This window comes from Delftia sp. WY8, assembly GCF_018437695.1.
Classification (GTDB): domain Bacteria; phylum Pseudomonadota; class Gammaproteobacteria; order Burkholderiales; family Burkholderiaceae_C; genus Comamonas; species Comamonas tsuruhatensis.
Map to the genome: position 1 here is coordinate 1,375,001 of NZ_CP049795.1, position 55,007 is coordinate 1,430,007.

The 55,007-nt window shown below is 67.9% G+C and carries 54 protein-coding genes (2 of these 54 running past the window's edge); 29 read left to right on the plus strand and 25 right to left on the minus strand.

The window, feature by feature from the left end; genetic code table 11:
• The 5 genes from G4D77_RS06375 to cysS form a co-directional block, all read right to left on the minus strand.
• Positions 1–845 carry the 5' portion of an aspartate kinase gene (locus G4D77_RS06375; protein WP_016450530.1) on the minus strand. 421 nt of this gene lie to the left of the window's left edge, so only the first 845 of its 1,266 coding nucleotides appear in the window; its start codon is at positions 843–845; the stop codon falls past the left edge of the window.
• Positions 846–1,021: 176 nt separating this feature from the next.
• Entirely contained in the window at positions 1,022–2,053 is a 1,032-nt protein-coding gene (tilS, locus tag G4D77_RS06380) for a tRNA lysidine(34) synthetase TilS (RefSeq protein ID WP_047325716.1), read from the minus strand.
• A gap of 109 nt (positions 2,054–2,162) precedes the next feature.
• Positions 2,163–3,140, minus strand: a complete 978-nt coding sequence (locus tag G4D77_RS06385) for an acetyl-CoA carboxylase carboxyltransferase subunit alpha (RefSeq protein ID WP_016450532.1) — start codon at positions 3,138–3,140, stop codon at positions 2,163–2,165.
• An 83-nt stretch (positions 3,141–3,223) separates the two neighbouring features.
• Positions 3,224–4,033, minus strand: coding sequence for a DNA-3-methyladenine glycosylase family protein (locus G4D77_RS06390; protein ID WP_016453875.1), 810 nt, complete (start codon positions 4,031–4,033; stop codon positions 3,224–3,226).
• Between the two features lie 49 nt (positions 4,034–4,082).
• Positions 4,083–5,468: a cysteine--tRNA ligase gene (cysS, locus tag G4D77_RS06395; RefSeq protein WP_047325717.1), complete on the minus strand. Its 1,386-nt coding sequence runs from the start codon at positions 5,466–5,468 to the stop codon at positions 4,083–4,085.
• Positions 5,469–5,672: 204 nt separating this feature from the next.
• Between cysS and G4D77_RS06400 the strand changes: the two genes are divergently transcribed.
• The 5 genes from G4D77_RS06400 to G4D77_RS06420 all read left to right on the plus strand — a co-directional run bounded on the left by G4D77_RS06400 (position 5,673) and on the right by G4D77_RS06420 (position 9,404).
• Positions 5,673–6,206 (plus strand): tetratricopeptide repeat protein, encoded by a 534-nt coding sequence (locus G4D77_RS06400; RefSeq protein WP_016450535.1) that lies wholly within the window; start codon positions 5,673–5,675, stop codon positions 6,204–6,206.
• 147 nt (positions 6,207–6,353) lie between these two features.
• On the plus strand, positions 6,354–6,941 hold the full coding sequence (locus tag G4D77_RS06405) for a peptidylprolyl isomerase (protein WP_047325718.1): 588 nt from the start codon (positions 6,354–6,356) through the stop codon (positions 6,939–6,941).
• Between the two features lie 57 nt (positions 6,942–6,998).
• Entirely contained in the window at positions 6,999–7,505 is a 507-nt protein-coding gene (locus tag G4D77_RS06410; RefSeq protein ID WP_016450537.1) for a peptidylprolyl isomerase, read from the plus strand.
• Positions 7,506–7,662: 157 nt separating this feature from the next.
• On the plus strand, positions 7,663–8,538 hold the full coding sequence (locus G4D77_RS06415) for a UDP-2,3-diacylglucosamine diphosphatase (RefSeq protein WP_016453877.1): 876 nt from the start codon (positions 7,663–7,665) through the stop codon (positions 8,536–8,538).
• Positions 8,535–9,404, plus strand: coding sequence for a M90 family metallopeptidase (locus G4D77_RS06420; RefSeq protein WP_016450539.1), 870 nt, complete (start codon positions 8,535–8,537; stop codon positions 9,402–9,404). The genes G4D77_RS06415 and G4D77_RS06420 overlap by 4 nt, the downstream gene beginning before the upstream one ends.
• Here G4D77_RS06420 and G4D77_RS06425 read toward each other — a convergent pair.
• Entirely contained in the window at positions 9,395–10,363 is a 969-nt protein-coding gene (locus G4D77_RS06425) for a LysR family transcriptional regulator (RefSeq protein WP_154834846.1), read from the minus strand. The genes G4D77_RS06420 and G4D77_RS06425 overlap by 10 nt on opposite strands.
• A 66-nt stretch (positions 10,364–10,429) precedes the next feature.
• On the opposite strand from G4D77_RS06425, the gene G4D77_RS06430 reads away from it, so the two are divergent.
• Positions 10,430–11,245, plus strand: a complete 816-nt coding sequence (locus tag G4D77_RS06430) for a sulfite exporter TauE/SafE family protein (RefSeq protein ID WP_154834847.1) — start codon at positions 10,430–10,432, stop codon at positions 11,243–11,245.
• 241 nt (positions 11,246–11,486) lie between these two features.
• On the opposite strand, the gene G4D77_RS06435 is transcribed toward G4D77_RS06430, so the two are convergent.
• Positions 11,487–13,667 (minus strand): c-type cytochrome, encoded by a 2,181-nt coding sequence (locus G4D77_RS06435; protein WP_213757931.1) that lies wholly within the window; start codon positions 13,665–13,667, stop codon positions 11,487–11,489.
• Positions 13,668–13,991: 324 nt separating this feature from the next.
• Positions 13,992–16,622 (minus strand): alpha-ketoglutarate dehydrogenase, encoded by a 2,631-nt coding sequence (gene mdeB / locus G4D77_RS06440; RefSeq protein WP_154834849.1) that lies wholly within the window; start codon positions 16,620–16,622, stop codon positions 13,992–13,994.
• A gap of 104 nt (positions 16,623–16,726) precedes the next feature.
• Between mdeB and G4D77_RS06445 the strand changes: the two genes are divergently transcribed.
• Positions 16,727–17,197 carry an Lrp/AsnC family transcriptional regulator gene (locus G4D77_RS06445; RefSeq protein ID WP_012204416.1) on the plus strand — a complete coding sequence of 157 codons (471 nt, stop codon included), beginning with the start codon at positions 16,727–16,729 and terminating at the stop codon, positions 17,195–17,197.
• Positions 17,198–17,215: 18 nt separating this feature from the next.
• Here G4D77_RS06445 and G4D77_RS06450 read toward each other — a convergent pair whose 3' ends face one another.
• From G4D77_RS06450 to G4D77_RS06480, 7 genes are all read right to left on the minus strand, one after another.
• Positions 17,216–18,127, minus strand: coding sequence for a DUF3014 domain-containing protein (locus tag G4D77_RS06450; protein WP_047219662.1), 912 nt, complete (start codon positions 18,125–18,127; stop codon positions 17,216–17,218).
• A gap of 222 nt (positions 18,128–18,349) precedes the next feature.
• Positions 18,350–19,015 carry an alpha/beta hydrolase gene (locus G4D77_RS06455; RefSeq protein ID WP_016450545.1) on the minus strand — a complete coding sequence of 222 codons (666 nt, stop codon included), beginning with the start codon at positions 19,013–19,015 and terminating at the stop codon, positions 18,350–18,352.
• A gap of 95 nt (positions 19,016–19,110) precedes the next feature.
• Positions 19,111–20,058 carry a dioxygenase family protein gene (locus tag G4D77_RS06460; RefSeq protein WP_154834850.1) on the minus strand — a complete coding sequence of 316 codons (948 nt, stop codon included), beginning with the start codon at positions 20,056–20,058 and terminating at the stop codon, positions 19,111–19,113.
• Positions 20,059–20,130: 72 nt separating this feature from the next.
• On the minus strand, positions 20,131–20,541 hold the full coding sequence (gene arfB / locus G4D77_RS06465; RefSeq protein WP_154834851.1) for an alternative ribosome rescue aminoacyl-tRNA hydrolase ArfB: 411 nt from the start codon (positions 20,539–20,541) through the stop codon (positions 20,131–20,133).
• Positions 20,534–21,418 carry an alpha/beta fold hydrolase gene (locus tag G4D77_RS06470; RefSeq protein ID WP_154834852.1) on the minus strand — a complete coding sequence of 295 codons (885 nt, stop codon included), beginning with the start codon at positions 21,416–21,418 and terminating at the stop codon, positions 20,534–20,536. Before G4D77_RS06470 ends, arfB begins: the two co-directional genes overlap by 8 nt.
• The gene (aroQ, locus tag G4D77_RS06475) at positions 21,415–21,858 is read right to left on the minus strand and encodes a type II 3-dehydroquinate dehydratase (RefSeq protein ID WP_065347358.1); all 444 of its coding nucleotides are present in this window, start codon (positions 21,856–21,858) and stop codon (positions 21,415–21,417) included. Before aroQ ends, G4D77_RS06470 begins: the two co-directional genes overlap by 4 nt.
• 130 nt (positions 21,859–21,988) lie before the next feature.
• Entirely contained in the window at positions 21,989–22,354 is a 366-nt protein-coding gene (locus G4D77_RS06480) for a hypothetical protein (RefSeq protein ID WP_154834853.1), read from the minus strand.
• Positions 22,355–22,583: 229 nt separating this feature from the next.
• Between G4D77_RS06480 and G4D77_RS06485 the strand changes: the two genes are divergently transcribed.
• The 5 genes from G4D77_RS06485 (at position 22,584) to G4D77_RS06505 (ending at position 28,874) form a co-directional block, all read left to right on the plus strand.
• Positions 22,584–24,392 (plus strand): glutamine--tRNA ligase/YqeY domain fusion protein, encoded by a 1,809-nt coding sequence (locus G4D77_RS06485; protein ID WP_154834854.1) that lies wholly within the window; start codon positions 22,584–22,586, stop codon positions 24,390–24,392.
• Positions 24,393–24,519: 127 nt separating this feature from the next.
• Entirely contained in the window at positions 24,520–25,236 is a 717-nt protein-coding gene (locus G4D77_RS06490) for a class I SAM-dependent methyltransferase (protein ID WP_047325724.1), read from the plus strand.
• Between the two features lie 56 nt (positions 25,237–25,292).
• On the plus strand, positions 25,293–25,610 hold the full coding sequence (locus G4D77_RS06495; RefSeq protein ID WP_016453887.1) for a DUF2322 family protein: 318 nt from the start codon (positions 25,293–25,295) through the stop codon (positions 25,608–25,610).
• A 161-nt stretch (positions 25,611–25,771) separates the two neighbouring features.
• Complete coding sequence (locus G4D77_RS06500; protein WP_154834855.1) at positions 25,772–27,898, plus strand: DUF3300 domain-containing protein; 2,127 nt, start codon at positions 25,772–25,774, stop codon at positions 27,896–27,898.
• A gap of 94 nt (positions 27,899–27,992) precedes the next feature.
• A complete protein-coding gene (locus tag G4D77_RS06505; protein WP_016450475.1) occupies positions 27,993–28,874 on the plus strand; it encodes a peptidoglycan DD-metalloendopeptidase family protein in 882 nt (293 codons plus the stop codon).
• A gap of 24 nt (positions 28,875–28,898) precedes the next feature.
• On the opposite strand, the gene G4D77_RS06510 is transcribed toward G4D77_RS06505, so the two are convergent.
• A complete protein-coding gene (locus G4D77_RS06510) occupies positions 28,899–29,477 on the minus strand; it encodes a DUF2242 domain-containing protein (RefSeq protein WP_016450474.1) in 579 nt (192 codons plus the stop codon).
• On the opposite strand from G4D77_RS06510, the gene G4D77_RS06515 reads away from it, so the two are divergent.
• Together G4D77_RS06515 and G4D77_RS06520 are read left to right on the plus strand one after the other, a co-directional pair.
• The gene (locus tag G4D77_RS06515; RefSeq protein ID WP_193726155.1) at positions 29,476–29,643 is read left to right on the plus strand and encodes a hypothetical protein; all 168 of its coding nucleotides are present in this window, start codon (positions 29,476–29,478) and stop codon (positions 29,641–29,643) included. The genes G4D77_RS06510 and G4D77_RS06515 overlap by 2 nt on opposite strands.
• 164 nt (positions 29,644–29,807) lie before the next feature.
• On the plus strand, positions 29,808–30,650 hold the full coding sequence (locus G4D77_RS06520; RefSeq protein ID WP_016450473.1) for an META and DUF4377 domain-containing protein: 843 nt from the start codon (positions 29,808–29,810) through the stop codon (positions 30,648–30,650).
• 64 nt (positions 30,651–30,714) lie between these two features.
• On the opposite strand, the gene cls is transcribed toward G4D77_RS06520, so the two are convergent.
• Positions 30,715–32,166 (minus strand): cardiolipin synthase, encoded by a 1,452-nt coding sequence (cls, locus tag G4D77_RS06525; RefSeq protein ID WP_016453891.1) that lies wholly within the window; start codon positions 32,164–32,166, stop codon positions 30,715–30,717.
• Between the two features lie 355 nt (positions 32,167–32,521).
• Positions 32,522–32,869 carry a MoaF-related domain-containing protein gene (locus tag G4D77_RS06530; RefSeq protein WP_012204400.1) on the minus strand — a complete coding sequence of 116 codons (348 nt, stop codon included), beginning with the start codon at positions 32,867–32,869 and terminating at the stop codon, positions 32,522–32,524.
• 90 nt (positions 32,870–32,959) lie between these two features.
• On the opposite strand from G4D77_RS06530, the gene G4D77_RS06535 reads away from it, so the two are divergent.
• Positions 32,960–34,333 carry an MFS transporter gene (locus G4D77_RS06535; protein ID WP_016450471.1) on the plus strand — a complete coding sequence of 458 codons (1,374 nt, stop codon included), beginning with the start codon at positions 32,960–32,962 and terminating at the stop codon, positions 34,331–34,333.
• Here G4D77_RS06535 and G4D77_RS06540 read toward each other — a convergent pair.
• Positions 34,330–35,328 (minus strand): diaminopimelate dehydrogenase, encoded by a 999-nt coding sequence (locus G4D77_RS06540; protein WP_154836394.1) that lies wholly within the window; start codon positions 35,326–35,328, stop codon positions 34,330–34,332. The genes G4D77_RS06535 and G4D77_RS06540 overlap by 4 nt on opposite strands.
• A gap of 228 nt (positions 35,329–35,556) precedes the next feature.
• Between G4D77_RS06540 and G4D77_RS06545 the strand changes: the two genes are divergently transcribed.
• Complete coding sequence (locus G4D77_RS06545; RefSeq protein WP_223275230.1) at positions 35,557–36,426, plus strand: pseudouridine synthase; 870 nt, start codon at positions 35,557–35,559, stop codon at positions 36,424–36,426.
• Here the strand turns inward: G4D77_RS06545 and G4D77_RS06550 are convergent.
• The gene (locus tag G4D77_RS06550; RefSeq protein WP_154834856.1) at positions 36,366–37,358 is read right to left on the minus strand and encodes a DHH family phosphoesterase; all 993 of its coding nucleotides are present in this window, start codon (positions 37,356–37,358) and stop codon (positions 36,366–36,368) included. The two genes, G4D77_RS06545 and G4D77_RS06550, sit on opposite strands and share 61 nt — an antisense overlap.
• 233 nt (positions 37,359–37,591) lie before the next feature.
• On the opposite strand from G4D77_RS06550, the gene G4D77_RS06555 reads away from it, so the two are divergent.
• Entirely contained in the window at positions 37,592–38,800 is a 1,209-nt protein-coding gene (locus G4D77_RS06555; protein ID WP_154834857.1) for a M20 aminoacylase family protein, read from the plus strand.
• Positions 38,801–38,842: 42 nt separating this feature from the next.
• Here the strand turns inward: G4D77_RS06555 and G4D77_RS06560 are convergent, their stop codons facing one another.
• Both G4D77_RS06560 and ylqF read right to left on the minus strand, forming a co-directional pair.
• Positions 38,843–41,131, minus strand: coding sequence for a putative bifunctional diguanylate cyclase/phosphodiesterase (locus tag G4D77_RS06560; RefSeq protein WP_154834858.1), 2,289 nt, complete (start codon positions 41,129–41,131; stop codon positions 38,843–38,845).
• A 126-nt stretch (positions 41,132–41,257) separates the two neighbouring features.
• Positions 41,258–42,211 (minus strand): ribosome biogenesis GTPase YlqF, encoded by a 954-nt coding sequence (gene ylqF, locus G4D77_RS06565; protein ID WP_016453899.1) that lies wholly within the window; start codon positions 42,209–42,211, stop codon positions 41,258–41,260.
• Positions 42,212–42,379: 168 nt separating this feature from the next.
• Between ylqF and G4D77_RS06570 the strand changes: the two genes are divergently transcribed.
• The gene (locus G4D77_RS06570; RefSeq protein WP_013803403.1) at positions 42,380–42,622 is read left to right on the plus strand and encodes a hypothetical protein; all 243 of its coding nucleotides are present in this window, start codon (positions 42,380–42,382) and stop codon (positions 42,620–42,622) included.
• Between the two features lie 2 nt (positions 42,623–42,624).
• Entirely contained in the window at positions 42,625–42,837 is a 213-nt protein-coding gene (locus G4D77_RS06575; RefSeq protein WP_016450464.1) for an oxidoreductase-like domain-containing protein, read from the plus strand.
• A gap of 7 nt (positions 42,838–42,844) precedes the next feature.
• On the opposite strand, the gene gshA is transcribed toward G4D77_RS06575, so the two are convergent.
• From gshA to G4D77_RS06590, 3 genes are all read right to left on the minus strand, one after another.
• Positions 42,845–44,374: a glutamate--cysteine ligase gene (gene gshA / locus G4D77_RS06580; protein WP_154834859.1), complete on the minus strand. Its 1,530-nt coding sequence runs from the start codon at positions 44,372–44,374 to the stop codon at positions 42,845–42,847.
• A gap of 270 nt (positions 44,375–44,644) precedes the next feature.
• Positions 44,645–45,553: an SDR family NAD(P)-dependent oxidoreductase gene (locus G4D77_RS06585; protein ID WP_016450462.1), complete on the minus strand. Its 909-nt coding sequence runs from the start codon at positions 45,551–45,553 to the stop codon at positions 44,645–44,647.
• A 575-nt stretch (positions 45,554–46,128) separates the two neighbouring features.
• Positions 46,129–46,554, minus strand: a complete 426-nt coding sequence (locus G4D77_RS06590; protein ID WP_016450461.1) for a hypothetical protein — start codon at positions 46,552–46,554, stop codon at positions 46,129–46,131.
• Between the two features lie 155 nt (positions 46,555–46,709).
• Between G4D77_RS06590 and G4D77_RS06595 the strand changes: the two genes are divergently transcribed.
• From G4D77_RS06595 to G4D77_RS06640, 10 genes are all read left to right on the plus strand, one after another.
• Complete coding sequence (locus tag G4D77_RS06595) at positions 46,710–47,024, plus strand: 2Fe-2S iron-sulfur cluster-binding protein (RefSeq protein WP_016450460.1); 315 nt, start codon at positions 46,710–46,712, stop codon at positions 47,022–47,024.
• A gap of 212 nt (positions 47,025–47,236) precedes the next feature.
• Entirely contained in the window at positions 47,237–48,358 is a 1,122-nt protein-coding gene (gene ribBA / locus G4D77_RS06600) for a bifunctional 3,4-dihydroxy-2-butanone-4-phosphate synthase/GTP cyclohydrolase II (protein WP_016450459.1), read from the plus strand.
• A gap of 3 nt (positions 48,359–48,361) precedes the next feature.
• A complete protein-coding gene (gene ribH / locus G4D77_RS06605; RefSeq protein ID WP_016450458.1) occupies positions 48,362–48,832 on the plus strand; it encodes a 6,7-dimethyl-8-ribityllumazine synthase in 471 nt (156 codons plus the stop codon).
• Positions 48,829–49,419 carry a transcription antitermination factor NusB gene (nusB, locus tag G4D77_RS06610; protein ID WP_154834861.1) on the plus strand — a complete coding sequence of 197 codons (591 nt, stop codon included), beginning with the start codon at positions 48,829–48,831 and terminating at the stop codon, positions 49,417–49,419. Before ribH ends, nusB begins: the two co-directional genes overlap by 4 nt.
• A gap of 115 nt (positions 49,420–49,534) precedes the next feature.
• On the plus strand, positions 49,535–50,719 hold the full coding sequence (locus tag G4D77_RS06615) for a pyridoxal phosphate-dependent aminotransferase (RefSeq protein WP_016453905.1): 1,185 nt from the start codon (positions 49,535–49,537) through the stop codon (positions 50,717–50,719).
• Positions 50,720–50,731: 12 nt separating this feature from the next.
• Positions 50,732–51,148, plus strand: a complete 417-nt coding sequence (ybgC, locus tag G4D77_RS06620; protein WP_213757932.1) for a tol-pal system-associated acyl-CoA thioesterase — start codon at positions 50,732–50,734, stop codon at positions 51,146–51,148.
• Positions 51,145–51,849 carry a protein TolQ gene (gene tolQ, locus G4D77_RS06625; protein WP_016450454.1) on the plus strand — a complete coding sequence of 235 codons (705 nt, stop codon included), beginning with the start codon at positions 51,145–51,147 and terminating at the stop codon, positions 51,847–51,849. The genes ybgC and tolQ overlap by 4 nt, the downstream gene beginning before the upstream one ends.
• A 30-nt stretch (positions 51,850–51,879) precedes the next feature.
• Positions 51,880–52,305, plus strand: coding sequence for a biopolymer transporter ExbD (locus G4D77_RS06630; protein WP_154834863.1), 426 nt, complete (start codon positions 51,880–51,882; stop codon positions 52,303–52,305).
• 24 nt (positions 52,306–52,329) lie between these two features.
• Positions 52,330–53,472: a cell envelope integrity protein TolA gene (gene tolA / locus G4D77_RS06635; protein ID WP_017406058.1), complete on the plus strand. Its 1,143-nt coding sequence runs from the start codon at positions 52,330–52,332 to the stop codon at positions 53,470–53,472.
• Positions 53,473–53,869: 397 nt separating this feature from the next.
• Positions 53,870–55,007: the 5' portion of an RNA ligase RtcB family protein gene (locus G4D77_RS06640; protein WP_154834864.1), read on the plus strand. The gene runs 149 nt beyond the window's last position; 1,138 of the gene's 1,287 nt are visible here — the first part of the coding sequence; it begins with the start codon at positions 53,870–53,872; its stop codon lies beyond the right edge, outside the window.

Sequence of the window (55,007 nt, forward strand, 5' to 3'; positions counted from 1 at the left end):
CCGAGAACGGAGATCTTGGCTTCGCCGCGGTTGAATGCGATGCCGGATACGACGGCCTTTTCCATTTTTTCGTCTTCCTCAAAAGTAATCAGCGTGCCGGAGGTGGACTCTTCCTCCAGGTCGATGTCCCAGGGCGTGAAGCTGGAGAGCACACGCATGGGCACCTTGTACTTGCCGGCAAATTCCACGGAGCGGATTTGCAGCACCTTGGAGCCGAGGCTGGCCATCTCCAGCATTTCCTCGAAGCTCACGGTGTTCAGGCGCTTGGCGGCCTGCACCACGCGCGGGTCGGTGGTGTAGACGCCGTCCACGTCGGTGTAGATCAGGCATTCGGCCGCCTTCAGCGCCGCAGCCACGGCCACAGCCGAGGTGTCGGAGCCGCCACGGCCGAGCGTGGTGACGTGACCGTTGGGATCAATACCCTGGAAGCCGGTGATGATGACCACGCGGCCAGCGTCGAGTTCGGCGCGAACGCGCTTGTCATCGATGGACTCGATGCGCGCCTTGGTGAAGCTGCTGTCCGTGCGCACGGGAACCTGCCAGCCCGAGAAGCTGATGGCTTCCAGGCCTTCGGCCTGCAGCGCAATGGCCAGCAGTGCCGACGACGCCTGCTCGCCCGTGGAGGCGAGCATGTCGAGTTCACGGTAGTACGCCGTTTTGGCCGAGCTGGGAGCCAGCTCGCTGGCCAGGCCCAGCAGACGGTTGGTTTCGCCACTCATGGCGCTGGGGACGACCACCATCTGGTGACCGGCCCTAGCCCACTTGGCCACGCGCTTGGCAACGTTGCGGATGCGCTCTGTCGAGCCCATCGAGGTGCCGCCGTATTTATGAACGATCAGTGCCATTGGATATCAGGGTGACGAAACTGCTAGGCACGGCGCTGTACGACAGGGGGTGCTTGTGCAAGCCAGGTGCTCAAGAGGACTGCGCATGTAGCGAAATGTCCGTCCAGACCCGTCTTGCGCAAGCCATTTGGTTTTGGCGCGCCGCCGGTTTTCGTGCAAAGTTGGACCAAAACCTGTCAATTGTACCAATCGAGCACTGACCCCAGGCGCCGCACAAAACCCCTGCCCATCTTGAGATGGATGCGGTGGCCTCGCGTACGGCAAACGCCGACCTGCGCGAGCAGTTGATCGAGCTGCGCGGCGCTCGGGGTGGTGGCATGCACGCTGCGCAGCCAGTGGCGCAGCACATTGGCCTGGCGCGCTGGGCTCAGCGCCTGCAATGCGGCGATGCGGGGCGGGTTGCCCACCGCACCCAGGTCGGCCTGGGCCATCTCCTGCAGGAGCTCGGCCGCTTCGGCGCAATGCCGGCTGCTGCGCGCAAAGGTGGCGCGAAACTGGGGGAAGGCCTGGTGCAACGCCGGCAGCAACTGGGCGCGGATGCGATTGCGGGTGTAGCGGGCATCGGCATTGGAAGGGTCTTCCACCCACTCCTGGCCGCGCGCAGCAAGCCAGTCCCGCAATACCTGGCCAGGCAGATCAAGCAGCGGTCGATACCACGCAAGTCCCGCCCTGCTCCACTGCGCCGGCATGGCGGCCAGCCCCGCAACGCCGGCGCCGCGCGACAGCGCCAGCAGCAGCGTCTCGACCTGGTCGTCGGCATGCTGCGCCAGAGCCAGGCTGCGAACGGCAGGCATGGGCACACCGCCCTGCGCAGGCCAGGGCTCGTTGGCCGCCTTGATCAACGTGGCGTAGCGCAACTGACGCGCCGCATCCTCAGGGCTTTGGCCCGGCGCGTGGCGCGCATCCACGCGGCAGATCTTCAAGGGGACGGCATGCTGCGCACAGGTTTTTTCACACTGGAGCACAAAGGCATCGGCGGCCGACTGCAAACCGTGGTGCACATGGATGGCGACGACCTGGCCCGGCCAGCGCTCGGCGCAGGCCAGCAGCAACGCAGTGGAGTCCGCTCCGCCGCTGAAGGCAACGGCCAGCGGCAGCGGTGGCGCAAAGCGCTGGATGGCAGCACCCAAGGCGGCGCCTGACGCGACGTCTGACGCGGCGTCTGGCGAGGTGTCCGGCAGGTTCTGCGGCAGGTCGGTGATCGGCATTTCCACAGGCTTGGATCATGTATGTCAGGACTCAGGCCGAGTCCCGGCACAAAAAGAAAACGGCTCCCACAGGGGAGCCGTTCAGTGTGCCAGAGCGTGGCGCCGTCCTTCAGCGATTGTCTGCCTTGGTGTCGGCGAAACGGCCGTAGCTTTGCAGGCGCTCGTAGCGGCGGTCCTGCAGTTCCTTGGGCTTGAGGTCGGCCAGCTGGCGGTAGGCATCGCCCAGCGCACGCTTGAGGAAGGCGGCCATTTGCTTGGGGTCGCGGTGGGCGCCGCCCACGGGCTCGTTGACGATCTTGTCCACCAGGCCCAGGGCCTTGAGGCGGTGGGCCGTGATGCCCATGGCATCGGCCGCGTCCTGGGCCTTCTCGCCGGTCTTCCAGAGGATGGAGGCGCAGCCTTCCGGGCTGATCACGGAGTAGACGGCGTATTGCAGCATCAGCACCTGGTCGGCAACGGCAATGGCCAGTGCGCCGCCCGAGCCGCCTTCACCGATGACGGTGGTGATGATGGGGGTCTGCAGCTGTGCCATTTCGTAGATGTTGCGGCCGATGGCTTCGGACTGGCCGCGCTCCTCGGCCTCGATGCCGGGGAAAGCGCCGGGCGTGTCCACGAAGGTGAAGACCGGCAGGCCGAACTTCTCGGCCGTCTTCATGAGACGCAGGGCCTTGCGGTAGCCCTCGGGGCGCGTCATGCCGAAGTTGCGCAGCGTGCGCTCCTTGGTGTCGCGGCCCTTCTGGTGGCCGATGACCATGCAGGACATGCCATTGAAGCGCGCCAGCCCGCCCACGATGGACTGGTCGTCGGCAAAGTGCCGGTCCCCGTGCATCTCGATGAAGTCGGTGAAGCAGTCGCGCACATAGTCCAGCGTGTAGGGGCGCTCGGTATGGCGCGCGATCTTGGTGATCTGCCAGGGCGAGAGGTCGCTGTAGATGTCCTTGGTCAGCTGCAGGCTCTTTTTGCTGAGCTGCTCGATCTCTTCCGAGATGTCGACTGCGCTTTCGGTCTGCACGTAGCGCAGTTCCTCGATTTTGGATTCGAGCTCGGCGATGGGCTGCTCAAAATCCAGAAAGTTCTTTTTCGCCAACTTGTTTCTCCTTGTCCCAGCCAGGCACGGTGCATGCGTTCCGACCGGAAAACGGGGGTTGATCGGGTGTGATCGGTTTGTCTTCAGGCGGCAGGCTGCGTCTCGAGCGAGCGCCAAATATACCAAGTCGCCACGGTGCACCACGGCTTCCAGGCCTCGGCAACCTCGCGCGCCTCGCTGCGGCTGACGGGGTCGCCTGAAAAATAGTTCTGGCTGATGCCCGAGATCAGGCCTGCATCGTCCAGCGGCAGCACATTGGGCCGCTGCAGGTAGAAGATGAGGAACATCTCGGCCGTCCACCGGCCCACGCCGCGGATGGACATGAGCTCGGCCACGATGGCTTCGTCGCTCATGCCCTGCCAGTCGTCCTGGTGCAGGCGGTGCTCGGTGAAATGCATGGCCAGGTCCACCAGGTAGTCCACCTTGCGGGCGGACAGGCCCACGGCGCGCATGTCATCCACCTTGAGCTTGAGCACCAGGTCAGGCGTCATCCGCGCAGGCAGGCGTGCGAACTTGTTCCACAGCGTCTGCGCGGCCTTCATCGAGATCTGCTGGCCCACGATGGAGCGCGCCAGCGTGGCAAAGGCATCGCCACCGGGCTGCAGGGCCAGGTGGGCAAAGCGCGGGATCAGGCGCTTCATCACGCGGTCGCGGCGCACGAGCTGGCGGCAGGCCTCGGCCCAGTAGGCAGGCGCGCCTTCGGGCGGCGCGGGCAGCGATATCTTGGCCTTGGGCGTGGCGGCAGCGGCCGCTGCGGCGGCAGGCGGCGAGCCTGCGCGCGCGCCCAGCGTCACCACCGGCAGCGGGGCCGGTTGCTGTTCGGGCACGGGCAGATCGGCCACCAGCGGCAACTGCTCGAAATCCATGGTGTCCAGGGGTTTGGCGGAGGCCATCAAAGCACCTCCCCGCACCTGGCGCGGCACATCTGGCAAGGCATACGGATCAGCCCTTGGCGGCTGCCTCCCAGGTCGTGCCTGCAGGGGAGTCCTTGAGCACGATGCCCTGCTCCAGCAGGGCCTTGCGGATGCGGTCGGCCTCGGCCCAGTCCTTGGCCGCCTTGGCAGCTGCGCGTGCGGCAATCTGCGCCTCGATGGCGGCGGCATCCACATCTGCCGCTCCTGCCTGCAGGAAGGCCTGGGGGTCGCCCTGCAGCAAGCCCAGGCATCCGGCCAGGGCCTTGAGCAGGCCCGCCGTCTCGGCGCTCTTGCTGCGATTGACTTCTGCAGCCAGCTCGAACAGCACGGCCACGGCCTCGGGCGTGCCGAAGTCCTCGTCCATGGCCGCCTTGAAGCGCGCGGCAGCGGGATGGCTCCAGTCGATGGCGACCTCGGCAGGGGCCACCAGGCTCAGCGCCGTGTACAGGCGCTTGAGCGCGCCGCGCGCATCGTTCAGATGCACGTCGCTGTAGTTCAGCGGGCTGCGGTAGTGGCTGCGCACGACGAAGAAGCGAACGGTCTCTGCGTCGTACTCCTTGAGCACGTCGCGGATGGTGAAAAAGTTGCCCAGCGACTTGGACATCTTCTCGTTGTCCACGTTGATGAAGCCGTTGTGCATCCAGACCTGCGAGAACGGCTTGCCGGTCGCGCCTTCGCTCTGGGCAATCTCGTTTTCGTGGTGCGGGAACTGCAGATCGGCACCGCCACCGTGGATGTCGAAGCTCTCGCCCAGCATCTCGCAGCCCATGGCCGAGCACTCGATGTGCCAGCCCGGCCGGCCCGCGCCCCAGGGGCTGGCCCACTTGACCTCGTCGGGCTCGCTGGGCTTGGCGCTTTTCCACAGCACGAAGTCCAGCGGGTCCTGCTTGCCGTCCTGCACGGCCACGCGTTCGCCGGCCTGCAATTCGTCCAGCGACTTGCCCGACAGCTTGCCATAGCCGGGGAACTTGCGCACGGCAAAGTTCACGTCGCCATCGCTGCCCTGGTAGGCCAGGCCCTTGTCCTGCAGGCGGCCGATCATGGACAGCATCTGCGGCACGTATTCGGTGGCGCGCGGCTCATGCGTGGGGCGTTCGATGCCCAGGGCGTCGGCGTCCTGGTGCAGCGCGTCGATCATGCGGTCGGTCAGCGAACGAATGGTCTCGCCGTTCTCCACGGCACGACGGATGATCTTGTCGTCGATATCGGTGATGTTGCGCACATAGGTCACGCGATTTCCGCTGGCCCGAAGCCAGCGCTGCACCACGTCGAAAGCGACCATGGAGCGCGCGTGTCCCAGGTGGCACAGGTCGTACACGGTCATGCCGCACACATACATGCGCACATGGCCCGGTTCGATTGGCGAAAACGCTTCCAATGCACGCGACAGCGTGTTGTAGATACGCAAACTCATGGATGTTCATCAGGGGAGAAAGGGCCGCTGCAGGGGGCGCGTCCCACGCGCCGCCGGACCCTTGGCGCCGATGCAGGCATGCTCAGCAGGGAGCAGGAGCGGCAGGCGCAGAGCCCGTGTGACCCAGCACACCCCTCAGCTACAATTCACAGCAGTATAAGCCCGCGCCGCGGGGCGTTTCCCCGAGGCCCCGAAAGCACCTACATGCCTCTACGCAACTCGTTTCGCTCCGCCCTGCGCCTCGCGGCACTGGCGGCCCTGCTCGCAACAGGCCACGCCCACGCCGACGACTATACGGAAGTGAACCAGTTGCTGCGCAACGGCAAAAGCACCCAGGCCCTGGCACGCGCCGAAGCCTATCTTGCCAAGAACGCACGCGACCCCCAGATGCGCTTTCTCAAGGCCGTGGCCCTGACTGACAGTGGCAAGACCGACGAGGCCATCGCCGCGCTGAACCAGCTCATCGAGGACTACCCCGAGCTGCCCGAGCCCTACAACAACCTGGCCGTCATCTACGCAGGCCAGAACCAGCTCGACAAGGCCCGCTCTGCCCTGGAGTCGGCCGTGCGCAACAACCCCAACTACGGCGTTGCCTACGAGAATCTGGGCGACATCCATGCCCGCCTGGCCTACGAGGCCTACGGCAAGGCACAAGGCCTGGACGGCCGTGCTGCCAGCGTGCGGCCCAAGCTCAAGCTGCTGCGCGAATTGCTGGCTCCAGTCACCGGCACCAAATAGAAGACACGGCCCACACGCGCACCCCGGCGCCCAGGCACGGCGGTCTGCACGCCATTTGGGTCTTGCCACGCCTGCGCGCACGCGCAGGAACCTGCCCGGGTTTTCCCACTCCATCCCCCAGCCCTTTGGCTTTCTCAGGAGATTTGCATGACCACACGCCGCATTGCGTCGCTTTCCCTGGCCGGCATGGCCCTGGCCGCTTCCCTTTGCACCACCCTGCCCGCCATGGCGCAGAACGCTACACCCAAGGTGCAGCTCAAGACCAGCATGGGCGACATCGTGCTGGAGCTGAACGAGGCCAAGGCCCCCAAGACCGTGGCCAACTTCATGCAGTACGTGCGCGACAAGCACTATGACGGCACGGTGTTCCACCGCGTGATGGACGGCTTCATGATCCAGGGCGGCGGCATGGACGCCAGCCTCAAGGAAAAGCCCACGCGCGCGCCGATTCCGCTGGAAGCGGACAACGGCCTCAAGAATGACCGGGGCACCATCGCCATGGCGCGCACTGGCAATCCCAACTCGGCCACCTCGCAGTTCTTCATCAACGTGGTGAACAACGACATGCTCAACGCACCCAAGCCTGACGGACACGGCTACGCCGTCTTCGGCCGCGTGGTCCAGGGAATGGATGTGGTGGACAAAATCCGCACGGTGGCCACGGGCAACCAGGGCATGCACCAGAATGTACCCACCAAGCCGGTGACCATCCTCTCGGCCACCGAAGTCAAGTAAACCGCGCGCCGCGCCCAGCGTGGCACGCCCCTGCCCTCCACCCAACAAGGAATCGCCATGAGCAATCCCCAAGTCGAACTCCACATCGCCGACCACGGCGTCATCACCCTCGAACTCGACGCCGCCAAGGCCCCCAAGAGCACCGAGAACTTCCTGGCCTATGTGAACAAGGGCCACTACGACAACACCATCTTCCATCGCATCATCGATGGCTTCATGATCCAGGGCGGCGGCTTCGAGCCCGGCATGAAGCAAAAGGGCACCGATGCGCCCATCGAGAACGAGGCCAAGAACGGCCTGAAGAACGACAAGTACACCATCGCCATGGCCCGTACCGGCGACCCGCACTCGGCCACCGCCCAGTTCTTCATCAACGTGGCCGACAACGGCTTCCTGAACCACACCTCGCCCAGCGCCCAGGGCTGGGGCTATGCCGTGTTCGGCAAGGTGGTCAAGGGCACCGAGATCGTGGACAAGCTGCGCGGCGTGAAGACCGGCCGCAACGGCGGCCACCAGGACGTGCCCAAGGATGACGTGATCATCGAAAAGGCCGTGGCCCTGTAATCAGGCGCCCTTCCGACAAGGCGGCTGCCCCCTTGGCGTGCAGCCGCCCTGTTGTCCATGCACATGGCCCGCCCCTGGCCGTGCCCATGGACAACAGCCCTGCTCCAGAGCCTTCCCCAGCCTTCATGCAGCGCCCTTGCCGGGCGCGCACCCGCCCATGGCCCAGACTGCCGCACCTCGCCCTCCCTGCGTGCCGCCCATTGCGGCCGAATGGACACTGCCCGCGGCCTGGCGCACGCTGGACTTCATCTCCGACCTGCACCTGCAGGCCTGCGAGCCCGCCACCGTGCAGGCCTTTCGCCGCTACCTGCACGCCACGCAGGCCGATGCCGTCTTTCTGCTCGGTGACCTGTTCGAAGTCTGGGTGGGCGACGACGCCTTGCTGGATCCCGGCAGTTTCGAGGCCGATTGCGCCGCCACCCTGCGCGAGGCCGCCGCCCGCAGGCCGCTGTTCTTCATGCAGGGCAACCGCGACTTCCTGACCGGAGCGCAGTTCGATGCGCTGTGCGGCACGACCACGCTGGCCGACCCCACCGTGCTCGACTGCGGCGACCAGCGCATCCTGCTCAGCCATGGCGATGCCCTGTGCCTGGACGATACGGACTACCAGCGCTTTCGCGCCATGGCGCGCTCCGCCGCGTGGCAGGCGGCCTTCCTGGCGCAGCCGCTGCCGCTGCGCCGCGAGCAGGCACGCGGCATCCGGCAGGAGAGCGAATCGCGCAAACGTGAATCGGCCGGAGCGGACGCAGCCGCCCCCTCCGCCAGCCACACCGCCGCCATGCCCACCTATGCCGACCTGGATGCCGAGGCCACGCGCAGCTGGCTGCGCGCCGCACGCGCCGCCACCCTGGTCCACGGCCACACGCACCGCCCGGCCGACCATGAACTGGGCGATGGCCTGCGGCGTGTGGTGCTCAGCGACTGGGATTTGGCAGCCGCCGTGCCGCGCGCCGAAGTGCTGCGCTGGGAGCAGGGCCAGGGCCTGCGGCGCCTGCCGCTGTCCGAAGTACTTGAACAGGCGCCCCAACGATGAGCCTCTGGCGACAACTGGGCCACTGGGTCCGGCGGCTGGGCCGCCGCGCACGCTCCGCCGTCTCGCCGGTGCCTGAGATTCCAGCGCCGCTGTGGCTGTCCACGCTGGCCGCCTACCCCTTTCTTTCCTCGCTGACGCTGGAGGAGCAATCGAAGCTGCGCGCACTGGCCGCCGTCTTCCTGCAGCGCAAGCGCTTCCACGGCGCGCACGGCCTGCAAGTGAGCGACGCCATGGCGCTGGAGATTGCCGCCCAGGCCTGCCTGCCACTGCTGCACTGGGGCGAGCCGCAGGGCGCGCTGTCCTGGTATGACGACTTTGTCGGCATCGTGGTGCACCCGGGCGATGCCGTGGCACGGCGCCAGAGCATGGACGAGGCCGGCGTCATCCACGACTACGACGAAGTGATCATGGGCGAGGCCATGCATGGCGGCCCCGTCATGCTCAGTTGGCAGGCCATCGGCGCAGGCCGCGGGCCGCATGCCAGCCACCACGGTCACGGCGGCCAGGCCGCCAACGTGGTGATCCACGAATTCGCCCACAAGATCGACATGCGCAACGGCGGCGCCGATGGCTGCCCGCCCCTGCCGCCCGGTTTCATGGGCAGCGGCTCCGCGCGCCAGGCCCGCGAGATATGGCAGGCCGCCTGGGCGCCGGCCTACGACGCCTTCCGTGAGCAGATCACCATCGCCGAACGCTTTGGCGGCGAATGGCCTTGGCTGGACGGCTATGGCGCCACGGCGCCCGCCGAATTCTTCGCCGTGGCCTGCGAAGCCTTCTTCGTGGACCGCGCCCGCTTTGCCCTGGAATTCCCCACGCTGGAGCCGCTGCTGGCTGCGCTCTTCAAGCCGGCCACCCGTCACCCCTGATCGGAGCAAACCTCCTTCAGCGCCTGGGCGAACAGGCGCTGCTCCTCGTACTGCCCGCCCGCCTTGCGCTCGAACAGGGTGATGGGTGGCAGGGTCCAGCCGAAACGGTGGCGCACGATGCCCACGCCCGCAATGCGCACCAGTTCCTCGGCAATGTCGGCCGGCACGATGGACACGGCCCGCTCATTGGCCGCCACCAGTTCGCCGATCACCTTGGCCGAGAGCGTTTCCACAAACGGCGGCGGTGGCTCCACGCCCGCGCGCAGAAAAAAGTCGGTGATCTGCTCGCGCATGGGCGTGCGGCGCTGGCCCAGCACCCAGTCAAGCCCCGTGAGTTCGGCCCACTGCAGAGGCCGGCGCCCCAGCCGCGTGGCCAGGCTGCGGTGGGCGATCAGGCGAGGCTCCTGCTCATAAAGCACGCTGTGCCTTATGCCGCTCATGTCCAGCACGGCCGAGGCGCGGCCAATCACGCAGTCCAGCTCATGTGCGCGCAACTTTTGCAGCAGGCGGTCGCTGGTGTCCTCATGCAGCGTGACCGTGATGCGCCGGCCTTGCGGCCGCGTCCTGCCGATGGCCTCGGCCAGCATGCGCGCAGGCAGGAAGGGGATGACACCCACCTGCAGGTGCGCCGCACGCTGCTGCCCCACGGCCTCGATGTCGTGGGCCCAATGGTCCAGGTCGGCCAGCATGCTCCGGGCGCGCGCCAGCACCAGCGCGCCCAGCTCCGTAGGCTCCATGCCACGCGCAGAACGCAGGAACAGCGGCGCGCCGAACAACGACTCCAGCTCGGCCAGGGCCTGGGTCACGGCGGGCTGGCTGGTGGCCATGCGCTCGGCCACGCGGGTCAGCGTGCCCAGCTCGCTGATGGAGCGCAGCAGCAGCAAATGCTTCATCTTCAGGCGCGTGGCCATGCGGTGGGCCAGTTGGGCAGCGGTCGATGCAGTGGGGTGTTGCGGCATGGATTCAGGCGTGGCGCGTCATAAGCAAAACCATATTGAACAATAAAAACAAACGAATTTCTGCTTATGCATGCGTTCCAGAATTCCGGCGTCTTGCACACCCAGAACGAAAGGACCAGGCAGACCATGGATGGCATGTTTTTCATCATCGCGCTAGGCGCGGCGGCGGCCGGATTCGTGCAGGGCCTGTCGGGCTTTGCCTTCGGCATGGTGGCCATGTCGTTCTGGGCCTGGGTGCTGGAGCCGCGCGATGCGGCCGTGCTCACCGTCTTCGGCTCGCTGCTGGGCCAGGTGCTGTCGGCCATCACCGTGCGGCGCGGGTTTGCGCTGGCAAAGCTGCTGCCCTTCATCCTGGGCGGTCTTGCCGGCATACCCCTGGGTGTCTTGCTGCTGCCGCACCTGGACATGGCCTGGTTCAAGGCCTTGCTGGGCGGCATGCTGGTGCTGTGGTGCCCGGTGATGCTGCTGTCGGCCCGCCTGCCCAGGCTGGCGCGCGGCGGCAGTGTGGCAGACGGCGCCGTGGGCCTGGCGGGCGGCGTGATGGGCGGACTGGGCGGCTTCACGGGCACGCTGCCCACGCTGTGGTGCACGCTGCGCGGCTACCCCAAGGATGAGCAGCGCTCGGTCATCCAGAACTTCAACCTGTCCATGCTGGCCGTGACCATGGCCACCTACCTGGGCACCGGCATGGTCGCGCGCAGCATGCTGCCGCTGTTCGCCATCGTGGTGCCGGCCATGCTCATTCCATCGCTGCTGGGCTCCAGGCTGTATATCGGCATCAGCGAGATGCGTTTCCGGCAGATCGTGCTGGGCCTGCTGTGCCTGTCCGGCGTGGCGCTGCTGGCCTCCTCGGTGCCGGTGCTGCTGCAGCGCGCGGGCTGAGCGCCCCGAACGCGCTGCCGGGAAGGCCTGGAGCCAAGCCTGCCGGCTGCAGCAGATGGCCAGGCAACGGCAGCAACACGTGCAGGGGCTGGGCAATGAACTGGCCACCGCCAAGAAGGATCTGCAGCGCGCGCAAGACTGGGCACTGCCCTCGAAAAAAGGCGGGGCAGGAATCGCTCCCTGCCCCGCCTTCAGGCGCCCGCCGCGTGGCGGGAACGCCTTCTTCTCCCTCGATGGCGCATCAGTACCGCGCGTCGGCCGGCTTCTTGTCCTTGGGCCAGTCCTTGTGCTTGTTGGCAAAGTCCGGGCGCGGCTGGTGGCTGAAGTACTCGGCCACGTCCACGGCCTCCTGGTCGCTGAGGCCGCCCTGGCCCAGCGGGAAATTGCCATGGAAGGCGATGGGCATGTTGCGCTTGACGAAGGCCGCTGCCGTATAGGTGCGCGCCATGCCTGCACCGATGTTGAAGGACTGGTCACCCCACAGCGGCGGATAGACCCACTGGCCCTTGGCATTTTTCACGCCCTCGCCCTCGCCGCCATGGCAGACCGCGCACTGGGCCGCATAGATCTTCTTGCCGTTGTCCACGTTGGGCACGATGGACTGGCTGATCTTGCCCACGCCCCGGCCTTCGACCTTGTCCTCGGGCTTGGTTTCGCGGCGCATCCAGTCGAAGTAGGCGACCATGGCCTTGATCTCGTCGGACTCCAGCGGCAGCGGCTTGCCGTTCATGGAGCGCAGGAAGCAGCCATTGATGCGGTCCTCCAGCGTGATGACGCGGCCCGCGCGCGGCGCATAGCCGGGGAAGAAGGCCGAGACACCGATGTAGGGCGAACCATCGGCCACCGTGCCCGCGTTCAGGTGGCAGCTGGCGCAGTTCAGCGCGTTGCCCACATTCCTGGGCAGCAGGTCGCGCGTCTCAATGTTCAGGCGGGCGCCGTAGACCAGTTGCTTCGCATTGGATTCGTCCAGCATGGCGGCCAGGCGCGGCGTCTCGAAGGGGCGTGCGCTTTCGCCCTTGGCATCGAGCTGCTTGCGCATGGATTGCACCTCCCTGGCATGGATCTCGCGCGCATCGGCACGGCCCCAGCTCCTGCGGGCGAAGTTGAGGATGTCGGCGATCTCCGCATCCTTGAGCTGCGCGAAGGCCGGCATGGTCAGCGGCCGGGCGTGGCTTTGCGTGACCGGCGCCTTCCAGCCCGCCAGCATCAGATGGATCAGCGTGGACGGGTCCTGCGACTGCAGCGAAAAATTGCCGGCCAGTGGCGGGAACACGTCCTTCACGCCGCCGCCATCGGCACGGTGGCAGTCGGCGCAGAACTGCAGATAGCCCAGACCGCCCCGGCTGGCGTAGAGATCGGCAGGCACGTCGGAAGACACTGCCGAGGCGGCGGACGGCGCATGCACGGAAGCCTGCGACGCCGGATGCGGGGCGATGACCGGCCCCGGCCCCTGGGCCACCTGCATGGGCAGGTCGTTCTTGCCTGCGGGCAGCGACTTCAGATAGATGCCGATGGCCAACAGGTCCTCGTCACTCATGTACTGGGTGCTGTGCTGGACCACATCGACCATGTTGCCGGAGACCGTGCCGTGGCTGTTGCGCCCGGTCTTGAGCAACTGGGCGGTCTCCTCGGGTGTCCACAGGTCGCGCAGGCTCAGTGCGCGCCAGTTCTCCACGGTCTCGCCGGCCAGGAAGTACTCGCCCTTGCGGCCCTCGCCGGTCATGGTCTTTTCCTGGAAGCCCACGCCGCGCGGCGTATGGCAGGCGCCGCAGTGGCCCAGGCCCTGCACCAGGTAGGCGCCCCGGTTCCACTGGGCAGTTTGCTGCGGTTGGGGCTGGAAGGGCGCGTCATCCAGAAACACCCAGTTCCAAAGCGCCAGGCCCCAGCGCTGGTTGAAGGGAAAGCCCAGGTCGAACTCCTTGTTGGCCGCCTTCACGGGCGCCACGCCCTGCATCAGATAGGCGTACAGGGCCTGCATGTCCTCGGCCGTCATCTTGGCGTAGGAGGGATAGGGCATGGCCGGGTACATGTTGCGGCCATCGGCTGCCACGCCCTTGCGCATGGCGCGGTCGAACTGCTCGAAGCTGTATTTGCCCATGCCCGTATCGGCGTCGGGCGAGATATTGGTGGAATAGATCTTGCCGAATGGCGTCTCCAGCGCCAGGCCACCGCCCATGGGCTGTGTTTTATTTCCGGTATGGCAGGCCACGCAATCACCGAGTCGCGCGATATAACGGCCACGGTCTACCAGGGTTCTTTGCTCGGCGGTCAGGTCCGCCGCATAGTCGGCGGGCAGGTCATCGATGATCTGCGGCATTTGCGCATGATCCACCTCGGGCGCCGGCGCCGAGATGGCGAGCTGCCATGCGGCAGCCGACAGCACGGCCACGCACAGCAGGCCTTGCTTGAGCGAGAGTTTCATCGTCTTCTATCCCGTGAAATAAATTGTTATTGAAAGAGAAAATCGGATATTGACGAGATATTCCACCCAACGCATGCAACCATTGCAGCAAATATCAATCTCTTTGCGCAATATCTTCTTATATATACAAATTCTAGTGGAATCACCCTATTTTTTGATGCAAGCCGACGAAAAAGATAAGCCACTTGCGCATTTAACGCGGGCTTAATCCATCCACAGGAAAAGTGGCGGCGCAAATGGGGGCGCAGCAATGCAAAGCGGCCCCGCGAAGGGGCCGCCATGTGTACATCCCGGGGATGCCCCGGGTGCGTGGACAGGCTCGGCTCAACCCGCGTGGATCATCCGGCGCGCGGCCTGCGCCACGCTGTGTGCATCCACCCCAAAGTAGCCGCGCAGCGCCGCACGCGTGTCGCTGCGGCCGAAGCCGTCCGTGCCTAGCGTGAGGAAACGGCGGCCTGCGGGCAGGAAGGCGCGCACGGTCTCGGGCACCGCGCGCACATAGTCGGTGGCGGCAATCACCGGGCCCTGCGTACCTTGCAGCAGCTGCGCGATCCAGGGCTGGCCAGGTGCCTCGCCCGCCAGCATGCGCTGCTCGCAGGCCACGCCATCGCGCGCCAGCTCGCTCCAGCTGGTCACGCTGACCACGGTGGCGGCCATGCCCTCGCTGGCCAATTGCTCGGCGGCCTTGAGCACTTCGGTGAGGATGGCGCCCGATCCCAGCAAGGTGACATGCTGCGTGGCACGGTCCGCATCGCCAAAGCGGCTGAACACATAGGCGCCGCGCAGCACGCCTTCGGCAGCGCCTGCGGGCAGGTCGGGCTGGGCATAGTTCTCGTTCATCAGCGTGACGTAGTAGAAGACATCGCGCTGCTCGACCAGCATCTCGCGCATGCCGGCGTCCAGGATCACGGCGAGTTCGCCGGCATGCGCAGGGTCCCAGGCCTTGCAGTTGGGAATGGTGGCCGCCACCAGATGGCTGGAGCCGTCCTGGTGCTGCAGGCCTTCTCCGCCCAGCGTGGTGCGGCCCGAGGTGGCGCCCAGCAAAAAGCCGCGCGCCCGCTGGTCGGCCGCGGCCCAGATGGCGTCGCCCACGCGCTGGAAGCCGAACATGGAGTAGTAGATGTAGAACGGAAGCATGGCCAGGCCGTGCACGCTGTAGCTGGTGGCCGCCGCCGTCCAGCTGGCGACGGCGCCGGCCTCGCTGATGCCCTCCTCCAGGATCTGGCCGTCCAGCGCCTCGCGGTAGGACAGCACCGAGCCGATGTCCTCGGGCGCGTAGCGCTGGCCCAGGCTGCTGTAGATGCCCACCTGCTTGAACAGGTTGGCCATGCCGAAGGTGCGCGCCTCGTCGGCCACGATGGGCACGATGCGCGGACCCAGCTGCGCATCCTTGAGCAGGCTGCCCAGCATGCGCACAAAGGCCATGGTGGTGCTCATTTCCTTGCCGGCAGGCGCCAACGCGAACTGGGCGTATTGCTCCAGCGCTGGAACGGGCACGCGGTCGCACACCGTTTCGCGGCGCGGCAGTGCGCCGCCCAGGGCCGTTCGGCGCTCGCGCAGGTACTGCATCTCGGCACTGTCATCGGCAGGCTTGTGGAAGGCCAGGCCCTTGGCCTGCTCGTCACTGAGCGGCAGGTTGAAGCGGTTGCGGAACTCGATCAGGTCGGTCTCGTCCAGCTTCTTCTGGCTGTGCGTGGTCATCTTGCCCTGCCCGGCCGAGCCCATGCCGTAGCCCTTCTTGGTATGGGCCAGGATCACCGTGGGCTGGCCGCGATGGGCGGCAGCCGCTGCATAGGCCGCATGGATCTTCACCAGATCATGGCCGCCGCGCTTCAAGCGGTCGATCTGCTCGTCCGTCAGGCCCTGGGCCAGGGCGGCGAGCTCGGGGTTCTGTCCAAAGAAATGCTCGCGGTTGTAGCGGCCGTCCTTGGCGGCGAAGGTCTGCATCTGCCCGTCCACCGTGCCGCCCAACGTGCGTGCCAGGGTGCCGGTGAGGTCGCGCGCAAACAACCCGTCCCAGTCGCTGCCCCACAGCAGCTTGACCACGTTCCAGCCCGCGCCGGCAAACAGCCGCTCCAGTTCATCGACGATGCGGCCGTTGCCGCGCACCGGGCCGTCCAGGCGCTGCAGATTGCAGTTGACCACCCACACCAGGTTGTCCAGCCCCTCGCGCGCGGCCAGCGTGAGGGCACTCATGCTTTCGGGCTCGTCCATCTCGCCGTCGCCGAACACGCCCCAGACCTTGCGCTCCTGGCAGTCCAGCAGGCGGCGGTGCGTGAGATAGCGCATGAAGCGCGCGTGGTAGATGCTGCTGATGGGGCCTATGCCCATGGAGCCCGTCGGGAACTGCCAGAAATCGGGCATCAGCCAGGGATGGGGATAGCTGGACAGGCCTTGCGCCCCAGCGGCCGGCGCGCTGATCTCCTGGCGATAGTGCTGCAGGTCCTGCTCGCTCAGCCGCCCTTCCAGGAAGGCGCGCGCATACACGCCGGGGGCGCTGTGCGGCTGGAAGAACACCAGGTCGCCTCGGTGCTGGCCCGGCGCCAGCCCCTCCCGGGCATGGAAGAAATGGTTGAACCCGGTCTCGAACAGGTCGGCCGCGCTGGCGTAGCTGGCGATGTGCCCGCCCAGCTCGCCATAGGCCTGGTTGGCGCGCACCACCATGGCCAGCGCATTCCAGCGCATGATGGACGCCAGCCGCTCCTCCATGGCCAGGTCGCCCGGAAACACCGGCTGCTGCTGCGCGGCCACGGTGTTCACATAGGGCGTATTCAGGTCGGGCTGCCAGCCCAGGCGCTGCTCGCGCGCCATGCGCGCCAGCTCTTCGAGCACGAAGCGCGCGCGCTGCGGCCCCTCGGCGGCGACCAGGGCCGCGAAGGCCTCCCGCCATTCGGTGGTTTCCTGGGGATCGGTATCGATATCGGCCAGCGTGGCCAGCGGCGTGGGTGCGTTCATGCCCGCCACTTTAGGACTGGCGGACCGGCATGAGCAGCCGTTCATGGATAAGGGAAACGCCATATTCCAGCATTTCATGCCGGTATCTACATAAAATCCGGCACATGAAACTGGACACCATCGACTTGCGCATTCTGGCCGAGTTGCAAACGGACGGCTCGCTGTCCAACGTGGAACTGGCGCGCCGCGTGCATCTGTCACCCTCGCCATGCCTGGCGCGCGTCAAGGCACTGGAGAAGGCGGGCGTGATCGCGCGCTATGTGGCGCTGGCCAATGCGTCGGCCCTGGGGCTGGGGCTGAACGTGTTCATCAACATCAGCCTCAAGTCCCAGGCCAAGGAATCGCTGGCCGACTTCGAGCGCCGCATTGCCGAGCACGACGAAGTCATGGAGTGCTACCTGATGAGCGGCGACGCCGACTACCTGATCCGCGTGGCCCTGGCCGACATCGGTGCGCTGGAGCGCTTCATCGTGGAGCAGCTCACGCCGATTCCGGGCATAGAGAAGATCCGCTCCAGCTTCACCCTCAAGCAGGTGCGGTACAAGACCGCCCTGCCCCTGCCGGCCGCAGGCTGAGGCGGATGGAGACTGGCCTCAGCCCGCAGGCTTGGCCATCTCGCCGGTGGCGATGCGGCGGCGCAGCTCGCCCAGCACGGCCTTGAGGCGGCGCTCGTTGTCCAGCCCCACGCGCACCAGCATCTTCTGGCCGCTGGACAGGGCCTGCAGCTCCGGGTCGGCGTATTCGTAGCGTACCCAGGGCTGGACGGAGGGCACCTCGCCCTCCACCTTGGTCAGCCTGACCTGCACCGGGCCCGCGGGCTCGGGCGCGGCGCGCAGATGGTCTATGACGGCAATGAGACGATCGTTGAAATAGCGGCTGGGATAGCCCAGGTCTTCATAGGCGGTCTGGAACAGGGGATACAGCCGGGCATAGAGCTTGACGGCCCCGTCCATGGGAATGGACTCGGCGAAGGCCACGAAGGCCTTGTAGCGTGCGGCGTTGGCGGGGGAGATGGCCTGTGCCTCCCCGGCCTCCGCGGCGCCCTCCACCGTGAAACGCTGCGGCGCGGGGTGCACGGGCCAAAGCCGTGCTGGGGCCTGGGAGCGGGTCAGGTTGTCCACGGTGGCCACGGCGCGGCGCACAAAACCGTCCATCTGCAGAAAGCTGCCTGCCTTGTCACGGCCCAGCAGGCCGTTGAGGGCCTGGGCGACATGGGCGTCGGAGTCCTGCAGCGCGGGCAGGCCGGGCGCGGGTGGCTCCAGCGCATCGACAGGGTTCTGGGGCTCGGTCAGCTCGGGCGCGGGGACGGGTTCAGGCTCGGCAGGCTGGGCGGGCGCCTCTGCCACTTCGGGCGGCGCCTCGGGCACGTCGGCGGGACGCCACCAGTACCACCAGGCTGCGCCCCCCACGGCGGCAGCCGCCAGTACCGCTGCGGCGATGCCGAAAGCCGATGGGCCGGAGGATCTGGCGCGGGGGCGGAAGTCTTGGGGGTCGCGTTCTGGCATGGAGGGGTCCTTTGGCTTGGGCAGGGGGCTGGCAGCACAGTTGCCGCAGGACGTGCGACAGCAAAGCACAACCGGGGTTCCCGGGCTTTCCTGACACCAGCCCCTGACTGGTGTTTATAAGCCGCCCCGCTGCCCGCGCAGGCCCTTGTGCGCGCCAGGCAACAAGGCGTTACCCGGCTTACGCGGCCAGCCTGCGCACAAGAAGGGGGCGGTGCAGCAGGCTCAGCCCTGCGTGCCCAGATCCTGGAGCCAGGCCATGGCGGCCTGCAGCTCGTCGGGGCGGATCTCATGCATGCTCGGGTATTCATGGTAGCTCAGTTGCAGCGGCAGGCGCTGCACGTGGCTGCGAATGGCGTGGGCGCTGGTCAGCGGAATGACGTTGTCGTAGGTGCCGTGGCTGACCCAGAGCGACTTGCCGTCGAAGGCCGCGTCAGGGGCCTGGTGCGGCAAGGCCTCGGGCAGCAGGCGGCTGTGCCAGCACATGGCGGCGCGCAGCAGCGCGGGCTGGGTCAGCAGAAGGCTGAGCGCCATGATGCCGCCCTGGCTGAAGCCGCCCGCCACGGTACGCTGGGCAGGAATGCCCAGCCGCGCGCCGGCCTGCTGCACGGTCTGGGCCACCAGGGCGCGGCTGTGCTCTTCCTGCGATGCGTGGATGTGGCGCGTGCCGTTGGCATCCACCGTGAACTGGAACCAGGCATGGGCACTGGGCCCCATGGAAAACGGGGCACGCAGGCTGAGCACGTGGAACTGCGGCGGCACGAACGATGCGAGGCCGAACAGGTCCTGTTCATTGCTGCCAACGCCATGCATGAGCACCAGCAGCCAGGGCTGCTGCCCCGGTGCGGGTTGTGCGGGGCGCTCCAGCGCCAGCAGGGGCAGGTCGATCATCACGGACTCCTTGGTTTTTAAGCGATTTCCGGGACCGGGGTGGTCCCGGGCAACGCGCCATTGTGGCGCCTCGCCAAGTCCGCGGGGGCAGGAGGTTATGCCGCCTGCGCGTCCTCGAAGGCCATCGCATCCATGGCCAGGATGGAGTACATGACTTCGCGACTCAGATACCGAGGCCGCGCCGTGGCGCCGGCCGCGCCCAGGGCGAAGTACAGCGGCATGAAGTGCTCTTCGCTGGGATGGGCGCGCCGGGCCGAGGGAGCGCGTGCGCGGTAGTCCAGCAGCGCGGGCAGGTCCTGCGCCTGCAGGCGCGACTCGATCCAGCGGCTGAAATCCTGCACGTAGGGCGAGGAGGCGCTGGAGCCGCCGACGGCATGGTCGTCCTGCAGGCCATCCTGGCTGCGCAGGGCCTGCACGGCGTCGTCCACCCGTACCGTGGCCTCGCCCGTGCCGCCCCGGAATTCGGCCAGGTTGTGCGTCATGCTGCCGGAGCCGACGATGAGCACCCCTTCATCGCGCAGCGCCGCCAGGGCCGCGCCCAGCGCATGGGTTTCGGCCGGCCCGGCCGAGGCGGGAAGGGACAGCTGGACCACGGGCAGGTCGGCATCGGGCAGCAAATGCATCAGCGGCACCCAGGCGCCATGGTCAAAGGGCCGCTGCGCGTTGGCGGTGGCGGCAATGCCTGCGGCCTGCAGGCGGTCCATGACTTCCTGCGCCAGCTGGGGCGCGCCGGGGGCCGGGTACTGCAGTTCGTAGAGCGCGGGCGGGAAGCCGCCGAAGTCGTGCCAGGTGGAGGGCGTGGCTCCGGTCATGACTTCCACGCCATGCGACATCCAGTGCGGCGACATGACGACCACGCCGCGCAGCGGGCCGTGGGCCTGGCGCAGCGCCCTGCCCCATCGCGCGAGCACGGGGCCGGTTTCGCCCGGCTCCAGCGCGAACATGGGCGAGCCATGGGAGACGTAGAGCACGGGCAGCCGAGTGCCGGCCGAAGCGGCTATGGAGGAGGCGCCGGAATCGAGGGAAGCGTGGAAATCTTGCATTCCCCTAATGTAGGGACGCAAGCGGGCCGCGCCAAGCCGCCAAAGGCGGCACACATTGTTGCGCTGGCCGGCTCAATCGTCGCGCGGGCGGCCCCGCAGGGCCTTGGTGGCGCTGTGCCGGCTCTTGCTGTCCAGGCGCCGCCGCTGCGATCCCAGCGTGGGCCGGGTGGCGCGGCGAAGAATGGGTTCGGGATAGGCGGCGGCCACCAGCGCGTTGAGCCGCTGCAGCGCGGCGCGCAGGTTCTGCTCCTGCGTGCGGTATTGCTGGGCCTTGATGACGACCACGCCCTCGTTGGTGATGCGGCCGTCGCGCAGGGCCAGCAGGCGCTGCTGCACGGCCTCGGGCAGGCGCGAGGCGCGCACGTCGAAGCGCAGGTGCACGGCGCTGGAGACCTTGTTCACGTTCTGGCCGCCCGCGCCCTGGGCGCGCATGGCGCTCCACTGCACCTCATGCAGCTCGATGGGGCGCATGCGCTCAGGCATCCAGCGCAGCGGTCAATGCCGCCACAAAGGCATCGGGACGCTCATGCATGACCCAGTGGCCCGCGCCGGGCACCAGGGCCAGCCCCCGGAAGTCGCACGCATGGCGTGCAAAGGCCTGGGCCAGCTCCTGCATCATCGGGCCCGGGTAGAGCGCGTCGTGCTCGCCATAGATGGCCCATACGGGGCCGTCCACGGCCTGCAGGGCACGCGCCAGCACGTCGGTGTGCGAGAGGCGGCGGCGCGGAAGACGGTCACGCTCCACGTTGAGCACATGCAGGGCCAGCGTGTCCTCGTCGATGAGGCCGGCGTCATGCAGCATCAGCGCCTGCAGGTTGTAGCGGTGGGCCACGGCCTGCGCCTCGGGCGTGGCCAGGTGGCGCCAGCCCTTGAGCCGCACGGCCAGGCCCTTGCCCACGCCCATGCCGGGCGCCCCGGCCAGCACCAGGCGCCGGGCCAGCGTGCCGTCGGCGGCGGCCAGCATGCCGGCCGTCATGCCGCCAAAAGAGAAGCCGACCAGATCACACAGCGGGGCGGCGGGCGCGCCGCCATCGGCCAGCAGTTGCCGCAGGCCCTGGCGCAGCGGCTCGACCAGGGTGTCGGCATCCTGGCCGCCCGGCACGCCGTCGGAATCGCCGAAGCCGGGCAGGTCGGGTATCCACAGCTGGCGCCCCTGGGCCAGCAGCGCGTCCATGCAGCGCAGCCAGTGCGTCCAGCTGCCGCTGCCGCCGTGCAGCATGACGACGGGCAGCTCGCCCGCGCGTGCCTCGCCCCAGACATGCCAGACCATGTGCCCATCCTCGGGCTGCGCGGCAGACAGCGGCGTGGTCAGGCGCCGCGCCTGGGCGCGCAGGCGCTCAATGGCGGCGGGCGTATTCACCACTGGGCCACGGCGTCAATGGCCAGGCCGTAGCCGGCCACGCCAAAGCCGCACATCACGGCGCGCGCGGCGGCCGACAGGTAGGAGTGGTGGCGGAAGCTCTCGCGCGCATGCACGTTGCTGATGTGCAGCTCCACCAGCGGCACGCCCGTGCCCTTGACGGCATCCAGCAGGGCCACGCTGGTGTGGGTGTAGGCGGCGGCGTTGAAGATCAGGCCGGCCAGGCGGCCTTCGGCGTGCACACGGCCGGCTTCGTGGACCCAGTCCACCAGTTCGCCTTCATGGTTGCTCTGGCGAAATTCCAGCGCCAGCCCGTAGCGCGCGCATGCGGCTTCGCACAGCGCACGCACATCGGCCAGGGTCTGGGAGCCATAGATGGCGGGTTCACGCAGGCCCAGCAGGTTCAGGTTCGGGCCATTGAGGACATAGACGGTTTTCACGGCGGGGACACTCCAGGTTTCCAACGGGCTGGATTATGCGGGCCATCCCCGGCCCGGTCTTGGCGCAGGCGCCACGGAAAAAGCCGCCCCAAGGGGCGGCAAGAGTCGGTTCAGCGCGGTTCAGCTCAGATCAACGGCGCCAGTGGCCATGCCCGTGGCCATGGCCATGGCGGTACTCGCCACGGTATCCACCCCGGTAGCCGCCGCCATAGCCGTATCCGTAGCCGGGAACGACCACGACGGGCGGAGCACGGTAGACGGCGCGCGGCGCGTAGTAGACCGGAGGCGGGGGAGCGTAGTAGATGGGCTGGGGCGGCGCCACATAGACGGGGGCCGGCGCCACATAGACGGGCGGGCCATACATGCCCGGCGAATTCAGGCTGATGGACCAGTGCACATCGCCCCGGGCCTGGGCGGCGCCCGAAGCCACCAGGGCGGCCAATGCGAGGCCGGCTGCTGCTGCTCTTGCAACCCACGGGGAAGCTGTCGTTGTCATGGTGTCTCTCCTCGAAGTTGGACAGGCGTGGCAGGCATTGCCGCTGGTGCCGCCTCCCCGCACTTTGGCACAGGGGACGGCATACGCCCTGCATTCTCAACGCGCGAGAGGGGTCTACGGATGGCAGGCTTTTATACAAGTTTGTTTCCAAATGCCTCAACCCTTGGCTGGCGCGGCTGTCCGAAAGCCGTCCGGAGCGGGTCGGCAGGCGCGCGCCTACAATGCTGCGATGAGCTCTGCTGACGCCTCCCCCATCTCCAAAGATCCGGTCAAACCGAGTAACTTTCTGCGCCAAATCATCGAGGCCGACCTGGCCAACGGTACCTACGCCCAGCGCCGCTGGGGTGGAAGCCCCGGTGATGGCGACCACCACAACCAGGGCCAGGTGGACGTGGCGAAGATCCGCACACGCTTCCCGCCCGAGCCCAACGGCTACCTGCACGTGGGCCACGCCAAGGCCATCTGCCTGAACTTCGGCCTGGCGCGCGACTACCAAGGTGCCTGCCACCTGCGTTTCGACGACACCAATCCCGAGAAGGAAGACCAGGAGTACGTGGACAGCATCATCGATGCCGTCCATTGGCTGGGCTTCGGCTGGAAGGAAGCCGACGGTCACGAGAACCTGTACTTCGCCAGCAACTACTTCGACTTCATGTACCGCGCGGCCGAGTACCTGATCGAGCAGGGCCTGGCCTATGTGGACGAGCAAAGCGCCGACGACATGAAGGCCAACCGCGGCGATTTCTCGCGCCCCGGCGTGGACAGCCCGTTCCGCAGCCGCACGGTGGCCGAGAACATGGCGCGCTTTCGCGAAATGCGCGACGGCAAGCTGCCCGATGGCGCTGCCGTGCTGCGCGCAAAGATCGACATGGCATCGCCCAACATCAATCTGCGCGATCCCGCCATCTACCGCGTGCGCCATGCCGAGCACCACAACACCGGCAACCAGTGGTGCATCTACCCGATGTACACCTTCGCCCATCCCATCGAGGACGCGCTGGAGCACATCACCCACAGCATCTGCACGCTGGAGTTCGAGGACCAGCGCCCGTTCTACGACTGGCTGCTGGACCACCTGCGCGCAGGCGGCCTGATTGCCGCGCCGCAGCCGCGCCAGTACGAGTTCTCGCGCCTGCACCTGACCTATGTGATCACCAGCAAGCGCAAGCTCAAGCACCTGGTGGACAACGGCATCGTCAGCGGCTGGGATGATCCGCGCATGCCCACCATCGTCGGCCTGCGCCGCCGTGGCTACACGCCGCAGAGCATCCAGGCCTTCTGCGAGCGCATCGGCGTGACCAAGGACTACGCCTGGATCGACTACTCCACGCTGGAAGGCTGCCTGCGCGAAGACCTGGAGAACCAGGCCCATCGCGGCATGGTGGCGCTGGACCCGCTGAAGCTGGAGCTGACCAACTGGGCCGAGGTCTTCGGCAGCGCCGACCACCTGGAAGCCTGCGAGCTGCCCGCCCTGCCCCACGCCGCCGAAGGCCAGCAGGTGCCGGTGCGCCGCTTCACGCTGGGCCGCGAGGTGTGGATCGAGCGCGAGGACTTCGCCGAAGTGCCGCCCAAGGGCTACAAGCGCCTGTTCCCCGGCAACAAGGTGCGCCTGAAGGGCGGCTACGTGATCGAGTGCACGGGCTGCGAGAAGGATGCCGAGGGCAACGTCACCAAGGTGCTGGCCACCGTGGTGCCCGACACCAAGAGCGGCACGCCGGGCGCCGACAGCGTCAAGGTCAAGGCCGCCATCACCTGGGTGGGCGCGGCCGACGGCGTGCAGGCCGAAGTGCGCCTGTACGACCGCCTGTTCACCGACCCGCAGCCCGATGCGGGCGGCAAGGACTTCCTGGCCCTGCTCAACCCGGACAGCCTCAAGGTCGTGACGGCCTACGTGGAGCCGTCGCTGGCCCAGGCACAGCCTGACGACAAGTTCCAGTTCGAGCGCTTCGGCTACTTCGTGGCCGACCGCAAGGACCACGCACCGGGCAAGCCCGTGTTCAACCGCGCAACGGGTCTCAAGGACTCCTGGGGCAAGTAGGCGCACGGCCCGCTGGCGGGCACCTGCACCGCTCCCCCGAAGATGGCCCACCATCCTGCTTTGCAGGGGTGGGCCATCGCACATCGGCGCTTTTGCAGTGACCATGGCCTCAGCACAATTCCAGGCCATGAACCAAGCCTTGCCACAGGCGGCTTCCGCCGCCAAGTTCGACACCTCCCGCGCGGCCGAGTACGAGACGCAAAGCCGCATCGCCCTGGCCGGCTACGACGCCTGCCACGAGCTGGCCGCCTGCCTGCTGGCAGCCAGCCTGGATGCCGGGCCGAAGTCCGTGCTGATTGGCGGCGCCGGTGGCACGGGCCAGGAAATCCTGGCCACGGCGCGGCTCAGGCCGCAGTGGACATTCACGGCCGCCGACCCTTCGGCCCCCATGCTGGACCAGACCATGGACCGCATCGCAGCCGCCGGCCTGTCGGCCCAGGTGCGTGCAGCACCCTGTGCGGTGGAAGACCTGCCCGCCGGCACGGTGTTCGACGCGGCCACGCTGATCGGCGTGCTGCACCACATTCCTGACGATGCGGACAAGCTCAGGCTGCTGCAGGCCCTGTCGGCCAGGCTGGCGCCGGGTGCGCCCTTCATCCTGGCCTGCAATCGCCATCGCTACGACAGCGAGCCGCTGTTTCTCGAAGCCTGGGCCATGCGCTGGCGCATGGCAGGCGCGGACGAGGCCGCCGTCCATGCGAAACTCGGCAAGATCCGGCAGGGCGCGGTTCCACCCGCCTCGGAAGAGGCAGTGGAGCAGATGCTGGCCCAGGCCGGCTTCGTTCAGGCCAAGCGCTTTTTCTCCAGCCTGTTCTGGTGTGCGTGGATTGCCGCCAAGGCCTGATCGTCCCGAGCCGATCGTTCTTTCTCCGCCTTCCTTTCTTTGATTTGCCTTTCAGCATGAACTTCTCCGCACGCCTTCAGCAACTGCCCACCGTCACCCACCTCGCCGCGCTGCAGCTGGCCGATGCCCAGGGCCAGGTCGTGGCCACCATCGAGAACAAGCCCGGCCAGACCGGCTCCCTGGCCGTGTACCACGCGCTGGCCGCCCTCTACGGCGGCAGCATCACGCCGGCCGCCGCCGAACTGGGCCTGGAGTGGTATGCCGAGCACACGCAGGACGCCATCGCCTTCCCCGGCAAGCACCCCAACATCGACCGCCTGCTGGCCTGGTCCAAGGGTGCCGAGAGCTACCAGGCCCGCCTGCTCGCGGCTTGATCGCGGCCTGATTCCGCCTGGGTAAACACCGCGTCACAGAAGTTGCGCGGACTGGGGGCATCGGCTGACACGCCGGTGTCAACGCAGCGTGCACTTTGGCGTTCAAATGACATGTGCCTTGCCGCTTCGGCGCGCAAGGCGTTCCTGCCCAGGAGAACGCAATGCTGCAATCCGCCGTGCCCAGAGCACGCACCATGGCCCCCTCAGCTTCCCACGCCGGCGCCCTGCGCCTGAGCGTGCTGGGCCTGGCCGCCGCCCTGGCGCTGAGCGCCTGCAACGAATCCCAGGACAAGCCCCCGCAGGCCGCCAGCGCGCCGCTGCCGCCTGCCACCGAAAGCGCCCAGCCCGTCGCCACGCCCGTGGCCTATGTGCCGCCGTCGGCCGAGACGCTCTACCAGATGGTGGCGCCCATTGCGCTGTACCCCGACAAGCTCGTGGCCCAGGTGCTGGCCGCCTCCACCTATCCCGACCAGGTCGGCGCCGCCGAGGTCTGGCTGGGGCAGAACCCGGGCCTCAAGCCCCAGGAGCTGCAGGACGCCGTCAACGGCCAGGACTGGGACCCGTCGGTCAAGTCCCTGGCCCAGTTTCCCAACGTGCTGGCGCAGCTGTCTTCCAACATTCCCTGGACCACGGCCCTGGGCAGGGCCTACTACAACGATCCGGCCGACGTGATGAACGCCATCCAGGTGATGCGCCAGCGCGCCTACAAGGCCGGTACGCTCAAGGACTCCAGCCGGCTCAAGGTGGCCGTGGCCGCGGCCGATGCCCCGCCGCGCGATCCCCAGCCAGCGCCCCAGGACATGGGCGAGCCCCTGTCGTCCATGCTGCCGGTGCCGGTGATCGATGCGCCCTCGCAGTTCATCGAGATCACTCCCGCCCAGCCCGACACCGTCTATGTGCCGCAGTACGACCCGGGTGTGGTGTATGGCGAGCCGCTGCCGGTGTATGGCGGCTACCGCCCCATCGTGGCGCCGCAGCCCGTCTACGTGGGCAGTTCGGCCGCGCCCGTGGTGGCGGGGCTGATCGGCTTTGGCGCAGGCGTGATCCTCGCCGAGTCCGTGGACCGTCGCCCCTGGGGCTGGAACTCCTGGGGCATGCGCTGGGGCGAGCCCGGCTACCGCTGGCACCGCAACGAGCCGCCGCCACCGCCCTCGCGCCGGCCAGCCGTGATCTACAACAACAACACCTATGTGACACGCTCGACCACGGTGGTGCAGAACATCCGCAACACGCAGATCAACAACGGTGGCAACGTCACCCACATCGCGAACAACCCGCACGTCGAGCCCCGCCCTGCCGGCAACCCGCCCAACCCGCCACAGGGCGGCGATCCGCGCCCGGGCGGCATGGCCGCGGCGGCCCTGGCCGGCGCCGCCGGCATGGCAGGCGCGGCCGCCGCCGCGCATGGCGGCATGCCGCAGCGGCTGGGCCTGAGGCCACCGCAGGGCGGCCCGCCGGCGTCTTCCCAAGGCATGCTGCCGCCCGGCGCCACGCAAGGATCTGCCCGGCATGACGGCGCCGATCGCGGCCGCCCGGGCCTGCGGCCCGATGACCGGCCGCAGGCAGCGTTGCAGCCCAGGATGAACCCGGTGCCGGCCTCGCAGCCGGGCCAGTTCGGCAAGTGGCCGCAGGCTCCGCATTCGACCCAGGCTGCAGGGGTGCAGCGCCCGCCAGCCGCCCTGCCCGCTGCCGCCATGCCGGGCGAGCGGGGCCGCGATTCCCGCGTGCCTTCGTGGTCGTCTGCCGCCGCGCAGCAGGGCACGCGGCAGCAGGACCGGCAGGACCGCGACCGTTCCATGGCCGATGCCGCGCGCATGCGCCAGCAGCAGCAACAGCAGATGGAGATGCAGACCGCCCGCCTGCGTGGCGAGGAGCAGTCGCGGCAGCAACAGCAACAGCAACAACGGCAGCAACAACAGGCCCAGCGCCAGGCACAGATGCAGATGCAGGCCAGGGACCAGGCCCGCGAACAGGCGCAGATGCAGGCCCGCCAGCAGCAGTTGCAGCAACAACAGCAACAGCAACAAGCCCGTGCGCAGGAACAGATGCAGGCCAGAATGCAGGCCCAACAACAGGCGCAGCAGCAAGCGCAACGACAGGCCCAGATGCAGGAGCGTCAGGCGCAGCAGCAACGCATGCAGCTCCAGCAGGCACAGCAGGCCCAGGCGCGCGCCCAGCAGCAGCAGACCCGCGCGCAGCAGGAGCAGCGCCAACAGCAGCAGCGCATGGCCAACGCATCCCGCCCGCAGGAACGGCGCGGCGGACGTGACGAACGCCGGGACCGCTGAACGGCCCGGCAGAGGTTTGGCTTGGCGCACGCTTGGCGGACAATGGGGCGATCGATAACGGCCCCATGCCGGCGCCAAGCCCGCCGCTTCATCCATGCAGATACCGACGACGAATCCCCGCTCCCGCCGACTGTTCGTGCAATCCCTGTGCGCCTCGGGCGCGGGCCTGATCCTTCCCTCCTGGGCCGCCAAGGCCGCAGCGCCCTCCAGCGAATCCCCCTGGCCCCATGACAGCCGCGTGCCCGGCGGCGTGGCCCGCCTGTCGCTGGGGCCCGCATCCCAGCGGCCCCAGGTACTGGCCGGCGACGTGCCCGTGCTGGTGGTGGGCGACATGATCGAATGGACGGCCGTGGTCGGCATTGCGCTGTCGGCCGCACCTGGCACCCACAGCGTGACCGTGAAGGGCGAAGGCGCAGCGCGCTCCCTGGCCTACGAGGTGCGTGACAAGAAGTACACCGAGCAGCGCCTGAAGGTCTCGCCCAAGACCGTGGACCTGTCGCCCGAGGACGATGCGCGCTACCAGCGTGAGCGCGCCCACCAGCAGACCATCATGGCGCTGTTCACCGAGCCGCCCGCACGCCCCGGCGACCTGCGCATGCGCCAGCCCGTGCCGGGCCGGCGCAGCAGCAGCTTCGGCCTGCGCCGCGTGTTCAACGGCCAGCCGCGCAATCCGCACAGCGGCATGGACATCGCGGCAGCCACGGGCACCAACGTCGTCGCGCCGCTGCCGGGCAAGGTGGTGGACGTGGGCGACTATTTCTTCAACGGCGGCACCGTGTGGCTGGACCACGGCGGCGGCCTGCTGAGCATGTACTGCCACCTGAGCAGCGTGCAGTGCAAGCTGGGCGATCAGTTGGACACGGGAGAGGCCTTCTGCAAGGTCGGCGCCACGGGCCGCGTCACCGGCCCGCACCTGCACTGGGGCGTGATGCTCAACCGCAGCATGGTGGACCCGGCGCTGTTCCTGGCGGCGTGAACGGGGCTGTGGCGCCCGCCGGCGTCAGTGGTCGGCCGAGGGAATCGTGTTCTGCGGCGCCACCGGCGTGGGCACGGCGATGGAGTCGCGGTCCTGCGCCAGGTAGCGCGAGACCAGCTCGAAGAAGCTGTCGTAGAAGCCGCTCTTGGCAATCGTCTCGCTGCCCACCTTGACCATGGAGTCGCTGCCCGAGGAGAACGGCAGCGACACGGACCCCAGCGCACCCACGCCCAGGCTGGCCGAGTTGGCGCTCTTCTTCAGGGTATAGCGGTCCTGCAGCGCCGTGACAAAGCCGATGCTGACCTGGCCGTCGGCGGTCTCCGGCACGCAGACCACGCGGATGTTCATCTGCAGGTTCAGCTCCGGGTCGGGCTGGAAGCTCTTGCTGCCTTCTATGAGTTCGGCCGTGCGCGCCATGGCGATGTAGCCCTGGCTCAGCAGCGCGCGGCGCGCGGCCTCGCAGGTCTGGGCCGGCGAGGCATCGAACATGCGCGAGAAGGTCTCGGTGGAGCCGAAGCTCTCCTGCACCGGCACATGCTGGGGAATCGTCGAGCCGCAGCCCGCCAGCACCATGATGACGGCCAAAGCCCCTGCGCAGCGCATGCCACGCACCCTGTTTGCTGCACTCCAACGTCGATACACGAACCTGCTCCTTGCTCCGGTGCCGCTGCCTGCGGATGGCATGGCGGCTGGCCGCCTATTCTCACCCGAGCGCAATGCAATGGCCGGCAACTTTGCAGCAATCGGTTTTTCCGTCTACATCAAATAGATGCAAACGAATGTGAATAGCGCCCCGTTCTGACAAGCACCGCCGCGCATCTGCGTTATGGTGCCCCGGTTCGGCCACGGCCGGTGCGGCTCATGCCGCACCCGGGCTGCCCAAGCCTGCCGCCGCTGCGCCTGTACCTGTACCCATCAACCAAGGAACTCAACATGAAGCCAAGCTGGACCTGGTGCCTGCCCGTGATCGTCACCATGGGGCTCGGCGCCTGCAGCCATATCGACAAGGGCGGCAACGCCGAAGACGGAGCCAAGCCCCAGGTGTCGGCTCCTGCCGGCCCGCCCGGTGACGCCCAATCGCTGACCGCCTACCACTGGAGTCTTCGCCAGGCCTTCACGCCCCAGGGCACCGAAGACCAGAGCTGGTTCCTGACGGCCGCCTCGCGCAAGCGGCCCCTGCAACTGGAGTTCGCCGACCAGCGCCTGGCCGTCAAGAACCTGTGCAACGTGGTGACCACGGGCTACCGCACCGAAGGCAACCGCATCGCCACCCAGCGCGCCGCCAGCACGCTGATGGCCTGCGATGACGACCAGCTGATGGCGCTGGAGCAAAAGGTGGCCCGCATCCTGCCCACGGCCAAGCAATGGTCCGTGCAACTGGGCGAAGGCAAGCAGCCTGCGCGCCTGACGCTCACCTTCATCGACGGCACGCGCTGGCAGCTCGACGGCTCGCCCACGGCCCAGACCCAGTACGGCAGCGCAGGCGAACGCATCTTCCTGGAAGTGGCGCCCCAGCGCACGGCCTGCAACCACCCGCTGATCAAGGACTTCCAGTGCCTGCGCGTGCGCGAGATCCGCTACGGCGACAACGGCGTGAAGACCTCCACCGGCGAGTGGGAGAACTTCTACAGCGAGATCGAGGGCTACAAGCACGAGCCCGGCATCCGCAACGTGCTGCGCATCCAGCGCTACAAGCGCCAGAACGTGCCGGCCGACGCATCGGCCTACGCCTATGTGCTGGACATGGTGGTCGAGAGCGAGCGCGTGGGCCGCTGAGCGCGCCTGCTGCCCCACAGCCCTGAAGGCCTGCACTGCGCAGGCCTTTTTTGTGGGCTGCGCCTCACAGCACCGGACTGAGCATCGCCAGCAGGTTGTTCCAGATGCGCCGGCCCCAGGGCCAGGCGTGGACCTGGGCGGCGGTGATGCGGTCGGACTGGCGGATGTAGTCGGCCTGGCGCCGGCGGATGGCCTGGGTCACGGCCTCGTCCTGCAGCAGCACATTGTTCTCGAAGTTCAGGTCGAAGCTGCGCAGGTCCAGGTTGGTGGAGCCCAGCAAAGCCACCTGCCCGTCCACGCACAGGGTCTTGGCATGCAGCAGGCCGGGGCGGAATTCATGGAGCATGACGCCGGCACGCAGCAGGTAGCGGTAGGTGCTGCGGCTGGCCGCGCCCACGATCCACGAATCGTTGCGCGCGGGCAGGATGAGACTGACCTGCACGCCGCGCCAGGCGGCGGCGCACAGGGCCTCGAGCACCGTGGCGTCGGGAATGAAGTAAGGGGTGGAGATCACGACCTCGCGCCGTGCGCTGGCCAGCAGCGTGGACACGAGCTGCGAGGTGGAGCGGGGCCGCTCGGCCGGGCCTTCGGCAATGACGACGGCGGCAAAGCCGTCTGCAGGCCGGTCGGGCAGACCGTTTGCGGACCGGACAGCCAACGGCATGGGAGGAACCTGGGCGACGCTGCGTGCCTGCGCCCAGTCGCTGGCGAACACCTGCTGCATCTGCGCCACCACCGGACCCTGCATGCGCAGCATGACATCGACCCAGGGCGCATAGCGGGCCTTGACGGCAAAGGCTTCATCCGCGCAGTTCTGGCTGCCGCAGTAGGTGATGCGCTGGTCGATCACGGTGATCTTGCGGTGGTTGCGCAGGTCCAGGCGGCTGGTGAACATCACGCGGATCGGATGGCTGGTGGGCAGGGCCACGGCCAGCTGCACGCCCGCCTGGGCCATCTGCTGCCAGAGGTCGGTGCGCAGCAGCGCGCGCGAGCCCAGGCCGTCCACCATGGCGCGGCAGACCACGCCACGCCGTGCCGCGCGCACCAGCGCCTGGGCCACGGCCGTGCCCGTGTGATCAGCCAGCCAGATGTAGTACAGCACGTTGATTTCATGCTGGGCGGCGTCCATGTCGGCCAGCATGCGGGCGCGGGCCTCGGCGCCATCGGCCATGAGCTGCGCGGTGTGGCCCGGCTGTGCGGCAAAGCGGTTGATGGAGGCCGCATAGCCGAAGGCAGCCTGCCACTGCGGGGCGATGCCCGCTATCGGCACGGCGGCGCCGTGGTCCATGGCAGCGCCTGCCGCGAAGTCCTGCACCTTGCGGTACCGGGCCCGGCCGCGGCGGCGCAGCGTGACTTCGCCAAACAGGTAGTACAGCGCGCAACTGACGTAGGGCAGCAGCACGATGACGGTGAGCCAGCCCATGCGAACGTCGGGGCGCACATCGTCACGCAAAAGGATGCGCAGGCCGAAACCCGCGATGAGCAGCAGATGCAATGCGATAAGCAGCCAGGTCATGCGGCCAGCATAGCGGCGGCATTGCGGACCTGTTTCTCAGGCGCGCAATGTTTCACGGGGGCACGGGCCTTGATCTGCGGCGGGCGGCTACCCCCCGGCCATGGATACAGGAACAGAATTCCACGAAAAACCTGAATCATGACGAAAGTACACGCACACATCCCACGAAACCTTTCCGTTGGATGAAGAAAATGACGATGGCGTGACGGTTATGCCCAGCGACTGTGGGCCTGCCTGTGGACAAGCTTCGGGACAACCCGTGTTTGCGGCGCCAGCCTTGGCTTTGCCGGTGGCGCTCAAAAAACAGGCATGTTGCGCCGCCGCCGCAATGTTTCACGCAGCACCGGCAGGGTTCTCAGCGAAAGCGGAAACGGCCTTCGACGAACATGGAGGACCGGTGGCCGCCCTCGCTGGCCGGATCGGCAAAGGACCAGAAGGCCTGCACCGTTCCCTGCGCCGTGTCTATGACCTGGCTGACGGTGAAACCGGTTTTCTCGATCCAGTTGAGGAAGTGCAGGCTGTCGCTGACCTGCAGGTAGCTGAGCCGTTCGCAGCCGTCGGACACATGGCCCAGGGAATCGACCACATGCCAGACCATCTGGCCCTGCGGCGTGTACCGCACATCAGCCTTGCTATCGGGGAAATCGATGACCGCTTCGCGCCCGATCAAGGTGCCGGCGTATTGCATGGACAACATGGACATGGTGTGTTGCTCCTCTGATGCGGGGTTCTGGCCTGACCCGTGATGGCATGTTCACGCGCCGCGTCCCCGGTGTTTGTGGGAGCAGGCCGCATGCCTTCGTCGGCAGCATGGCGCAGGCGGTTCGGCCTGCAGGGCGGCGGCATTTCGCAGATACTGCGCGTGCTCTGCCACGGACTTCCGATCTTGCCCTCCTCCCCGCTTCCCCCCACTTCGGCCGACAGCCCCGCTGCCGGCCTGCGCAACAGCGCCTTCGTCCCTTTCGTCATGGCGCGCATGCTGTCCATGTTCGCCCAGCAGATGCAGGCCGTGGTCGTCGCCTGGCAGGTCTACGACCTGACGCGCGACCCCATGTCCCTGGCCTATGTGGGACTGGCCCAGTTCCTGCCCATGCTGGCGCTGCTGATTCCGGCAGGCGACCTCAGCGACCGCATGAGCCGCAAGCGCCTGCTGTCGGGCAGCTGGGCCGTGGCGGCGCTGTGCTCCCTGCTGCTGCTGTGGCTGTCCTGGCACGAGGGCGCTGCCGCGCACGATGTGCACTGGATCTACGCGGTGCTGGTGCTGTTCGGTTGCAGCCGCGCCTTCACGGGGCCGGCCCTGCAAAGCCTGCTGCCGCAGATCGTGCCGCGCGAGCAACTGGCCCAGGCGCTGGCCACCAACAGCATGCTGATGCGCACGGCCGCCATCGCGGCGCCCGTGCTGGGCGGCCTGCTCTACGCCTGGGGCGGCGCCGTGCTGACCTATGCGGTCTGCGGCGTGTCCCTGGTGCTGGCCGTGCTGCTGCTGGGCACGGTGCCCGTGCGCTATGCCGAAGCCATGGCGCCGGCCGGCGGCTCGCTGTGGCTGCGCTTTGGCGAAGGCATCCACTTCATCCGCACGCGCCCCATCATCCTGGGCACGATTTCGCTGGACCTGTTCGCCGTGCTGCTGGGCGGCGTGGTGGCCCTGCTTCCCGTGTACGCGCACGAGGTGCTCAAGGTCGGGCCCGAAGGCCTGGGCCTGCTGCGCTCGTCCATGACCGTGGGCGAGGTGGCCATGGGCCTGTGGCTGTCGGCCCGCCCCATACAGCGCCATGTGGGCCGCGTGATGTTCGCCGCCGTGGCCATCTTCGGCGTGGCCAATCTGGTGTTTGCGCTGTCGCACTGGTTCTGGCTGTCCATGGCGGCGCTGATGCTCGCGGGTGCGGCCGACATGGTGAGCGTGTACATCCGCTCGGCCCTGGTGCAGTTTTCCACGCCCGACTCCATGCGCGGGCGCGTGAACGCGGTGAACATGCTGTTCATCGGCTCGTCCAACGAACTGGGCGAGTTCCGTGCCGGCACCAGCGCCGCCTGGCTGGGCGCGGTGCCCGCTGCCGTGGTGGGCAGCCTGTGCACGCTGGGCGTGGTCGGCAGCTGGATGACCCTGTTCAAGCCGCTGCGCGACGTGGACCGGCTGGAAGACGCGGCCCGCGTGGGCCAGGGCTAAAGCAGCTCGGCCCGCAGCTGCTGCGCAGTTTTGGGCGACAGCAGGCCGGGCGCGACGTCAAAGACGGTCCTGCAGCCCGTCTGCCCCGATTGCTGCAGCCGGTGCACGGCGCGCGCATAGGCCACGAGCACGCTGGCCGTGAACTCCGGGTTGCTGTCCAGCTGCAGCCGGTATTCGATGGAATGGCGCAGCCCATCGGAGCTGCTGCCGCTGCGGATGACGAAGCCGCCATGCGGCATGGCCGCATGGTCACGGGCCAGCTCCTGCGCGCTGATGAAGTGCACCGTGGTGTCGTACTCGTCGAAGTAATGCGGCATGCCGGTGATGGCCTGGCGCACGCCGTCGGCATCGGCCCCATGCTCCAGCACCACAAAGCACTCGCGCCGGTGCCGCTCGCGCGCAGACAGTTCGGGCCGCACGCCGCTGCGCACGCGCTGCACGGCCTCGTCCACGGGAATGGTGTACTGCACGCCGCCGGCCACGCCGGGAATGCGGCGGATGGCGTCGGAGTGCCCCTGGCTCAGGCCCTTGCCCCAGAAGGTGTAGGTGGCGCCATCGGGCAGCAGGGCCTCGCCCATGAGGCGCTGCAGGGAGAACATGCCCGGGTCCCAGCCGGCCGAGATCAGCGCCGTGGTGCCCGCCGCGCGGGCCGCCGCGTCGACCAGCTCGAAATGCCCGGGAATGCGCGCATGCGTGTCAAAGCTGTCCACCAGGCTGAAATGCGCGGCCAGCGCGGGGGACTGCTGCGGCAGGTCGTCCTTGGAGCCGCCGCACAGCACCAGCACGTCGATGCCTGCGCGATGGGCCAGCAGGCTGTCCATGCCGTGCACGGGCGGGCCGGGCTGCAGCGGACGCAGCTGCGCCGGATCGCGGCGGGTGTAGATGCCGGCCAGCACCATGTCGGGGTTGCGGGCAATGGCCGCCTCCACGCCACGGCCCAGGTTGCCGTGGCCGACGATGGCGATGCGGATGGGAGCGGTGCTGCGATGGTCCATGCGGTGCGGTGCCTTTGCGATGAGGTTCAAAAACTGCGGCTCGAAAATGAGGTTCATGCGCCAGCGCAGAACCAGGCGCGATCTTGCATCGCCACGGAGCCGCCAGTCGTGCACTGCCGGGCAGCACTGCGTTGCCCTGCGCGGGGGTACTGAGCGGCGATGTTGGGCAGGGGCATTGGGAGAGGGTCGTGGGCCGTGGTGGACAGCAGCGCCTACACTCACGCCCTCATGTCCCAGCCCTCATCCCCCATCGCCCAGCCGCTGCCCTCGGAGTGCGGCGACGCACCGCTGCACATCCTCTGGCGCGACGAGCACCTGGTGGCGGTCTACAAGCCCGCAGGCTGGCTGGTGCACCGCACGGGACTGGACGCGCACGAGACGCGCTTCGTGCTGCAGACCTTGCGCGACCAGCTGGGCTGCCATGTGCACCCTGCGCACCGGCTGGACAAGGGCACCTGCGGCGTGCTGGTGATGGCCCTGCATGCCCAGGCCGCGCAGCGGCTGGGCCAGGCGTTTGCCGGGCAGCAAGTGCGCAAGCAATACCTGGCGCTGGTGCGCGGCTGGCTGCCCGATGCGGTGGAGGTGGACCATGCCCTCCGACCCGACGATGCGCCCGAGGACGCGCCAGCCCAGCCCGCACGGACTGCGCTGCGCTGCTTGGCCCGGCTCGAATGGCCCGAGGCCTTTGATCCGCGCCATGCGGCCACGCGGATTTCGCTGGTCCAGGCGCTGCCTGCCACGGGCCGGCGCCACCAGATACGCCGCCATCTCAAGCATGTGGCCCATCCCATCATTGGCGACGCCACGCACGGCAAGGGGCCGCTGAACCGCTGGTGGGCCGAGCGCCTGGGCCTGCAGCGGCTGTGGCTGCATGCCCATGCGCTGGAGCTGGCGCACCCGATGACGGGCGAGCCGCTGCGCTTGGAGGCCGACTGGAGCCGGCTGGGCCATGTGCCCGATGTGCAGCAATGGCGCGCGCTGTGCGCCCTGCCCGGCTGGCAGGCCTGTGCGGGCCTGCCGGCGACGGCCGGGCTGGATCAGGCAGCTTCGGCAGGCGCGCCCGTTTCAGGCTGCTCCATCAGCGGCGCGGCCACGTAGGCGTAGTCGGCCGAGGCATCGGCCTTGAGCACGCCCGACAGCAGCTCCACCAGGCGCTCGTTGCCCATCTTGAAGCCGCAGGCCTGGGCATGGCCGCCGCCGCCGAAGCTTTCGGCCAGCGCAATGCAGTTGAACTCCGAGCGCGATCGCAGCCCGACCTTCACGCCCTTGGTGCTGGCATGCCACATCAGCGCGAAGCTGCCGCTCTGGCGCGCCAGCAGGTCGCCGACCTGGCTGTGGAACATGCCGGGGCAGTTGACCATCAGGCCCTGCATGCCGTTGAAGACCAGGGGCTGGGCGGACTCGGAAATGTCGGCGCACAGCTTCTGGAATTTCTCGTCCATGGCGCCGCCGCGTGCCATGAAGGCAGCTTCCTGCTCGGGCGTGAAGGCCGCGATCTCGGCCCAGCGCTCGAAGCTGCGCGGCTCCATGTCCAGCGCCGCGAGAAAGCCCGCGCTCTCGGCGAATTCCCACTTCCAGATGTCGCGGTCCTCGATGAAGCGGATCAGGCCCGGCACGGGCTTGTCGGCCTGGAAGAACTCCCAGGCCAGGCGCGCGCCGGACTTGTTCATGTCGAAGTGCACGACGCCGCAGCGGCACTGGTAGCCGGTGAGCTTTTCGGCAGCGCTCTTGTGGTGGTCCAGCACCACGAGCTTGGACACGCGCGACTCGATCTCGGCCATCAGCTCGGGCTCGAAGGCGAAGTCCAACACGTAGACCGCGCGGCCGGCCAGCTCGCCCAGGTCGTCGGCCTTCAGGATCTCGCCATGGTCCAGTCCGCGGAATTCGGCCTGCCCGCCGTAGAACAGCCAGGCCGCCAGCGCCGCGCCATAGCCGTCCGGGCAGCGGCGGCCGTGGTACAGGATCAGGGGCTGGGGATCGTCATGCTCAGGACGCACGAACAATTGCAGGGGCAGGATGGTGTTTTTCATGATGGGGGCGATTGTCGGTCCTGGCGCCATTCCCCTGCATCTGCGCCAACTCCCGGGCCAGGGCATTGCGCGGGCAGCTATCAAAGAACGTAGCGCAAAGCCGCGGCAGCACAAGGCCTATCGGCGCGGCAGACGGCATAGGCAAACCCCAGGACCTATCATGTCCGCCTTGTCATTGAATTGCTGCGACCGCCTGCGGACCCGCTTGGCGTGCAGGCCGTCGCGGCCCCTGTATGCGATCCACACCCGACATCACCCCCCATCTCGGCTCCCTGCTGAAGTTCCGCCACGACCTGCATGCCCACCCCGAGCTGCGCTACGAGGAGCACCGCACCGGCGACAAGGTGGCGGCCTATCTCCAGGCGCTGGGGCTGCAGGTGCACCGCGGGCTGGGCCGGACCGGCGTGGTGGCAAGCATCCACGGCCGGGGGCACAGCGCCGCCAACCCGGGCCGCAGCCTCGGCATCCGTGCCGACATGGATGCGCTGCCGGTGACGGAACTCAATGCCTTCGGCCACGCCAGCCAGAACCCGGGCTGCATGCATGCCTGCGGCCATGACGGCCATACCACCATGCTGCTGGGTGCGGCCACGCTGCTGGCGCAGCAGCCCGATTTCGATGGCACGGTGCACCTGATCTTCCAGCCCGCCGAGGAAGGCGGCGCAGGCGCCAAGGCCATGATGGAGGACGGCCTGTTCGAGCGATTCCCCTGCGAGGCCGTGTTCGCGCTGCACAACTGGCCTGCCCTGCCTGCCGGCGAAATGGCGGTGCGCGTGGGGCCCATCATGGCGTCCACGCTGCGTTTCGAGATCCGCGTGCACGGCAAGGGCGGGCACGCTGCCATGCCCCACACCACGCTGGACCCGATTCCCGTGGCCTGCGCCATCGTCGGCCAGCTGCAGACCCTGGTGTCGCGCAGCACCGATCCGCTGGACAGCGCCGTGCTCACCGTGGGCAAGATCACCAGCGGCACGGTGGAGAACATCATTCCCGACGAGGCCAGCATCTTCGGCACGGTGCGCGCCCTCAGGACCGAGACGCAGCAGATGTTCATCGAAGGCATGCAGCGCATCAGCGAGCATGTGGCGGCCGCCCATCTGTGCCGCGCCGAGTTCATCCTCAAGCCCGGCTATCCCAACACCACCAACCACGCGCACGAGGCCCGCTTCATGGCCGATGTGATGCGCGAGGCGGTGGGCGAGGACCGCACCCACGCCGACATCCTGCCGGCCATGACGGCCGAGGACTTCGGCTTCATGCTCGAGGCCGTGCCCGGCGCCTATGGCTGGATAGGCAACGGTCCCGCCACGGGCCAGCCCGGCGTGGGCCTGCACAATCCCGGCTACGACTTCAACGACGACAACCTGGGACGTGGCGCACGCTTTTGGGATCTGCTGGCGCGCCGCTGGCTGGAGCAGCCCGCCAACCAGGCCAGGGACTGAGACAGGCCGCGCCAGGGCCGCGACCCTGGCGTGCCTACGGCCTCAGACGCCGGCAGCCCTCACTTGAAGATCCACCCACTCGGCGGCAGGCAGCGGCCGGCCGTAGTGGTAGCCCTGGAACAGCACATCCTGGTTCCAGGCGCGCAGGGTGCCGGCCTGCTCCTCGGTCTCCACGCCTTCGGCCACCACGCGCAGGTGCAGGCGACGGGCCATGAGCAAAATGGCCTCGACCATGGCGGCATTGCCGGGCGAGGCATGGCAGTCCTGCACAAAGGACTTGTCGATCTTGAGTTCACGGAACGGCAGCCGCTGCAGATAGGCCAGCGATGAATAGCCGGTGCCGAAGTCGTCCAGCCCCATCTCCACGCCCAGCAGCTGCAGCTCGGTCATGCGCTCGCGCGCCTCGTCCACGTCGCGCATGACCACGCTTTCCGTGACCTCCAGCGTCAGCCGGCGCGGGTCGGCGCCGGTGGTGGCCAGGATGCGCTTGAGCTTGTTCACCACATCGGGCTGGCGGAACTGCCGCCAGCTGACGTTGACCGACAGCCGCCAGCCGTGCTGCACGAATTCGGGCCGCACCAGCATGCGGCAGGCCTGCTCCAGCATCCAGTCTCCCAGCTGCACGATCAGGTCCGACTCCTCTGCCACGGCAATGAAGTCGCCGGGCTCGACCATGCCCAGGCGCGGATGGTTCCAGCGCACCAGCACCTCGGCGCCCACGCAGCGCCCCATGCGGTCCACCTGGGACTGCAGGTAGGGCTGCAGCTCGCCGGCAGGGATGGCGCGGCGCAGGTCTTTTTCGATGCGAAAGCGCTTGCCCACGGCCTCGGCCATGTCGGGCTGGAAGATGACGACCTGGCCCAGACCGGCCTGCTTGGCCTGGTGCAGGGCCACGCCGGCGCGGCGCAGCACGTCATGGCCGCCGCTGTCGGTGCGCGAGGCGGCAAAGCTGGCCGCGCCGATGCTGCAGCTGGCCTGCACTTCCTCGCCGGTTTCCTCCAGCCACAGCGGCCGCTCCAGCGCGTCCTGCAGCACCTGGGCCAGGGCGCGCATGTGCTGGTCGACCTCGGCGGCCTCGTGGCCTGCCTTCTCCAGCAGCACGGCGAATTCGTCGGCGCCCATGCGGGCCAGCAGCACGCCGTCGGGCAGGGCATCGGCCAGGCGCAGCGCCAGCGCGCCCAGCAGCGCGTCGCCGCGCACCGTGCCTCGCACGTCGTTGAAGGCCGTGAAGCGGTCCATGTCCAGCAGCAGCAGGCCGTGGCGCGGCTCGCCCCCCTTGCCGCCCTCGCGGAACTCGCGCGCCAGCGCGCGCAGCCGCTGGGTCAGCGACAGGCGGTTGGGCAGGCCGGTGAGCGCATCGAAATGCGCCAGCGCATGGATCTGGCGCTCCGCGCGCATGCGCTCGGACAGGTCCTGCTTGAGCTCCACATAGTTGACGATGCTGCCGTCCGAGGCCCGTATCGGCGCCACGAGCACGGCCTCGGGCAGGTCCTCGCCCTGGCGCGTGCGGTTGGTCATCTGGCCACGCCACAGCGCGCCCCGGCCCAGCTGGTGCAGCGCCTCTTCCCAGGCCGGAGCATCCAGCCCCATGGTGGAGTAGCGGTGCGTGGGCTGGCCCAGGACTTCGTTGCGCGCAAAGCCCGTGCGCTGCAAAAAGGCCTCGTTCACATAGACGATGTTCTGGTGCACGTCGGTGATGACGATGCTCTCGGGGTTCTGCTCCACGGCGCGGTAGAACTTGCGCAGATCGTCCTGGTGCTGCTCCAGCGCGCCCAGTGTGTCCTGCAGCTCCTGGGCGCGGCGGATCAGGCTGCGCCGCGCCATCAGCGTGACCGTGCCCGTCAGCCCCAGCATGCCCACGAAGTAGAGCATGGAGAACACGGGCGAGGTCTCGCGCTGGCCGATCCAGTCAACGCCTTCCCGGCCCGCCACCCAGAAACCGGCCATCGTCAGCACGGACAGGACCAGCATGACCAGCGTGGTGCGCACGCCCAGCACCCAGGCGCACATGACCAGCAGGGCAGGAAAGGCCAGCACCGAGCCGCTTTGCACGCCGCCCGTGGCGGCCACCACGGTCACGGCCGCCGTCCAGGTGCCCCAGACAAGCACATTGGAGGCCAGCCGCCAGTGCCGGCGCCAGCCCAGCAGCACGGCACCGAAGCTCACGCCTGCGGCAACCAGGTTCAGCCGCACGCTGAGCCAGGGAACGGGGTCCTGCATCAGCAGCGCCATGGCCAGCATCACGGTGAGGCTGGTGATCCATATGCTGCCCACCAGGACCACCCTGCGCAGGGACAAATGGGTTTCCGCCTCGACTCGATGACGCCGCATGAAAAAGCCCCAACAGAGAAAGAACACTCAACATGCTAGCGGTCGGCGCCGCCTGCGGCTGTGGTGGTTGTGCCACCGCCCCGGTCGGACGCGCTCTTGCACCAAACAGGGTATGCGGGCGCCGGTTCAGGGCGCGCTTTTGCGCTCGCGCGGCGGCCGCTTGCGCGCCTTGACGGCGTCCTTGCGCGCCTGGCGCTCGGCATCGCGTTGCTGGCCCACGGCCAGCCATTGCGCGTACTCCTCGGGAGTCTCCAGCGTGATGCGGCCCAGGACCGCTGCGCGGAAATCCGTGAGCACCAGCTCGGCCGCCTTTTGCACATTGACACGTCCGCCGCCCATCATGGCGCCGCGGCGCCGGCCGATGGCGTCCAGCAGCTCGTCGTCGTGCAGGGCGGCGATGCGTTCGTTGTCCAGGCCCAGCTTGTAGCGCGCCTCCAGCATGTCCGCGTAGTTCTTCTGCAGATAGCCCAGCAGCTCCAGCGCCACCAGTTCCTCGTCATAGGCGTTGCGGCCGACGGCGCCGCTGGCGGCCAGGTTGTAGCCGCTTTGCTCGACGATGATGCGCGGCCACAGCATGCCGGGCGTGTCCCAGAGGTAGAAGTCGTCGGCCAGCACGATGCGCTGCTCCAGCTTGGTGATGCCGGCCTCGTCCCCCGTCTTGGCCTGCCGCTTGCCGCTCATGGAGTTGATCAGCGTGGACTTGCCCACGTTGGGGATGCCGCAGATCAGCACGCGCATGGGCTTGGCCATGCCGCCACGGTTCGGCGCCAGCAGCTTGCAGGCCTCGATCAGCCGGCGCGTGGGCGCGGGCTCGGAGGCGTCCAGCGCAATGGCGCGCGTGTCGCTCTGGGCGTTGTACCAGTCCAGCCACAGCGGCGTGCGCGCGGCATCGGCCAGGTCCTGCTTGTTGAGCACCTGCAGGCGCGGCTTGTGGCCCGTCAGCTCCTGCAGCAGCGGGTTGCTGCTCGACCCCGGCAGGCGCGCATCCAGCACTTCGATGACCACATCGATTTCCTTGACGCGCTCGGTGATCACCTTGCGCGTGAGATTCATGTGACCGGGGAACCACTGTATGGCCATGGGATTACTTTCTGGGAAACGGGGGGACTGGCAGGGGCGCAAGGATAATTCATGGCTTGCGCAGACAGGATGCAACAACGCGCGGCGCCCCGGCGCAACCCGCAGACTTCCATTTTTTCTTGCGCAAGCCGCAATTGTCCCCCGCTTTTACGCCCAGCCTCACTGCCCATGTCCTTGCCCGATACCCCCTCGTCCCGCTCCGCCTCGCGCAAGGCAGACATCGAACTGCTGATCAAGGGCGTGACCTGCGCCGTGATCGGGCTGGTGATTCTGCTGGCGCCACAGTTCATGGCGCCCGGGGGCATCGTGCAGATGATGGCCCAGTCGTACCTGGTCGGCTGGTTCGCCCTGCTGCTGGGCACGGCCTTCATCGTGCTGTTTGCGGTGCGCCGCAGCAAGGCGCGGCGCTGAGCATGGTGCAGGGGCCGCTGGAGCAGGCGCTGTCGCAGATCCAGCTGTGGCAGCAGCGCGCCCAGGCCGCAGGCATTGCTCTGCGCCCTGCGCCGCCCCAGCCCACGAGCTGCTGCGGCCGCGGCTGCAACGGCTGCGTCTGGGAGGGCTTCTACGACGCCGTGCTGTTCTGGTGCGAGGACGCAGGCCAGGCGCTGGGCGCCGGGCGGGGTTGAAGCGCGCTCAGCGCAGGTTCTCCGGCGCCATGTAGCGCAGGCGCCATTCCTCGAACGACAGCGTGTCCGCGGCCTCGATGTCGCGCTGCTCCTGCACGGACTGCGCCGACCATTGCTCGAAGCGCTGCTGCTGCGCCTGGCTCCAGGGCAGGGCCAGCAGCGAGTCGCGGGCCTGCTCGGACCGGGCCAGCGTGAAGTTCGCAAAGCTGTTGCCGTATGCGCCCGTCAGCTCGCCCAGCACATGGGCCGACGGCGTGCGCTCGGGGTGCTCCAGGCGCTCCAGCGCCTGGGCCAGGGCGGCGCTGTAGTCCAGCGTGCCGTGGGTGCTGTCCAGCGCCTGGGCGTAGGGTCGGCACTGGTCCAGCACTTCATGGGCCCAGTCGCGCAGCGGCACTTCTCGGCCGGCGCGCACCAGCTGCAGGCCCGGCTCGCGGCCGCGCTCGGCCGTCAGGTGCTGGTTGTGCTTGAGTTCCGCGATCTCGTCCGGCGTATCCGGCGGGCTGTCGGCGTTCAGGCAGTGCAGCAGGAACACGTCCAGCATGCGCATGGTGGGCGCGGCAATGCCCACGTCCTCGAAGGGATCGAGGTCCATCAGGCGCACCTCCACATACTCCACGCCGCGCTCGCGCAGCGCGTGCAGCGGGCGCTCGCCGCGGCTGACGGTGCGCTTGGGGCGGATGGTGCCGTAGAACTCGTTTTCGATCTGCAGCAGGCCCGTGCCCAGCTGGTTGTAGTCGCCGCCCGGGTTGCGCACGCCCAGCATCTCATAGGCGGGATAGGGCTGGGTCAGCGCGTCGTACAGCGAATTCGCATAGCCTTCCAGGCCGTTGTAGCTGACGTTGATGCTGGCCTGCGCATCGCTCTGGTAGCCCAGGCGCCCCATGCGCAGCGAGGTGGCGTGGGGCAGGTACAGCGCCTGGCCCGTATTGCCCAGCGGCTGCAGCCGGTGCTCGCGCCCCTCGACGAAACAGGGACACAGCGCGGGCGACGCGCCATACAGGTACAGCAGCACGAAGGCATGGCGCCGGAAATTGCGGATGAGCGAGAAATACTGGTCGCTGGTCACGCCGGGCAGCGACCAGTTGTAGTGGATGCCCGAAATCGTCTGCATGCGCCGGCCGTAGCGGTGGCCCAGCCCCATGCGGTACACGCTCTTGGAGCGGCCCGAGTGCGAGGAGCCGTAGCGCGCCAGCGGAATCGTCTCGTCCGTGGGCAGCTGGCAGGGCATGCTGGACGACCACAGCATCTCGCCACCCGCATCGCGCAGGCTGCGCAGCACGAACTGGTGGATCTGCACCAGCTCGTCCAGGCATTCCTGCACGCCCAGCCGCGCGCCGGTGATCAGCTCGATCTGCGATTCGCTGTAGTCGGTGGTGATGTGCGGATGCGTGAGCGCCGAGCCCAGCGCCAGGGGATGCGGCGTCAGTGCCAGGCTGCCGGAAGGCAGCACGCGCAGGCCCTCCTTTTCTATGCCACGGCGTATGCCCTTGAGCCGCTCAGGACCGGGAACCGCCATGGATGCCTGCGATGTTTTCATTCTTGTTTACCGATTCGTTGATGGGCATCGGCCCACACGGAAACCACCAGGATTCCCGGCGGACCCGACCCGGACGCCGAATGATAGAGAAACGGCAGGAAACGCGATGGCGCCTGTCCGCTTAACCACGCGTTTTGGCCTGTTGCCCCGCATGGGATCGCCGCGAGCGAAAGGAATATGTCAGAGTTTCGCCCTCCCGGCCGGCCCTGCCTTGATACCGGGCAAGGGCAGGCCGGCCAGCGGCGAAATCTCTGGCCGGCCCCCGCTTCATCAACGGGCAGCGGCCATGGCCTTACCCACTTCCAGCGTGCCCTGGGCGGCGCCGCTGGCGGGCACCTGTTCGCCGCTGCGGTCCAGCACCTGGGCCAGCTGTGCGGCCAGCTGTTCCGGCACCTGCTCGCCCTGGCCCAGGTAAACGCCTTCGGTCAGCGTGATGAAGGCGGCCTCGAAGCCGCCCGCGCCTGCGCACAGCGTGGTGCGTGTGGGCGCACTTTCGTGGGCCAGCACCAGCATGGCGGGCACCACGGCCTCGGGCTTGAGGGCGGCCAGCACGGCCTCGGGCATCAGGCCTTCCGTCATGCGGGTGGCCGCCGTGGGTGCCAGCGCATTCACATGGATGCCGTGCTTGGCGCCTTCTATGGCCAGGGTCTGCATGAGGCCGACCTGGGCCAGCTTGGCCGCGCCGTAGTTGGCCTGGCCGAAGTTGCCGTACAGGCCCGTGGAAGACGTGGTCATCACGATGCGCCCGTAGTTCTGCGCCTGCATGTGCGGCCACACGGCCTTGCAGCAATGGGCGGCGCCCATCAGGTGCACTTCCACCACCAAGCGGAAGTCGTCCATGCCCATCTTGGCAAAGCTCTTGTCGCGCAGGATGCCGGCGTTGTTGACCAGGATGTCCACGCGGCCCCAGGCATCGACGGCCTGCTGCACCATGGCCTGCACGGCCTCGAAATCGGTGACCGATGCACCGTTGGCCAGCGCCTGGCCGCCCGCCGCGCGGATCTCGTCCACCACGGCCTGGGCCGCCGTGGCCGAACCGCCGCTGCCATCGACCGCGCCGCCCAGATCATTGACCAGCACCTTGGCGCCGCGCGCCGCCAGCGCCAGCGCATGCAGGCGCCCCAGGCCGCCGCCGGCCCCCGTCACGATGGCCACGCGGCCTTCAAACTCAATCGCCATGGAGATGCTCCCTTTGTGTCGTTGGATGCCGGTTGCGCCCTCCGGATGGCAGGGCACCGGCCACCCAGCAATGTAGACGGACGCCGGCCGCATTCCGGTTGCCGAAGCGACTGCGGCAGGCCCGCCGGCCTTGTCCCCATCATTTCGTGACAAGCCTGTGGAAAACCATGTGCAGGCTCGGGACTGGCTGGTTAAGTAATTGTTTTTATTCGATTTTTTCGTTTTGCCTATTTTTTGATCAAATCCACAAGTCGTGTGCCCGACTTATCCCGCCTCACCCTGAACAATCTTGTGAACAACTTTCACAGCGGGCGGGATAAGACACGCAAGTCATTGATTCAAAAGAGAAACAGGAGGATCGCTTAAAAAATAGGCAGAAGACCCCGGATTTTCGGGCCGCGTCCCGCTTATCCACCGTGCAACCCGCATGTACGCATTTACCCCCATTCGTACTGGACAAGCATGTGGACAAGCCGCCAAAAATGCCGAATTCGCAACATAAGTCATTGATTTGACAAACAAGCCAGCCAATTGCTCAAAAAACAGGCAAACCTGTGCGTCGCAGCCGGACGCGTTCAAACGCCTTGCGACCCGCTTCCCTCACAGGCCTCATCACGCGCATGCGCTGCAAGCGCCCCGCAGACGGCACCGGCAACCAGGGGAAAGACATAGACGCCGAGGGATTTGGGAAACGGCGTGCCGGAGGTCGCTGAAAAGCATGCCGCCAGTGCGGCGACACCGCTCACCGCACCCAGCACGGCGCCGAACTCCCTGGTGCTCAGTACCTGGAGCAGGCCCCTGAGAGGCCAGCCGACCACATAGATCACACCCGCCAAAGCGGCAGGAACAGCTCCTATGCCATAGCCGAACAGGACGAGCAGCCAGTTCACCGGCAGGACCGGCGCACCGTCCGCGCCCACAAGCATCACGGTCAGCACGCCCACACCGGGACCGACCAGCAGGAAGACAACCACAGGCAGGAGGTAGGGCTTGATATGCATGGCGCCAAGCCTAGCGCACCACTGACCGCTGCCCGGGAGACCCACCTCAACCCGGCCCCTGGTGCCAGACATTGCCTGATGTAGGCCCGATACAGAGCCCGATACAGGGTACAAACACCCTTCGCCCCACAGAATTGCAGCCCCCCTTGATAACCATGAGCCAGGATTCCCCCGCCTCCTCCCCTTTTTCCCCGCCCTTCTTCACTGCCCGCCTCACGCCCAGCGGTCTGCAGGTCGATGCCTGGGCCGACCAGCCGCTGTTGCACTCGCTGGAGCAGGGCGGCGTGGACTGGCCCAGTTCCTGCCGCAACGGCACCTGCCGCACCTGCATCGGGCAGCTGGTGTCGGGCAGCGTGCGCTACGAGATCGAATGGCCGGGCGTGACGCGCGAGGAGCGGGCCGAGGGCTGCGTGCTGCCCTGCATCGCCTATCCCGAAGGCGATGTGGTGCTGCAGGACCCCGGCCCCTGAATCCGGCCAAAGCCCGCGCCGCCTGCGGCCGATGGCCGCTGGAATAGAATGTGCGCTTTCGCAAGGTCATTCCGGGTCATGCCGATTGCCGACAGCGGCTGCGCCGCGCCACACGTTCTTTGGAAGCCCACTTCTGACGCCTGCCAGGCCGAGGGAGCCGGCGCGTGTGCCGCGCCCCGTCCGCACGACCCGGCTCCTCCAGAAGGCACTCCATGAACAACTCCACGTCCCCCGTGCCCATCTCGCCGGTGGAAGACATCATTGCCGACATGCGCGCGGGCCGCATGGTCATCCTCGTCGATGAGGAAGATCGCGAGAACGAAGGCGACCTGGTGCTGGCCGCCGACCATGTCACCCCCGAGGCGATCAACTTCATGGCGCGCTTCGGCCGCGGCCTGATCTGCCTGACGCTCACGCGCGAGCGCTGCGAATACCTGAAGCTGCCGCCCATGGCCGCGCGCAACGGCACCGTGTACAGCACGGCCTTCACCGTCTCCATCGAAGCGGCCGAGGGCGTGACCACCGGCATCTCCGCCGCCGACCGCGCCCGTACCGTGCAGGCCGCCGTGGCCAAGGACTCCAAGCCCACGGACCTGGTCCAGCCGGGCCACATCTTCCCGCTGCAGGCCGTCGACGGCGGCGTGCTCATGCGCGCCGGTCACACCGAGGCCGGCTGCGACTTCGCCGCCCTGGCCGGCTGCAGCCCCGCCGCCGTGATCTGCGAGATCATGAAGGACGACGGCACCATGGCCCGCCTGCCCGACCTGCAGCTGTTCGCGGCCGAGCACGGCCTGAAGATCGGCACCATTGCCGACCTGATCCAGTACCGCAGCCGCAACGAAACTCTGCTCAGCAAGGTCGGCGAGCGCCCGCTGCAGACGGCGCATGGCGAGTTCATCGCCCATGCCTTCCGCGATCTGCCCAGCCAGTCCGTGCACCTGGCCCTGGTCAAGGGCCAGTGGGATGCCGACACGCCCGTGCCCGTGCGCGTGCATGAGCCGCTGTCCGTGCTGGACGCGCTGGAGACCGGCCGCACCCTGCATTCCTGGAGCCTGGACACCAGCCTCGAATACATCGCCCGCCAGGGCCACGGCGTGGCCGTGCTGCTCAACTGCGGCGAAAGCGGCGACCAGCTGCTGGCCCAGTTCGACGGCAGCGCACGCGCCGCCCAGGCGCCCGAGCGCGGCCGCATGGACCTGCGCACCTATGGCGTGGGCGCGCAGATCCTGCGCGAGTGCGGCGTGCAGCGCATGCAGCTCATGGGCCAGCCGCGCCGCCTGCCCAGCATGGCCGGCTACGGCCTCGAAATCAGCGGCTACATCCCCAAGGAATAAGAAATGTTGAACGCAGAAAAGGGCCAGGCCCTGAATCTTGATGGTGCGCAACTGCGCATTGGCATCGTGCAGGCCCGCTTCAATGAAAGCATCACCAACAGCCTGACCCAGGCCTGCCGCGAAGAGCTGCTGGCCCTGGGCGTGCAGGCCGGAAACATCGACCACGTCACCGTGCCCGGCGCCCTCGAAGTGCCCGTGGCGCTGCAGGCGATGGCCGAGTCCGACCGCTACGACGCCCTGGTGGCGCTGGGCTGCATCATCCGTGGGGAGACATACCACTTCGAGCTGGTGGCCAACGAATCGGGCGCGGGTGTCACGCGCCTGGCCCTGGACTACCAGCTGCCGATCGCCAACGCGATCATCACCACCGAGAACACCGAGCAGGCCATTGCACGCCAGACCGAAAAGGGACGCGACGCGGCCCGGGTCGCCGTGGAAATGGCCAACCTGCTCCAAACCATTGACCGACCATGAGCGACGAACACTCCACACCGGCCTCCGCACGCCCTCCCCGCCAGAGCCGCACCGGCCTGACCAGCACCGGCGCGCGCAAGGCCGCCTCCAAGTCCAACCGCAGCCGCGCGCGTGAATTCGCGCTGCAGGCCCTGTACCAGCACCTGGTGGGCGGCAACGACGTGGAGGCCATCGACCGCTTCACGCGCGACCTGTCGGGCTTTCACAAGGCCGACTCGGTGCACTACGACGCGCTGCTGCGCGGCTGCATCAACTCCCAGGTGGACCTGGACGCACTGATCGCCCCCAAGCTGGACCGCACCATGGCCGAGATCTCGCCCATCGAGCACGCCAGCATGTGGATAGGCGTCTATGAATTCCAGCACTGCATGGACGTGCCCTGGCGCGTGGTGCTCAACGAGTGCATCGAGCTGGCCAAGGAATTCGGCGGCACCGACGGCCACAAGTACGTGAACGCCGTGCTCAACGGCCTGGCGCCCACGCTGCGCGCCGATGAGGTGGTACACGACCGCGCCGCAAAGAGCAGCGCAGCGCCTGCTGCACCGGCCGCGCCTGCGGCCGACGACGCGGCCGGCCAGGCCGGCTGAAGCGCGTCCTGCCACGCGCCTGCATCCACCGGGGCACAGGCCCCGCCGCATCCGGCCGTCCCTGGCCCGCCCGCGCCTGCCGGGCGCGGGCGCCTCTTTCAGGATTTCACCCGTCATGAAGTTTTCGACCCGCGCCGACCGCATTGAGCCCTTTTACGTGATGGAGATCGCCAAGGCGGCGCAGGAGATGGCGCGCGGCTGCGCGGACAGCGACACGCCGATGATCTTCCTGAACATCGGCGAGCCCGACTTCACCGCGCCCCCGCTGGTGCAGGAGGCTGCGGCCCGTGCCGTGCAGGACGGCGCCACGCAGTACACGCCGGCCCTGGGCCTGCCCCAGCTGCGCGAGCGCATCAGCCACTGGTATGCGCAGCGCTTCGGCGTGGATGTGCCGGCGCGGCGCATCGTGGTCACGGCCGGCGCCTCGGCCGCGCTGCAGCTGGCCTGCCTGGCGACCATCGACGCGGGCGACGAAATCCTCATGCCCGATCCCAGCTATCCCTGCAACCGCCACTTCGTGAGCGCAGCCGAAGGCCGGGCCGTGATGGTGCCGACCACGGCGGCCGAGCGCTACCAGCTCAGCGCCGACAAGGTCGAGGCCGCCTGGAACGCGCACACGCGCGGCGTGCTGCTGGCCTCGCCCTCCAACCCCACCGGCACCTCGATTGCGCCGGCCGAGCTGCGCCGCATCCTCGACGTGGTGCGCGCCCGCGGCGGACTGACCATCATCGACGAGATCTACCTGGGCCTTTCGTACGATGCGGCTTTCGGCCAGACCGCGCTGGCGCTGGGCGAGGACGTGATCAGCATCAACAGCTTCAGCAAGTACTTCAACATGACGGGCTGGCGCCTGGGCTGGATGGTGGTGCCCGAGGCCATGGTGCCCGTGGTCGAGCGCGTGGCGCAGAACCTCTTCATCTGCGCCAGCACCGTCTCGCAGCGCGCCGCCCTGGCCTGCTTCGAGCCCGAGTCCATTGCCGAGTACGAACGCCGCCGCGCCGAGTTCAAGGCCCGGCGCGACTTCTTCATTCCCGCGCTCGAGGCCCTGGGCCTGCCCGTGCCCGTACAGCCCGACGGCGCCTTCTACGCCTGGGCCGACTGCCGTGCCGCTGCCGCCAGGCTCGGCGTCCAGGGCAGCTGGGACTTTGCCTACGCCGTCATGGAGCGCGCCCACCTGGCCATCACGCCGGGCCGCGACTTCGGCACGTTCGAGACCGCCGACTTCGTGCGCTTTTCGACGGCCAACTCCATGGAACAGCTGCAGGAGGCCGTGCGCCGCCTGCAGCGCCTGCTGGCCTGAGGCCCGCCGCACATGGCCTTCGAATTTCCCATCCGCGTCTACTGGGAGGACACCGATGCCGGCGGCATCGTGTTCTACGCCAACTACCTCAAGTTCTTCGAGCGCGCCCGCACCGAGTGGCTGCGCGCCCTGGGCATAGGCCAGCAGCAGCTGCGGGAACAAACGGGCGGCATGTTTGTCGTAACCCAGGCCCAGCTGCAATACCTGCGGGCGGCCCGGCTCGATGACCAACTCCTTGTTACCGCCGAGCTGCAAAGCAGCGGCCGCGCTTCGCTGACAATACGCCAGCAGGCGCTGCTGGCATCCGCCGGCGATGGCAATGCGCCGCCGCCCCTGTTGTGCGAAGGCACGATCCGCATTGGATGGGTGGATGGCTCGACCATACGCCCCGCAAGAATTCCGAACCGCATCCTGGAGCAACTCTCATGAACTCCCATGACATGTCCATACTCAGCCTCGTGCTGCAGGCCAGCTGGGTCGTGCAGCTGGTCATGCTGATCCTTGTGGGCGCCTCGGTGGCCAGCTGGGCCACCATTTTCCGCAAGTCGCAGACCTTGAAGCGCGTGCGCACGCTCAACGACGGCTTCGAGCAGGACTTCTGGTCGGGCACCAGCCTCAACGACCTCTATGCCTCGGCGGCCCACCACGCCAAGCAGGGCGGCCCCATGGAACGCATCTTCGCCAGCGGCATGCGCGAGTACCAGAAGCTGCGCGAGCGCCGCATCGCCGATGTGAACCAATTGATGGACGGCACGCGCCGCGCCATGCGCGCCAGCTTCCAGCGCGAGATGGACGAGGTCGAATCGGGCCTGTCCTTCCTGGGCACCGTGGGCTCGGTCTCTCCCTACGTGGGCCTGTTCGGCACCGTCTGGGGCGTGATGCACGCCTTCACCGGCTTTGCCAACATGGAGCAGATCACGCTGGCCACCGTGGCCCCCGGCATTGCCGAGGCGCTGGTGGCCACGGCCATGGGCCTGTTCGCCGCCATCCCGGCCGTCACGGCCTACAACCGCTACGCCCACCAGATCGACCGCGTGGCCAGCCAGCAGGAAACCTTCATCGAAGAGTTCTCCAACATCCTGCAGCGCAACGTGGGTGCGACCGGCTCCAGCACCCCGTCCGGCCATTGAACTCGCGCACAGTTTGCAAGGAGTGAGCACATGCCCGCAGTAGCCTCGCGCGGCGGCCGCAGCCGCCGCACCGTCAACGAGATCAACATGGTGCCCTTCATCGACGTGATGCTGGTGCTGCTCATCATCTTCATGGTGACAGCGCCCATGCTCACGCCGGGCTCCATCAACGTGCCCAGTGCCGGCAAGGCCGCGCGCACGCCCCCGAAGCGCGCCGACGTGATGATCGACAAGGACGGCGGCATCCGCATCAAGGCCGGCAGCACCGACAAGACCGTCACGATCCAGGAACTGGGCGCGGTCGCCGGGAGCTGGCAGGACCAGCAAAGCGACGACAGCGCCGTGCTGATCTCGGCCGACAAGAAGCTGCCCTTCGAGACCGTGATGGCCGCCATGTCGGCCCTGCAATCGGCCGGCGTCAAGCGCGTGGCCTTCGGCGTCAAGTCCTCCCAGTAAGCAGCGCCGCCCGCCTTCGACTCCATGCCCAACCTGCAAGACCACGACCAGTTCGCACCGCCGCGCACGCGCGGCCGCACCCGTTCGTGGGCCATGGCCGTGGCCGCGCACGGGCTGCTCGTGGCCGCCATGCTGTGGACCGTGCGCCCCCCGAAGCAGGCCGACGAGCCCATGGTCGAGGCCGAGTTCTGGTCCACGGCCGCGCCGGCCCCTGCCCTGCCCGTGCCCGCGCCTCCCCCGCCACCTGCGCCCGAGCCCGTTCCCCAGCCGCCACCGCCGCCGCCCGCGCCCGTGATTGCGCCGCCCCCACCTCCCAAGCCGCAGGCCGTGGACGACGACCGCGAGGCCGAGATCGCGCTGGAGAAGAAGCGCAAGATCGAGCAGCAAAAGAAGGAGCGCGCCGAACAGGCCGCCCGCGAGCAGCGCGAAAAGGAACGCCAGGAGCGCCTGGACAAGGAAAAGGCCGAGAAGGCGGCCAAGGACAAGGCCGAGCGCGAGAAGGCGGAAAAAGCCGAGAAGGACCGCCGCGACAAGCTGGAGCAGCAGAAAAAGGACAAGGCCGAGCAGGACCGCAAGGAACGCCTGGAGCAGCAAAAGAAGGACAAGGCCGAAAAGGAAAAGGCGGACAAGGAAAAAGCTGCCAAGGACAAGGCCGAGCGCGAGAAAGCCGAGAAGGCGGAGAAAGAAAAGGCCGCCAAGGCAGAAGCCGAGAAGAAGGCCGCCGAGGACAAGCGCAAGAAGGAACAGGCCGCCAAGGAAGCGCGCGAGGCCAAGGAAGCCGAGGCACGCCGCCTGGAGAACATCCGCCGCATGCAGGGCCTGGCCGGCAGCGGCGGCTCGGCCGGCGAAGGCGCCGGTGGCAGCAAGAGCGGCGGCTCGGGCAGCTCCGCCGGAGGCCCCTCGGCCGGCTATGGCGCCAAGGTGGCCGCGCGCGTCAAACCCAACATCGTCTACCCGGACGCCATCAGCGGCAACCCGCGTGCCGAGGTGCGCGTACGCACCGCACCCGATGGCACCATCACCGGCGCCACCATCGCCAAGTCCAGCGGCAACAAGGCCTGGGACGATGCCGTCATCCGCGCGCTGCAAAAGACCGAGACGCTGCCGCGCGACATCGATGGCCGCGTGCCTTCGGACCTGGTCATCGGCTTCCGCCCGCAGGACTGAACGGGCACAGGCCCTTCATCAAAAAGCCCCGCCGGTACCTGCCGGCGGGGCTTTTTCCATCTTGCTTTGTATGCAATCCGCCACGCGCCTGCGACTTCGCTTGCGGCACCGGCCGCTTGTCCCTAGCATCCCCGTCTTTGCCGCATTCGCGGCACCCGTCCACCATCGCAAAGGAGAGAACCCATGTCCCATTCGACACGTCCCTTTGCAGTCGTGCACGCTTGAAGCCCTAGCGCCTCCAGGCCACGCTGCAGACCTGATTCCCGGCCCCCTGAGGCCCGGCTTTCGGCTGCGCGTGCGCTTTTCCTGATGCCTGTCCATCGAGCTTGCGGCGACTGCCCATTGCGCATTCCGCATCTGCCGGAATGTGCCCCAAGCACTCGATCGAAAGCCATTCATGGGCAATTCCATAGTATTCCGTGGCGCAAACGCGGCACCCGCAATCACTCAAGCCAGAGACACCGAGGAAGGGCCGCCCCGCACCGAGGGTGTCGTCTCCCCCCGCGAAGCGAGAGGGGGGAAGGCGCGCAGCGACTCAGGGGGGCCGGACATCCATCTTCAGGTGTTCGCCAACCGCGGCGTCTGGATTGAAGACGCCGCCATCCAACAACTTCAAACGACGGCCCGCAACCTGGCCGGCATGCGCGCAGCCGTGGGCCTGCCGGACCTGCACCCGGGCCGGGGCTACCCGGTAGGGGCGGCCTTCTTTTCCGTGGGCCGCTTCTACCCGGCCCTGGTCGGCGGCGACATCGGCTGCGGCATGTCGCTGTACAGCACGGAGCTGGCAGCGCACAAGACCTCGGCCCCCAAGCTGGAAAAGGCGGTGGGCAACATCGACGGCCCCCTGCCCCAGGAACTGCTGGATGCCGTGGACATGCAGCAGCTAGAGCACGTCGCCCAGGCCAGCGGCGTGGCCGACCTGGCGTATCTGCAGGACAGCCTGGGCACCATTGGCGGCGGCAACCACTTTGCCGAACTGCAGGTGGTGGACACGCTGTACGAGGACGGCGCGCTCGACAGGAAGCGCGTGCACCTCATGGTGCACAGCGGCTCGCGCGGGCTGGGCGGCGCCATCCTGCGCGCCCATGTGGAGGCCTTCAGCCACGACGGCCTGGCCGCCAGCAGCGATGCCGCCACGCAGTACCTGCGCCAGCACGCGGCCGCCATCGCCTTCGCCCAACTGAACCGCGCCAGCATTGCGGCACGCCTGCTGCGCGCCCTCCGCACGCGCGGCCAGGCCCTGCTGGACATCACCCACAACCACGTGATCGCCCACCACTGGCGCGGCGAAGACGGCTTTTTGCACCGCAAGGGCGCCACGCCGGCCGACCAGGGTCTGGTGGTGATCCCGGGTTCGCGCGGCGACTACAGCTACCTTGTGCGGCCCGTGGCCGGGCGTGACGAGGCACTGCACTCGCTGGCGCACGGCGCGGGCCGCAAGTGGGCACGCACCGATTGCATGGGCCGCCTGCGCCCGCGCTTCACGCTGGACGAACTGCTGCGCACAAAATTCGGCAGCGCCGTGGTCTGCGCCG

Excerpts from the sequence above, each read along its gene's own strand:
- tilS (WP_047325716.1), bottom strand. The coding sequence starts at position 2,053 with ATGCCGATCACCGACCTGCCGCAGAACCTGCCGGACACCTCGCCAGAC.
- G4D77_RS06390 (WP_016453875.1), bottom strand. The coding sequence starts at position 4,033 with ATGGCCTCCGCCAAACCCCTGGACACCATGGATTTCGAGCAGTTGCCG.
- cysS (WP_047325717.1), bottom strand. The coding sequence starts at position 5,468 with ATGAGTTTGCGTATCTACAACACGCTGTCGCGTGCATTGGAAGCGTTT.
- G4D77_RS06400 (WP_016450535.1), top strand. The coding sequence starts at position 5,673 with ATGCCTCTACGCAACTCGTTTCGCTCCGCCCTGCGCCTCGCGGCACTG.
- G4D77_RS06405 (WP_047325718.1), top strand. The coding sequence starts at position 6,354 with ATGACCACACGCCGCATTGCGTCGCTTTCCCTGGCCGGCATGGCCCTG.
- G4D77_RS06410 (WP_016450537.1), top strand. The coding sequence starts at position 6,999 with ATGAGCAATCCCCAAGTCGAACTCCACATCGCCGACCACGGCGTCATC.
- G4D77_RS06415 (WP_016453877.1), top strand. The coding sequence starts at position 7,663 with ATGGCCCAGACTGCCGCACCTCGCCCTCCCTGCGTGCCGCCCATTGCG.
- G4D77_RS06420 (WP_016450539.1), top strand. The coding sequence starts at position 8,535 with ATGAGCCTCTGGCGACAACTGGGCCACTGGGTCCGGCGGCTGGGCCGC.
- G4D77_RS06425 (WP_154834846.1), bottom strand. The coding sequence starts at position 10,363 with ATGCCGCAACACCCCACTGCATCGACCGCTGCCCAACTGGCCCACCGC.
- G4D77_RS06430 (WP_154834847.1), top strand. The coding sequence starts at position 10,430 with ATGCATGCGTTCCAGAATTCCGGCGTCTTGCACACCCAGAACGAAAGG.
- G4D77_RS06435 (WP_213757931.1), bottom strand. The coding sequence starts at position 13,667 with ATGAAACTCTCGCTCAAGCAAGGCCTGCTGTGCGTGGCCGTGCTGTCG.
- mdeB (WP_154834849.1), bottom strand. The coding sequence starts at position 16,622 with ATGAACGCACCCACGCCGCTGGCCACGCTGGCCGATATCGATACCGAT.
- G4D77_RS06445 (WP_012204416.1), top strand. The coding sequence starts at position 16,727 with ATGAAACTGGACACCATCGACTTGCGCATTCTGGCCGAGTTGCAAACG.
- G4D77_RS06450 (WP_047219662.1), bottom strand. The coding sequence starts at position 18,127 with ATGCCAGAACGCGACCCCCAAGACTTCCGCCCCCGCGCCAGATCCTCC.
- G4D77_RS06455 (WP_016450545.1), bottom strand. The coding sequence starts at position 19,015 with ATGATCGACCTGCCCCTGCTGGCGCTGGAGCGCCCCGCACAACCCGCA.
- G4D77_RS06460 (WP_154834850.1), bottom strand. The coding sequence starts at position 20,058 with ATGCAAGATTTCCACGCTTCCCTCGATTCCGGCGCCTCCTCCATAGCC.
- arfB (WP_154834851.1), bottom strand. The coding sequence starts at position 20,541 with ATGCCTGAGCGCATGCGCCCCATCGAGCTGCATGAGGTGCAGTGGAGC.
- G4D77_RS06480 (WP_154834853.1), bottom strand. The coding sequence starts at position 22,354 with ATGACAACGACAGCTTCCCCGTGGGTTGCAAGAGCAGCAGCAGCCGGC.
- G4D77_RS06485 (WP_154834854.1), top strand. The coding sequence starts at position 22,584 with ATGAGCTCTGCTGACGCCTCCCCCATCTCCAAAGATCCGGTCAAACCG.
- G4D77_RS06490 (WP_047325724.1), top strand. The coding sequence starts at position 24,520 with ATGAACCAAGCCTTGCCACAGGCGGCTTCCGCCGCCAAGTTCGACACC.
- G4D77_RS06495 (WP_016453887.1), top strand. The coding sequence starts at position 25,293 with ATGAACTTCTCCGCACGCCTTCAGCAACTGCCCACCGTCACCCACCTC.
- G4D77_RS06500 (WP_154834855.1), top strand. The coding sequence starts at position 25,772 with ATGCTGCAATCCGCCGTGCCCAGAGCACGCACCATGGCCCCCTCAGCT.
- G4D77_RS06505 (WP_016450475.1), top strand. The coding sequence starts at position 27,993 with ATGCAGATACCGACGACGAATCCCCGCTCCCGCCGACTGTTCGTGCAA.
- G4D77_RS06515 (WP_193726155.1), top strand. The coding sequence starts at position 29,476 with ATGCCACGCACCCTGTTTGCTGCACTCCAACGTCGATACACGAACCTG.
- G4D77_RS06510 (WP_016450474.1), bottom strand. The coding sequence starts at position 29,477 with ATGCGCTGCGCAGGGGCTTTGGCCGTCATCATGGTGCTGGCGGGCTGC.
- G4D77_RS06520 (WP_016450473.1), top strand. The coding sequence starts at position 29,808 with ATGAAGCCAAGCTGGACCTGGTGCCTGCCCGTGATCGTCACCATGGGG.
- cls (WP_016453891.1), bottom strand. The coding sequence starts at position 32,166 with ATGACCTGGCTGCTTATCGCATTGCATCTGCTGCTCATCGCGGGTTTC.
- G4D77_RS06530 (WP_012204400.1), bottom strand. The coding sequence starts at position 32,869 with ATGTCCATGTTGTCCATGCAATACGCCGGCACCTTGATCGGGCGCGAA.
- G4D77_RS06535 (WP_016450471.1), top strand. The coding sequence starts at position 32,960 with ATGCCTTCGTCGGCAGCATGGCGCAGGCGGTTCGGCCTGCAGGGCGGC.
- G4D77_RS06540 (WP_154836394.1), bottom strand. The coding sequence starts at position 35,328 with ATGGACCATCGCAGCACCGCTCCCATCCGCATCGCCATCGTCGGCCAC.
- G4D77_RS06545 (WP_223275230.1), top strand. The coding sequence starts at position 35,557 with ATGTCCCAGCCCTCATCCCCCATCGCCCAGCCGCTGCCCTCGGAGTGC.
- G4D77_RS06550 (WP_154834856.1), bottom strand. The coding sequence starts at position 37,358 with ATGAAAAACACCATCCTGCCCCTGCAATTGTTCGTGCGTCCTGAGCAT.
- G4D77_RS06555 (WP_154834857.1), top strand. The coding sequence starts at position 37,592 with ATGCGATCCACACCCGACATCACCCCCCATCTCGGCTCCCTGCTGAAG.
- G4D77_RS06560 (WP_154834858.1), bottom strand. The coding sequence starts at position 41,131 with ATGCGGCGTCATCGAGTCGAGGCGGAAACCCATTTGTCCCTGCGCAGG.
- ylqF (WP_016453899.1), bottom strand. The coding sequence starts at position 42,211 with ATGGCCATACAGTGGTTCCCCGGTCACATGAATCTCACGCGCAAGGTG.
- G4D77_RS06570 (WP_013803403.1), top strand. The coding sequence starts at position 42,380 with ATGTCCTTGCCCGATACCCCCTCGTCCCGCTCCGCCTCGCGCAAGGCA.
- G4D77_RS06575 (WP_016450464.1), top strand. The coding sequence starts at position 42,625 with ATGGTGCAGGGGCCGCTGGAGCAGGCGCTGTCGCAGATCCAGCTGTGG.
- gshA (WP_154834859.1), bottom strand. The coding sequence starts at position 44,374 with ATGAAAACATCGCAGGCATCCATGGCGGTTCCCGGTCCTGAGCGGCTC.
- G4D77_RS06585 (WP_016450462.1), bottom strand. The coding sequence starts at position 45,553 with ATGGCGATTGAGTTTGAAGGCCGCGTGGCCATCGTGACGGGGGCCGGC.
- G4D77_RS06590 (WP_016450461.1), bottom strand. The coding sequence starts at position 46,554 with ATGCATATCAAGCCCTACCTCCTGCCTGTGGTTGTCTTCCTGCTGGTC.
- G4D77_RS06595 (WP_016450460.1), top strand. The coding sequence starts at position 46,710 with ATGAGCCAGGATTCCCCCGCCTCCTCCCCTTTTTCCCCGCCCTTCTTC.
- ribBA (WP_016450459.1), top strand. The coding sequence starts at position 47,237 with ATGAACAACTCCACGTCCCCCGTGCCCATCTCGCCGGTGGAAGACATC.
- ribH (WP_016450458.1), top strand. The coding sequence starts at position 48,362 with ATGTTGAACGCAGAAAAGGGCCAGGCCCTGAATCTTGATGGTGCGCAA.
- nusB (WP_154834861.1), top strand. The coding sequence starts at position 48,829 with ATGAGCGACGAACACTCCACACCGGCCTCCGCACGCCCTCCCCGCCAG.
- G4D77_RS06615 (WP_016453905.1), top strand. The coding sequence starts at position 49,535 with ATGAAGTTTTCGACCCGCGCCGACCGCATTGAGCCCTTTTACGTGATG.
- ybgC (WP_213757932.1), top strand. The coding sequence starts at position 50,732 with ATGGCCTTCGAATTTCCCATCCGCGTCTACTGGGAGGACACCGATGCC.
- tolQ (WP_016450454.1), top strand. The coding sequence starts at position 51,145 with ATGAACTCCCATGACATGTCCATACTCAGCCTCGTGCTGCAGGCCAGC.
- G4D77_RS06630 (WP_154834863.1), top strand. The coding sequence starts at position 51,880 with ATGCCCGCAGTAGCCTCGCGCGGCGGCCGCAGCCGCCGCACCGTCAAC.
- tolA (WP_017406058.1), top strand. The coding sequence starts at position 52,330 with ATGCCCAACCTGCAAGACCACGACCAGTTCGCACCGCCGCGCACGCGC.